Source organism: Pseudomonas sp. Irchel s3a18, from assembly GCF_900187535.1.
Taxonomy (GTDB): domain Bacteria; phylum Pseudomonadota; class Gammaproteobacteria; order Pseudomonadales; family Pseudomonadaceae; genus Aquipseudomonas.
Genome location: NZ_FYDV01000013.1, coordinates 1 through 56543, shown reverse-complemented (window position 1 = coordinate 56543; position 56543 = coordinate 1). Strand labels below are relative to the sequence as shown.

The following is a 56543-nucleotide window of genomic DNA, read 5'->3' as shown; positions in this document are numbered from 1 at the left end:
GAACTGAGTCTGGCGCTGAGCAGTGAGGCGCTGGATAAGTTGATTGCGGTGGGTTACGACCCGGTTTATGGCGCACGGCCGCTCAAACGAGCGATCCAGCGCTGGATCGAGAACCCGTTGGCACAGCTGATCCTGTCCGGCAGTTTCCTGCCAGGCAGCAGCGTGACGGCCACTGTTGCGAACGACGAGATCGTTTTCAACTGACCGTTTGCCCAGCGTTAATGGAGGAGGCCCCGCATTGCGGGGCCTTTTTTATAGGAGCGAGCACGCTCGCGATGGACTCAAGAGCAACGCGTTGAGTCAGAAAGTACGCATTATCGTTAACGCCCATCGCGAGCGCTCGAGCGTCGACCGGCTGCTCCTATAAGGGTTGACCTTCGTTTAGCAGACCTTTTTTTTCTTAGGGTGTTGAACTGTAAGGAAAAGGCTTGTAAAGTGCGCCCCGCAGTAAGTCGCTCCAAGGGTTTCTTCTCCCCAAGAAGAAATCTGAAATAAGTTGCAAATCAGTGTCTTGAAAGCAATTTAGGGGGTTGACAGAGGTGTTTAAGGTTGTAGAATAGCGCGCCTCAGACACACGAACGCAGCGATGCGAACAGGTCGAAGAGAGTGCAGTAAAGCGTCAAATGTTGTAATTGAAATATGTAGTTCCGTGATAGCTCAGTCGGTAGAGCAAATGACTGTTAATCATTGGGTCCCAGGTTCGAGTCCTGGTCACGGAGCCAATTTCAAACCGGGGTATAGCGCAGTCCGGTAGCGCGCCTGCTTTGGGAGCAGGATGTCAGGAGTTCGAATCCCCTTACCCCGACCATTTTTGGGTCGTTAGCTCAGTTGGTAGAGCAGTTGGCTTTTAACCAATTGGTCGTAGGTTCGAATCCCACACGACCCACCATTTTTGAAACCAGTTAACGCTGGAATCGAATCTTAAGATCAGAGGCCAAAAGCACTGATCGAAGAAGGCGCCTTTTAAAAGGTGCCTTTTTTTTACCGGGGTATAGCGCAGTCCGGTAGCGCGCCTGCTTTGGGAGCAGGATGTCAGGAGTTCGAATCCCCTTACCCCGACCATATTAAAAATCCTCGTATCGAAAGATACGGGGATTTTTTTTGTCTGCTGAAAAGCGATCCTCCCGGCGATGAAAATAAAATGTGGGAGCGAACAAGCTCGCTCCCACGCAGGATTGAGTCAGTGCAGCTTCAGCCGCGGCTCGGTCCCGCGTCCGATCTTGCTGCCCAGCATCAGCATTGCCGTGCGGAACGGTCCGTACAGCGCCATCTGGTGCATGCGGTACAGCGACACGTAGAACATCCGCGCCAACCAGCCCTCGAGCATCACGCTGCCGGTGAGGTTGCCCATCAAGTTACCCACAGCCGAAAAACGCGACAACGAGATCAGCGAACCGTAATCGGTGTATTTGTAGCTCGGCAGGGGCTTGCCCTCGATCCGCAGTTTCAGCGACTTTGCCAGCAGCGAGGCTTGCTGGTGGGCGGCCTGGGCCCGTGGCGGCACATTGCGATCGGTGCCGGGTTGCGGGCACGCGGCGCAATCACCGAAGGCGAAAATATTCTCGTCGCGGGTGGTTTGCAGGGTTGGCAACACGTGCAGTTGGTTGATGCGGTTGGTTTCCAGGCCGTCGATGTCCTTGAGGAAGCCCGGTGCGCGTATGCCTGCTGCCCAGACTTTCAGGCTGGCATTGATTGTTTTGCCATCAGCCGTGATCAGGCTGTCAGCCGTCACTTCGCTGACCGCCGCATTGGTCATGACATTGACCCCGAGTTTCTCCAGGGTTTTATGCACAGGCCCACCGATACGCTCGGGCAGGGCGGGCAATACCCGTGGCCCGGCCTCGATCAGGGTGATGTGCATGTTTTCCGGCTTGATCCGGTCCAGGCCATAGGCTGCCAGCTCATGGGCCGCGTTGTGCAGTTCGGCGGCCAGTTCGACCCCTGTGGCGCCCGCGCCGACGATGGCCACGCTGATTTGCTCGACCTGGTCGGTCTGTCCGGCGTGGGCGCGCAGGTAGTGGTTGAGCAGCTGTTGATGGAAGCGTTCGGCCTGCTTGCGGGTGTCGAGGAACAGGCAGTGTTGCGCCGCGCCCAGGGTGCCGAAGTCGTTGGTGGTGCTGCCGACTGAAATCACCAGCGAGTCGTAGGCCACTTCACGGGCCGGAACCAGTTCCAGGCCGTGTTCGTCGTAGGTCGCGGCCAGCTGGATTTTTTTCTGTGCCCGATCGAGCCCGCTCATGCGCCCGAGCTGGAACTCGAAGTGGTTCCATTTGGCCTGGGCAACATAGTTGAGTTCATCTTCGGAGGAGTTCAGGGAACCGGCGGCCACTTCATGCAGCAGGGGTTTCCAGATGTGGGTCAGGTTCGCGTCGACCAGCATTACGCTGGCCGTGCCGCGTTTACCCAGAGTCTTACCCAGACGGGTAGCCAACTCCAGGCCGCCGGCGCCGCCGCCAACGATGACAATACGATGAGTCATGGGGATATCTCGCAAGGCTAAAAGAAATCGGTGCAATTACCCGAGCGAGCGCTACGCGGCTCATAGCGTCAGGTAACTGATAAGACGGCTCAACAGGCCCAGGCCAATGGTCACTGCCAGCACCACCACCAGGAGCATCCACGGCCGGAAAGGCCGGCGCTCGACTCGGTGCTGGGACAGTTGCAGGTACTCTTCGACATGCTGTTGGTCGTCGGGGTTCAGGCGGCTGGTCATATAAGGCCTCGTCAGGTAGACGTTGCTAAATGTATGGAAGCTACAGCGCGCAGCCAGGTTATACGCTGGTCGGCATTGGACGGAGCATAGCCGCTCGCGGGCAGGGGGCCGATGCACAGGGTGTCACCCAGGCGAATGTTGCCACTTTGTAACATTGCAGCGCTGATTGCACCATGTCCGCCCCCTGAACGTGTCGACAATCTGTCGGCACTCAGTCCGGCATAGGGCTCACAGACTGATTCCGACGTCGAAGACAATGCTGCGGCCCAGGTTGCCGCGCAGAAAGTCCGGGGCGTCGGGGTGGGCAAACAACACGCGGGCGAAGGTCGGACCGACCAGTGACAACGAGCGCCAGCCCTGGCGCAGGTATTCGGTGGGGGGCGGGAAGTGGCTGTTGAGGTCCAGTACTTCGCGCTTGAGGCTGGCGAAGGCGATGATGTCCAGTTCGCCCAGGTCCATGCCGCGTTCTTTGTAGTTGTGCGCTTTTTTGCGCAAGGTTGGCGCCAATCGCAACAAGAACTCGTTGGCCGGAATGCGCCTGGGCTTGGCTTCGCGGCGCACCAGTTGGCTCAGGGAGAAGGCGCTGCGCCGACGTTGCAGTTCGTCGCGCCACTCGTCATTGAGCCGTCGGCCTTCGTCGAGCACGAAGAAGACTTCGAAATTGGCCTCGCGAAACAGCACGTCTGGCGGCTCGCCCGCCGGGCTGAACTCGTCGGCGCGGTAGGGGATGTTCAAGCCTTGCAGCAGGCGTTGGCAGACCCAACGCTCACGCTCCCATTTGCGGGCATTGGAAAGGAAGGCGTTGGCTTGCTCGGCCGCGATGGTCAGCAGGCGTAAGTAGTCTGAGTCATCCATAGGCCAAGCTTAGCGCCCAAATGCAATCGCAAAGAAGACATTTGTCGTATCCGCCCGGCCAGATGGGTCCGTCGGCGTGCCGCCGCTTGAGGCGCTACCAACTCATACGCAGTCCCAGAGTGCCGGAGACACCGTCCATATCGTTGCTGTCCAGATGGGTGTTGTAGTCGACGCTCGTGTAGACGCTGACGCTTGACGATAGTTTGGCCACCAGTCCCAGGCCAAGGTTGGCGGTGGATGATTCATGCTCGCTCTTGATCCGGTCTGCACCGTCGTAGGTCACCGTGTCGTAACCACCAAACGTTTTCCAGGCATTGGCTCTCAGGTAAGGCTCCAGCGGGATATTCTGCACCCGGTAGTGGCCCTTGAGACGAGCACCGAGACGGCCCGTCCAGTAGTCCTGGGAATCGAACGAGACTTTGGAAATACCGTCATTCTGGTTATCCAGATCAATCTGCTGGTGGATCACCTGGACCTGGGGTTCGACGGCCCAGTTTTCCGATACGGCCATCGGATAACCGGCCTCCAGTGACAGCGCCAGCGCATCGCCTTCTGTGTCCATTTTCACCCCGCGCTCGGAGCGGTTGTCGCCATCCAGGCGTGACCACATGGCGACGGCGTCGACATAGCCATTGCTTGAATCAATCAGGGTCCAGTAGGCGCCGACATGATCGCCGTCGAGTTTCACCCGGCCCGAACGTCGATCCTGGAAGCCTTCGGCAAAGCCGTCGACATTGCCCTGCAGGTGGCTGTGACCCACGAAGAAGCCGAAGCGCTGGAGTTGCCCGCCACCGTTCTGTGACGCATACAGGTCATGACCGATCTGGAAACCCTGGAGCGAGCCGTCGAAACGGGGAGACACGGTGCCGGACCAGCTCTTTTGCAAATCACTGCCATAAGCCCGGCCCCAGCCTGCGGGGACCGCGCCGGTTTCAGTCAACAAGCTTTGCTCGCCCTGGCGTTCATGGAACGTGCCGAGTGCCTGCAGGGTCATCAGTTGGGCGGCAGGGATCACCACGGAGTACACCGGTACTTCCAGGCGATACAACGGAATCGGATCCGCGCCGGCTACTGCTGTCGGTACGGGTGGGGTGGTGGCGGCAGGCACTGGCGAGCTTTCAGCGACAAGCTGGGTAGGGGCGGGCGTGGCTGGCTCTTCGGGTGCGACAGGTCGCGCGGTCGGTGGCTCGATTGGCGGCTCATCTGGATCAACAATCAGAACAGGCGGCGCCACGGGTGGCGGGGCGGGAGGCACTGCGGGGGGAGGGTTCACCACCGGCGGGACGGTGGGGGGCGGGACGGCCACCACTGATGAGCGCAGGTACCAGCTGTTTTCCGAGCCGGCTGTGACCCCGCCTTTGAACAGGTAGTACTGATACGCCCCGGCCGACAGTGAGCCCTTCAGGGCGAAGGCATCGTTGCTGCTGATGGCGCCATTTTGCGCCTGCACTACCTGGATGCCGTTCTGCCGGGTCAACCCGCCCAGACCGCCCAGATTGCTGATGCCCAGCTGGGTATTGCCGCTGAGGGTGCCTTGGGAGACCACGAGTTTGTCGCTGGCCGCGTTGTCGTCGCCGAGTACCGTTTGCAGCAGCAACTGTCCGTTCTGGCCGACGTAGTTGCCGTGCACCGTCAGCGAGTCGGTTGTGCTGTTGCTGCCGGTGGTCATGTCGATGCTGCCGGCGTTGTTCAGTGTCGCCAGCCCGCCTGCGGTATAGGGCCGGACACTGCCCCGGGTGACCGCCATGACGCTGCTGTCATCGATGGCGAAGGTACCGGTTGCGGTTGCACTGTCACCGATAAAAAAGTCCCCGGCCAGAGCAAAGTGCGAGTGGTTGTTCAGCGCGACGTTCTCCCAGCCAAGGTAGCGCGAGGCCCCCGCCGAGGTGGTGTTGTCGAAGGTCAGGCGGTCATTGCCCATCCCGCCATCCAGTGACGGGCTCAAGGCCAGCGTGCTTTCGCTCAGTTGGCTGAGCAAGGCTATGTCGTCGCCATCGCCCATCAGTATGTCCGAGGTGATCTGGCCGCCGGTCCAGGTGAGGCTGTCGTTGCCGACGCTGGCGCGTATTTGCCCGGAAATCACTCCACCCGTGATGGTAATGCTGTCGTCGCCACCGCTGACACTGACATTGCCACCGATGCTGCCGCCAGAAACGATGATGGTGTCCTGGCCGAATGCGGTGACAAGATTACCCAGAATGCTGCCGCCAGACAGCTCGAAGATGTTGTTGTCCAGCTTCATGTCCACCCGGCCGATGGTACCGCCAGTCATCTTCGCCACATCGCCATCTTCGAAGGCCTTGACTATAGTGCCAGCGGTCATGAGAAATGTATCTCGGCTGTCGCCTTGAGCCAGGGACTGAACCTGCCCCCCATTCATCACGAAGTCATCAATGCCATTGCCCTGTAGCACTGCGCCGCCGATCTGGCCGGCGTTGATGTACAGGCTGTCCTGGCCATCGCCTTGATCGAGCGAGCCAGTGAGGACGCCGGAGCTCATCAACACCCGGTCGGCACCGGCCCCGAAGCGGACGTTGCCGTTGATGACGCCGCTGCCATTGGCCGGGAAGGTCAGGCTGTTGTTGCCTGAGAGGTCGCTCAGCGAACTGCCGGTGCCGATGTCACAGACATAGCTGCTGTCACCGGTCCCGGGCGTCAGCGTACAGGCCGCATGAGCCGGGAAGCTGGTGAGTATCAGTAGTGAAGTGGGCAGAGCAAAGACAGATGGCAGGTTCCTGATATGTCTGAAGTGAGAACGCATGGCCTATCCCTGTTGGATTAATGACAGATCGTCCTGATCCTGAACAGGGCCCAAGCGGTGCCACTGAAACCACCCAAACCTGTGACCTGACAACGTGCAACGGCTGCTCCGTCAGCCACGTGAAGGTCTAGTCGGATTTTTCCCGTCCGCCAGTCTGTTCCGACAAATGGACTGTCAAAAGTGACAGTTGCGTAATGTGTTTTTTTCTGAGCGCCGGGGGCTGCCGTGCAGTGTTCCCCTGGCATCCATGCCTGCACAAAGCGGATAACGATCTGCGCTGAGCGGATATTGCAGCGCCCCTGACATCCCTACCCTCGGTTCTACGCACGTTTACCGCGTTACCGACGCTCTTAAAAAAACAACAACAAGAGACAGATGCCATGCGCAAGATCGACGTACATGAGGTTATCGACAACGCTCGTTTCAACCGCTTTCACTGGATGGTGCTGTTCTGGTGTGCCCTGATCATCATCTTCGACGGCTACGATCTGGTGATCTACGGCGTGGTGCTGCCGATGCTGATGAAAGAGTGGGGGCTCAGCCCTCTGCAGGCCGGCGCGCTGGGCAGTTATGCCCTGTTCGGGATGATGTTCGGGGCGCTGTTTTTCGGCCCGCTGTCGGACAAGATCGGGCGTAAGAAAGCCATCACCCTGTGCGTGATCCTGTTCAGCGGCTTTACCGTGCTCAACGGTTTTGCCCGCAACCCCACCGAGTTCGGTCTCTGCCGGTTCATTGCCGGGTTGGGTATTGGGGGTGTGATGCCCAATGTGGTGGCGCTGATGAACGAGTACGCGCCGAAAAAAATCCGCAGCACCCTGGTGGCGATCATGTTCAGCGGCTACTCGGTGGGCGGCATGCTCTCGGCCGGGCTGGGCATCGTGCTGATCCCCAGCTTTGGCTGGCAGTCGGTATTTTACGTGGCGCTGCTGCCATTGCTGTTGTTGCCGCTGATCATGTACTTCCTGCCCGAGTCAGTGGGTTTCATGCTGCGTCAGGGACGCCATGCAGAAGCACGCAAGGTGCTGGAGCGAATCGATCCGGGTTATGTCGCGCAGACCGACGATCAACTGCACATGAGCGAAGTGAAGGGCACCGGCACACCGGTGTTGCAGCTGTTTCGCGAAGGGCGGGCACTGCGCACGCTGATGCTGTGGTTGGCATTTTTCTGCTGCCTGCTGATGGTCTACGCCCTGAGCTCCTGGTTGCCGAAACTGATGGCCAACGCCGGTTACAGCCTTGGCTCGAGCCTGTCGTTCCTGCTGGTGCTGAACTTCGGTGCCATCTTCGGTGCGGTGGGTGGGGGGGTACTGGGTGACAGGCTCAACCTGCCACGGGTGCTGGCGGTGTTCTTCGCCATGGCGGCGGTGTCGATCACCTTGCTCGGTTTCAACAGCCCGATGCCGGTGTTGTACCTGCTGATCGCCATTGCCGGCGCCACCACCATCGGCTCGCAAATTCTGCTGTATGCCTGCGCCGCGCAGTTTTACTCCATGGCCATTCGTTCCACCGGCCTGGGCTGGGCCTCGGGCATTGGCCGTAACGGTGCCATCGTCGGTCCGCTGTTGGGCGGTGCCTTGCTGGGGATCAGCCTGCCGCTGCAACTGAATTTCATGGCGTTCGCGTTGCCCGGGGCCGTGGCGGCCATCGCCATGACGGTGTTCGCCATCAGCAGTCAGCGCAGCGCCAAAGGCGTTGCCCAGGCAATGACACCGACCAACGCCTGACCCGGGCTGTCCGTTGATGTTCTCCAAACAAGAGCGACCGGGCCAGCGCCACGGATCGCCTGATGAGTCTTGCGCCGAGGTGCCATGAAAGCGTTACTCCACGACTTTTCCCTGTCTGCCGCGGTCGCAGGATTTATCGCCACGGTGATTTCCTACGCCGGTCCCCTGGTGATTATTTTTCAGGCGGCCGAGGCGGCACACCTCTCGCGGGAAGTGCTGTCGTCCTGGATCTGGGCGATTTCCATTGGCAGCGCGCTGCTGGGCATCGGCTTGAGCCTGCGCTACCGCGTGCCGGTGATCATCGCGTGGTCGGCACCGGGCTCGGCGTTGCTGGTGGCGTTGCTGCCGGACATTGCCATGCCTGAAGCGGTGGGCGCCTACCTGGTCAGTAGCCTGATCATTTTTCTGGTCGGGGTGTCGGGTGCCTTTGACCGGATCATCGGCAAGCTGCCTGCCGCGATTGCGGCGGCGATGCTGGCGGGGATTCTGTTCAGCTTCGGCACCGGGTTGTTTGTGTCCCTGCAGGGCAAGCCGCTACTGGTGCTGGCGATGTTTGCCACGTACCTGGTGTGCAAGCGTGTCATGCCACGCTACGCGGTGTTGATGGTGCTGCTGGTCGGTTGCTCGATCGCCTTTGTTTCAGGGGAGCTGCAGCGTGATGCACTGGTGATCGGTCTGGCGACGCCGGTCTGGATCATCCCCGAATTCAGCCTCGGTGCAACGCTCAACATTGCCTTGCCGCTGGTGATGGTGGCCCTGACCGGGCAGTTCGTCCCGGGCATGGCGGTGCTGCGTGCCAGCGGATACACCACGCCGGCCAGCCCGATCATCGCCAGCAGCGCGCTGGGGACCGCGTTGTTGGCACCGTTTGGCTGCCATGGGCTGAATCTGGCGGCCATTACCGCCGCGATCTGCACCGGGCGCGAGGCCCACGAAAATCCGCGCAAGCGTTATGTGGCCGGGGTCGTGGGCGGGCTGTGCTACCTGATGCTGGGGATCTTCGGCGCCACCCTGGTCTCGCTGTTCTCGGCCTTTCCCAAGGAGCTGATCGCGGCCCTCGCCGGGCTCGCTCTGTTTGCCGCCATTGCCGGTGCCCTGGCCGGCGCGATGGCCGTGCCGAATGACCGCGAAGCGGCGCTGGTGACCTTTCTCGCCACCGCCTCGGGCATGTCGCTGTTCGGCTTGTCCGCTGCGTTCTGGGGGCTGATTTTCGGCATGGTCACGCACCTGTTGTTGAGTGTGCGGCGTCCCGCTTCTGCCGCCCAGGCGGCGGATTCCCGAGAGGTCGCGCGCTGACGCCCGTCAGCGTTCGCGCGATCGGCTTCAACCTGCTTCAGCGTCCCCCGCCGCAAGTGCGCAGGGGGTGGCGCCCTTCAACCTGTCGATCCAAAACAATAAGAGAACAACGATGAAACAGAGTCTCCCAACAACCGGTTCCGTGTTGTCCCTGGCGCTCGCCTCGGGTTTTTCCACTGGCGCACTGGCTGCCGAGAGTGGCTTCATCGAAGACACCAGCGCCACCTTGCAGGCCCGCAATTACTACTTCAGCCGGGACTTCTCCGACATCGTCGGGGCTAACCCGCAATCGAAGGCCGAGGAGTGGGCGCAGGGCTTCATCCTCAACGTCAAGTCCGGGTACACCCAGGGCACCGTCGGGTTCGGCATGGATGTCATCGGCCTGCTGGGCCTCAAGCTCGACAGCAGCCCGGACCGGGTCAATACCGGCTTGCTGCCGGTGCAGGGTGACGGGCGTGCCGCCGATGACTACAGCCGCCTGGCCGGTGCGTTGAAAGTGCGTTACTCCAGGACCGAGTTGAAGGTTGGAGAGTTGCAGCCGAACCTGCCGGTACTGGTCTTCAGCGATATTCGCTTGCTGCCGCCCAGCTACCAGGGCGCCAGTATCAGCTCCAGCGAGATCAATGGCCTGACTGTGCAGGGTGGCCACTTGCGGTCGACCAGCCTGCGTAACGAAGCCGGCGACGAGAAGATGCAGGCCATGCTCGGCCATGTACCGCAGCGCCAGGTCAGCAGCGACGGCTTCAACTTTGCCGGTGCCGATTACGCCTTCAATGACAAGCGCAGTTCGCTCAGTGCCTGGTACGGGCAACTGGAGGACATCTACAACCAGCGCTTCCTCGGCCTCAAACACAGTGAGCCAGCGGGCGACTGGGTCCTGGGCGCGAACCTGGGCTATTTCGATTCGCGGGAAGACGGCCAGCAGTTGTTGGGCAACATCGACAACCAGGCGTTCTTCTCCCTGCTGTCGGCCAAGCGCGGCGGTCACACCTTTTATGTCGGCTACCAGGGCATGTTCGGCGACAGCGCCTTCCCCCGAGTGTTTGCCAATATCTCACCGCTGGGCAACGAGGTGCCGACCTATGAGTTTGCCTACACCGATGAGCGCTCCTGGCAGGCCCGTTACGACTACGACTTTGCCGCCCTCGGCATGCCGGGGTTGACCAGTACCGTGCGGTACATCAGCGGCAATAACGTCGATACTGGCAAGGGGTATGAGGGCAAGGACCGCGAGCGGGACCTGGATATTGGCTATGTGCTGCAGAGTGGCAGCCTCAAAGGCTTGGGGATACGCGTACGCAATGCCATGGCGCGTTCCAACTACCGCAGCGACATCGATGAAAACCGTCTGATCTTCAGTTACACCTGGACACTGCGCTGAGCCGGTGACTACAGGCCACTGGTGCAGTTGCCCATGACCTGATACGTCACGCGGTGAGTCTGGCCTTGGTGATCGACATAGACCATGGTGGCCGGTTCAACGTCGCAGGCCGTAGCGGTGGGCGTGATCGACACCACCCTGGCAATGTCCAGCGGCTGCGCCGGAGGGTAGGGCGTGGCGGCGGACTCAGTGCCGGCGGCCATCGCAGAGGTGGCGACAATCGTCAGCAACAGGCTGATCAGGGTTTTCATGGTGGGGTACTCCGTGTTGATTCCGATACCTGAAGTCTAATCTTCGCCCGTCATCGAAAAAGGGCTGAACACCTGATGCAGCCTTACATGAAACGTAACAGTCACGGCCCCCTGGAGGCTTATGGATTTGCTCAATAACTTGCGGGTGTTTGTTCGTGTCGTGGATTGCGGCAGCTTTACCGCCGCCGCCGATGTGCTCGACCTTTCTACCGCGCAAGTGTCCCGCCTGGTCGCGGATCTGGAGCAGCATGTACAGGCGCGCTTGCTGCAACGCACCACCCGGCGGTTGAGCCTGACGGAGGCCGGTGAGCGTTTCTTGCTACGCAGCCGGCAAATACTTGAGGAAATGGAGGAGGCCACGGCAGAGGCCCGTGGCGCTCACCTGAAACCCAGTGGCCGGCTGCGGGTGCACAGCATGAATGGCCTGGGCGTGTTGATCACGCCGTTGATCGCTCGATACTGTGAGCTGTACCCGGACGTGGTGTTCGAACTGACCCTGTCACAACGCAATCCCGACCCCCTGGAGGAAGGCTTTGACGTGGTGATTTCGATTGCCCTTGAACTGGCCGATTCGCAGTCGGTCGCCCAGCCTCTCGGGCAGATCTACAGCGTGCCCTGTGCCGCCCCGGCGTACCTGCAACGCCAAGGGGTGCCGCAGCATCCGCTGGCGTTGAACGATCACTGTTGCCTGCGCATGCTCGACCCCCTGTACAGCGATCAATGGCTGTTTCATGACGCGTCCGGCGAGCATGCCGCCAGCCCGGCCAAGACGTTCCAGTGCAACGTGGCCGAGTCGATGGTCAAGGTCTCCGAGTCGGGCATGGGGATCAGCCTGATTCCGTTTTATGCGGCGACGCGGCCGTTGAGCGACGGCAGCTTGTTGCGCCTGCTCCCGACCTATCGTCCCCGTGAGCGCAAGGTGTACGCGCTGTACCCGTCGCGGCGCTTTCTCGATGCCAAGGTCCGCACCTGGGTCGACTTCCTCAAGGTCGAGTTACCAAAGGTGTTCGCCGAGCACGACGGGGTGATCAATGACCCAAGGCACTGGGCCTGAGGTCGAAGGCAGCGCGAAGGGCGGTGTAGACTGACGGCCTGTTCCCGTTCCAAGGAGTCTGACGTGAAGGTCTGCACAGTGGGGTTGCCAGGTGTTGGGTGCGAGAGTGTCCAGCCATGATCGGTGCCGAGTTGCTGTCACCCGAAAGCCTCACGGTGGGCTGGTTGATCTACGTGCCCGTGCTGGTCTGGGCCGCGTTGCGAGCGCCCTGGGTCGAACTGTTCAGTGACAGTCGCCGCCAGCATTTGCTGTTCGGCACGGTGTTTGCGCTGTTCATGCTGTGGCTGGTGCGACGGGACTTCGAGACGGGCGTGTCCTATCACTTTATCGGCATGACCGCCGTGACCCTGCTACTCGATTGGCCGCTGGCGATAGTCGGTGGCCTGGTCGCCCAGTTGGGGCTGGTGCTGCTGGGGCGCCAGGATCTCGCGGCGCTCGGGGTCAATGGTGCCTTGCTGATTCTATTGCCGGTGCTGGTCACCGAAGGCTGCGCGATCCTGGTGGAGCGTGCCCAGCCGCGTAACCCCTTTGTGTACATCTTCTGCTCGGGTTTTTTTGCCGCCGCGCTCTCGGCCTTGCTCTGCCTGCTGGCAGCCCTGGGGCTGTTGTGGTTCGACGGGCGCTTTGCGATGCCGGAGTGGCTGGAGGATTTTGTCGGCTACCTGTGGCTGATCATCTTCCCCGAGGCCTTCATCAACGGCATGGTCGTCAGCGCGCTGGTGGTGTTCTGCCCCGAATGGCTGGAGACGTTCAACCGTACGCGTTACTTGTCGGCGCCGTGGAAGGACGACGACAAGCCTTGATCCTTATCAAGGGACTGGCGCGCAGGCGAACTTATGCTCCGGGAAATTCTCAGGAGTATCGGTATGAGTGTTTACGAGTGGGCGAGGCAAGAGCTGCGCAACAGTCTGGTATCGGCGCAGGAAGCCGGCTTTGAACCGGGTTTGAGCCTGCGCGCCTTGCTCAGTGCGGTGGTGCAGCAGAGCAAGGCGGTACGCAATGCCGAGGATCTGGCCGATGAGCTGCAGTTTCTCGCCGAGAACCTCGATGACGGTGAGGACTACAGCTTCATGCGGCCCTGATCCGCGGGATCAGTGGCGGGGTTCGAAGTCTTCGCTGAACAGATCGTCCTCGGCATCCGGGCTCACCGGGATCTTGTGTTCCTCCGAGGCCCAGGCACCCAGGTCGATCAGTTTGCAGCGGTCCGAACAAAATGGCCGGAAGGTGCTGGACGGGCTCCATTCAACCGGGGCACCGCAGGTTGGACAAACAACGACAGGGGGTTGGCTCATGACTGGCCTCCACGCAAAGTAAGGTAAAAGTTGTGCAGGCGTTCGACTTCGCTGTGCAGCCAGGCGAGGTCGCGGTCGTTGACCACCACATCGTCGGCGCGGCTGAGACGATCCCGGCGGCTGGACTGGGCCTTGAGGATTGCCTGGACCTGTTGTTCGCTGGTCTGGTCGCGCTGCAGGGTGCGTTCGATCTGCAACTGCTCCGGGGCATCGATCACCAGCACGCGCTGGGTCATGGCCGATTGCCCGGACTCGATCAGCAAGGGCGAGACCAGAATCGCATAAGGCGATTGGGCGCGGGCCAGGTGAGCGGCGATTTCCTGGGCAATCAGCGGGTGCAGCAGTTTCTCGAGCCAGCGGCGCTCATCCGGGATTTCGAAGATCAATTGACGCAGGGCGGCGCGATCCAGCTGGCCGTCGGCTTGCAGCACGCCAGCACCGAAGTGCTCGGCAATCTGCGCCAGCGCCGGGCGACCGGGTTCTACCACCCAGCGGGCGGCATGGTCGGCATCGACCGTGTGTATGCCCAGATCGATGAAGTGCCGGGCCGCGGCGCTTTTGCCGCTGCCGATGCCACCGGTCAGGCCGAGAATCCAGGGTTTTTCCACAGGGGTATTCATTTCAAACCGACAGACTGCCAATAGAAGTTAGTTATTTGACCACCCCAGAGCAAGGCAATCCAGCCGGCAATGACCAGATAAGGACCGAAGGGGATCGGCGTCGAGGTCTCGACCTGTTTCAAGCGCAACCAGATCACCCCCGCGACCGCGCCCACCAGCGACGACAACAGGATCGTCAGGGGCAGGATCTGCCAGCCACCCCAGGCGCCGAGCAGCGCCAGCAGCTTGAAGTCACCGTAGCCGATGCCTTCCTTGCCGGTGATCAGCTTGAACAGCCAATACACCGACCACAACGCCAGATAGCCCGCGACCGCGCCCCACAGGGCATCGTGCAGCGGCACGAACAGTCCGAACGCGTTGACGATCAACCCTAGCCACAACAAGGGCAGTACCAGCACGTCCGGCAGCAACTGATGATCGGCGTCGATCAGGCACAGCGCCAGCAACCCCCAGCTCAAGACCAGCACCATGACCGCCTGCCAGCCGAAGTCGAAGTGCCAGGCGATAAATCCCGACAGCACGCCACAGGCCAGTTCGGTCAAGGGATAACGGGCACTGATCGGGGCCTTGCAGCTTGAGCAGCGGCCGCGCAGGAGCAGATAGCTGAGCAGCGGAATGTTTTCCCAGGCGCGCAGTGGATGCTGGCAATGCGGGCAGTGCGAGTGCGGCAGCATCAGGTTGTAGGCGGGGCCCGGTGTTTCGCTGGGCAACTCCAGCACTTGTCGAGCCTGTTCCCGCCATTCGCGCTCGAGCATTTGCGGCAGGCGCCAGACCAGCACATTGAGAAAACTGCCGATCACCAGCCCGAGCAAGCAGGCGGTGGCGGCAAAGGCTGTAGGGTAATCGGCGAATAAGTCACTCAAGGGCATGTTCAAATCGCTGAGCCAAGTTGGAAGATGGGCAGGTACATGGCAACCACCAGCCCGCCGACGATAACGCCGAGCACCACCATGATGAAGGGTTCCATCAGGCTGGTCAGATTATCGACCAGCGAGTCGACTTCCGCTTCATAGTAGCTCGCGACGTTGTCGAGCATCTCCTCCAATGCTCCCGACTCTTCGCCAACAGCCGTCATCTGCACCGCCATGCCGGGAAACACGCCGCTGGTACGCATCGAGAAGTTCAACTGCATGCCGCTGGCGACATCCTGCCTGATGCGCAGCACCGCCCGTTTGAACACGCTGTTGCCGGTCGCGCCGGCCACGGCGTTCAGCGCCTCCACCAGTGGCACACCGGCGGCGAAGGTGGTCGACAGGGTACGGGCATAACGGGCTACCGAGGACTTGCGCACGAGCGTACCGACCAGGGGCAGCTTCAGCCATAGGCCGTCCAGCCAGTCGCGAAAACCGGGTGAGCGTCGATGGGCATGGCGCAGCCCCAGTACGCCGGCAATCAACCCTGACAGCAGCAGCCACCACCAGCGCTGCAGGAGTTCGGACAGGCCGATCACCATCAGGGTGAACCCCGGCAGTTGCGCGCCGAAACCGGCAAACACCGACTGGAATTGCGGTACCACGTTGATCAGCAGGATGGCACTGACGATCACCGCGACGAGGACCACGGCCAGCGGATAGGTCATGGCGTTCCTGATCCTGGCCTTGAGGCTCTCGCTCTTTTCCTTGTAGGTCGCGACCCGTTCCAGCAGCGTGTCGAGGGCGCCGGCCTGTTCGCCGGCGTCGACCAGGTTGCAATAGAGTTCGTCGAAACAGGCCGGCTGTTTGCGCAGTGCATTGGCGAAGCTGCTGCCGGCCGCGACGTCCTTTTTAAGTTCGCCCACCAGGGTGCGCATACCCGGGTGGTCGAAACCTTCGCCAATGATGTCGAACGACTGCAACACCGGCACCCCGGCCTTGATCATGGTCGCCATCTGCCGGGTGAAGACGGCAAGATCCTGCGCCTTGGGCCGCTGTGTGACGCTGAACAGCGAGATGGACTTCTTGCGTACCTTCCCCGGGACAATTCCCTGTTTACGCAACCGGGCCTTGATCAGGGCCGGGCTATGGCCGCTCAACTCGCCGGTGATGGTATGGCCTTTGCTGTCACGGCCTTCCCAGGTGTACACGCTGATCTTTGCTGCTTTGACCGCCATTGCTCAATCCTTGGTGACCGGGTTGATTGCTTCAAGGCGGGTGCCGCCTCCGGCTGTGCAGGCCTTGGGTTCGTAGATCCTGAAACGACGGATGCGTTCCCGTGGCGGCCTTCCTTGAGTTGGTCATTGATTCGCAAGCCTAGCCAACGGACGGCGAGGCGTGGGTGCTCTGAGGTGACAAATAGTGTCAGTTAGTGCGGTTTTTCAGAGCCGTTGAGCGGCAGCGGACGAGCGGGACCCCATCAAACACAGGGCGTAGGGGTTGGCATGTGCTGTGCTTCGACCAGCCCGGATCATGAGATTTCAGCTCATGCAGGGGGGCTAGATGTATGAAGCAACAAAACGGTTTTACCCTTATCGAATTGCTCGTCGTGGTAGCGATCATTGGCATCCTGGCGACCGTCGCCTTGCCGATGTACTCCAAGTATCAGGCGCGTACCAAGGTCACTGCCGGGCTGGCCGAGATTTCGGCACTGAAGGTGCCCTTTGAGGACGTGATCAACCAGGGCGATGACCCGACACTGGAGCGGCTCGGTGGTCGGGCCAGCACCAGTAACTGCGCCATCACCGCTTCAGGTACCGCATCCACTGGCGCTGGCAGTATCGGCTGCACGATTGTCAGTGCGCCGGGGGCGGTGCTGAGTAAAACCATCACCCTGTCGCGTACGCAAGACGGTGGCTGGACCTGCGTGACCACGGTTGGGTCGGACTATTCACCTAAAGGCTGTACCGCCAGCGACACCTGAGTGCCTGAGCGTTTTTCGAGATGCCTTGCCTGAAATGACGAGGCATTTTTGAAGGGGCGATGGGAACATGAGACTTCGACGGGTTCATGGTCTTGGTCCTGCGATAAAACCGGCAACTTGCATGTCGAGAATACCCGGGTCATGCAAATTGCATGATTTCGGGGGTGTTGGATTTTTTGTAACTAATTGATTTATAAGGTTTTAACTGTTGATCAGGCGTTGGCACAACCTTCGCACTATCCTTGTTAACCCTGCTGGGAATGCACACAGCAGACTTTCTGGTTAACAGGAGTTACTCGTATGAAGAAGTTCGCTATCGCTGCTGCAACGGCTACCGCTCTGACCCTGACCATGGCCAACGCTGCTTTTGCGCAGACCACTCAAACCACCCAGTCACCCATGACGCTGGCGGCCGGAGAGATGGATAAAGCTGCCGAAGCTACTTCCGATACCTGGATCACGACCAAAGTCAAAAGCGATCTGATCACCGAGAAAGGCATTCCGGGCACCGACATCAAAGTCGAAACCAACAAGGGGGTCGTGTCATTGTCCTCGACTGTCGCACTCACCGCCGCCCAGAAAACCACCGCGGTGAACATCACCAAGAGCATCAAGGGCGTCATGGCCGTATCGGCTGACGGCCTGAAAACCCAGTAACAGGCAAGGCTTCTCGCCTGGACCGGGAGAAGACGCGACAAGCGGGCCGAGCCATACGCTTGTCGCAACTCTCAGCCCACAGGCTGTGCTCATTACAGGCCCCGGCATGCATGTCGGGGCCTGTTCTTTTGGGGAGGGGCACTGAGCCGGTGCCCTTACTCGGCGTCCAGATGCATCGGTGTGATGACCCGGCCATCGCTCTGGGCCTGACCCAGGTTGGCATCAATGAAGTACACCCGGTCATCGGCCAGTTGGCCTTTGTCCACCAGGTAGTCCTTGATGCTGCTGGCGCGGTCCTGGCCCAGTTGGCGCAAGAGCACGTCGCTGGAAGCCCAGAAGTTGATCACCCCTTCACGCATTTTCGCCGCACGCTCTTCCTTGCCCAGATCCTTCCATTCGGCCGGTGGCTGGGTTTTCAGACGGATGCGGTAAATGCCTTCCAGCAGTGGCGTTTTTTCACTCTCGGGGACTTCCAGCAATGAGGCCTGGGCGGGCACTTTGTCGCCGCGACGCTGGAGTATTTTGTAGTAAGTGTACTGGTACTCGCGCTCCAGTCGTTGCTCGGCAATCAATGGGCCGTCGCTGCTTTGTGCGGCGGTGCCTTCGATTTCCAAGCGCAGGGCCGGGCGTTCCTTGAGTGCGCTGGCCAGTTTGACCAGTGCGCCTTCGGCGTCTTTGCTCAGCTCGCTGGAACCTGGTGCGAACGAAACGGTGCCCAGGTCCTCGGAACCGCCACCGGCAACCAGCCCGCCGATGAGCTTGAAGGGGGCTGCGGCGGCCTTCACGATCAGGTTGCGCAGGGTTTGCCAGACAATCGGCATCACGCTGAATTGTGGGTTGTTCAGGTCGCCGGTGACTGGAAGTTCGATGGAGATCTTGCCGTCGACATCCTTGAGCAGGGCGACCGCCAGTTTCAGCGGCAGGCTCACGGCGTCCGGGCTGTCGACTTTCTCACCCAGTTCCAGCTGTTCGACCACCACTTTGTTCTCTGCCTTGAGCTGGCCCTTGGTGATCAGGTAATGCAGGTCGAGGTTGAGCCGGCCCTTGCGGATCCGGTAGCCGGCGAATTTGCCGGAGTAGGGCGTCAGGGTGGTCAGTTCGACCCGTTTGAAACTGGTGGCAATATCCAGTGCCGCCATCGGGTCGAACGGGTTGACGCTACCCTTGATGGTCACCGGGGCGTAGCGGTCCACCTTGCCTTTGACGTCAACGCTGGCAGGTTTGGCCTGGCGACTGTCGATGGTGCCGATCTGGCCGTTGAGTTGCTGGATGGCGGTGGCGAAGTTGGGCGTCAGGCTGAAGTCGGCGAAGTTGGCCGAGCCGTCGTTGATCGCAATGCCGCCGATGTGGATGCCCAGCGGCTTGTCCTTGCTCGCGGCGGGTTTCGCCGCGCCGGTCTTGGCGCCGCTGTCGGCCGGTTGCGGGATCAGCAGGTCATCGATGTTGGTGGTGCGGTCTTCGTTGATCATGAAGCGCGCATAGGGTTGCTGCAGGTTGATCCGGTCGATCGACAGGCTGTCGCCATGCTGGTAGTTCAGACCTTCGACCATGACTTTCTGCCATTTGAGAAAGTCGCGGGACTTCAAGGTGTCGAGGGTGTGCAACTGATCGACCTGGGCCTTGCCGGTGACGTTGAACGCCAGGGGCTCAGTGCTTTTCAGGTTGACGGCCAGGTCGCTGCCGAGCATCCCGGAACGCAGTTCCAGGAGAATGAACGGGTTGATGTAGGACTGGGCGACACGCAGGTCGATGTCCTGGGTCTTGACCTTGAGCTGAGCGCTGATGGGCGCCAGGTTGACCTCGCCCTCAGCCATCAGCTTGCCTTGCTTGCCCAGGCCGGTGTCGAGCTTGAGGGTAAAGGGCGAGCCATTGAGGCTATCGAAGTTCTTCAGGTCCAGGTTCAGCGGGCCCAGTTCCAGCGCGACCGCAGGTGTTGCCTGGCGATCGGCCAGATGCACCTGATAGTTGCGCAACTCAACATCCTTGAGCAGCACCTGCCAGGGTTTGCTCGGCGCGACAGGCTCCGGTGTTGCTGCGGGTGCCGGTGCGTCGACGGTCGCCGGAGCGCTGCTGGCCTGGGCTTTTACCGCAGGCTTGGCCGGTTGACTGGCAAAGAGTTTCTGCCAGTCGAGTTGGCCATCGGCTTCGCGGGCGGCCCAGGTTTCGAGTTTCTGGCTGCGGATCTTGCCAACGACCACTTGCTGTTTGGCCAGGTCGACGGTGGTTTCACTGACGTCCAGGCGCTCCAGGCGCACCAGCGGTCGACCATCCGGAGTCTTCATGGCAAAGGGGGCGACATTGACCGAGGCATTGCTCAGCAGCAACTCGGTTTCCTTGGCCAGGTTGAGCGTGTAGTCGGTGCTCAGGCTGAGGACGCCGTCTTCAAGGACCAGCGGCAGCGCATCTCGGACATAGGGCCAGAAGGACTTCATCTTGCCGTCGGTGATTTTCAGGTTGCCTTGCGAGGCGATGGGCACCAGGCTGATGTTGCCGGTCCACTCCACCTTGCCCCCCGCCGGGCCGATGGCAACCAGATTCATGTCGGCGTTGTCGTCGGGCAGGGTACTGAGGTGTTTGAGCTCGAAATCAAGTTTGTCGTAGATGAACTCGATCGGCTCGCTGGGGCGCAGATCCTGGAAGTGCACATAGCCGCGGTTCAGGTCGATGCGGTCGATGCGCAGCGGAAAAGGCTGGGCATCCGGGTCGGCGGGTGTCGGCTCACTGACCGGCAACTTGAACAGTTGGGTGAGGTTCAGGCCGCCGTCCTTGCTGAACAGGAGCGCGGTCTTCGGCTTGTCCAGTTGCACGTCAGCCAGGTGCACAGCGCGGGTCCAGAGGCTGTCGAGTTGCAGGTCGGCGTACAAACGCTCGAACCCGACTTGCTCGTTGCCGGGTTCCCCGATGTTCAAGCCCCACACGGTCAGCTCAAGGCTGAAGGGGTTGAGTTCGATCCGCTGGATGCTCGCGGGCACCGTTGCGTAGTGGGCCAATTGCTGATTGGCGACCCGCAGGGCGATGCCCGGCAAAATCAGAAAACCCAGCAAGCTGTAGAGGGCCAGAGCAGTCAACAAGGCGCCGATGGCGCGAATCAATCCTTTGGGCATGTGTGGCTTCATCTGTCTGAATCGGAAGTGCCTTGGAGTATGGCATGCGACTCTGGTTCCAAAGCAATGACCTTGATCAGCAATGTTCAGATTTTGCCGGGGATTTCACAGCTGCAAAATCAGGGTCTTGAGCGGTGGTTGCTGGTCCATTGATGGAAAGTCGCTACCCGGTGTCAGCACCTTCCAGTCGCGCACGGGGCGCCCGGCTTTTTCCGCGCAGCGCAGCACCTGCTCGCGCCAATCGTCCATGCTGACTTTTGCCAGGTTGTTGCAGCAGATCAGCACACCATCTTCGGCCGTGGCCAGCAAGGCCGGTTTGAGCAGGCTCTGATAGTCGCGCAGCAGGTCAACCGTGCCGAATGCGCTTTTGGCCCATGCCGGCGGGTCGAGCAGCACCAGGTCATATTGGCGTTGCTCCAGGCGCGGGTAGCTGGGCAGCTTTTGCCCGCGCCGCTGGCTGATGGGCAAGCCGGCGAGCTGGCGGATGGCTGGAAAGTAGTCGGACTGCACGAACTGCATGGTGGGCAGTTGCGGATTGAGCAGGCCGTTCTCACGGCCGACCGCCAGATTACCCTCGGCGAAATCCAGGTTGCACACTTCACGCGCACCGCCGGCCGCGGCGCTCAGGCCAACGCCGCAGGTGTAGGCAAACAGGTTCAGTACGCTTTTGCCGGCACTGTGTTCCTTGACCCAGCCACGGGCGTTGCGCAGGTCGAGAAACAACAGAGGGTCCTGCCCGGCATGGCGGCCGCGAACTCGGTAGTTCAGACCCCATTCGTGGCCGATCTGGTCGGCAAGGGCGGCTTCGTCGGCACGATAAACCGTGTCTTCACGGTCGATCCGCGAGTTGCCCCGGGAACGGTCGTTATAGACCAGCAGCAAGTCGAGGCCCAGGTGTTGATTGATGGCTTCGTGCAGTTGCAACAGCGTTTCGCGCTCCAGCGACTGGTGAAAACTTTGCACCAGCAGTTGCGGGCCGTAACGGTCGATGGTCAGGCCGCCAGCGCCTTCCTGGCTGCCATGGAACAGGCGGTAGCAGTCCGTGCCTTGCGCGTGCAGTTCGGCGAGCAAGTCTTGGCGATGATCGAGGGCGGCGCGCAGCGCCTGATTCAAGGAAGACATGCGAAGCGCCTTGCTGGGGAATTTGGCGCGAGAGTTTAACAGCTTGGACGCTGAAGCACTTGTCGCTGATCGTTCCCCTGTGGCGAGGGAGCTTGCTCCCGTTCGGGCGAGCAGCGCCCGTAAAATCTACGGCCGGGATCGATCTGAAAGTACCCCGGCTGATGGGTCAAGGGCTCAGCCTGACAGGCCCATTCTCCGCCTGGCCCGTTGTATCGAACCGTTGCGCACGGCCCAGCGCAGCATCGGCGCGCTGCGGTTGACGCTGGCGCGTATCAGCTTGCGCTGGATGGGGCTCTGACTGACACCCAGCATGGTACTGGCCCAATCAGGCAGCAGGTCGATCCCGGCCTGCATCATCAGCCCGCCAAAGGGCTTGGCCAGACGGCTGGGGGACGGGGCGTTCAACAGCAGGCGCAACACCTCGCGGCTGCGTTCATCGCACAATAACTGCGGGCGGATTCGTTCAAGGTAGTCGGCGACTTCGCGGCGCGAGCGCGGTACATCGCGGGCGCCCAGGCGCTCGGCGATCAAGGCGATTTCAGCGTAGTAGCGGTCCTGGTCAGCGGCTGAAAGCTGTGGGTTGCGATAACGCAAATGGGCGGCGAGGAAGTTGCTGACCTCGGCCACATGCACCCAGGTCAGCAGGTCGGGATCGCTGGCGGCGTAGGGTCGGCCATCGGGCGCGGTGCCGGTCACTTGCAGGTGAATGGTACGGACTTTCTCGATCAGCCAGTCGGCGTCCTGTCGCGAGCCGAAGGTGGTGCCGGAGATGAATTGCCCGGTGCGGCGCAGGCGGCCGAGCATGTCCTCGCGAAAGTTCGAGTGATCCCAGACGCCGGCCAGGGCCAGTGGGTGCAGGGCCTGCAGCATCAAGGCACTGATGCCGCCGATGAGCATGCTGCTGAAATCACCGTGTACCTGCCAGCTGACCGAGTCGGGACCGAAGAGGCCGGGGTCGCCCTTGGGGTTCTCCAGGTCGAGTTTGCCCAGGGAAAGACCGCTCAGGCTCATGATCTGGGTTTCGATGCGGGTACGAATGAATTCCATGGCGACTCAGTGATAGAAAGAAGGCGCGACCATTGCTGGCCGCGCGTGGATTACTGGTTCAGGCGCTTGTCGATCAACCCCTCGACCACGCTTGGATCGGCCAGGGTCGAGGTGTCGCCGAGGCTGTCGAGCTCATTGCAGGCGATCTTGCGCAGGATACGCCGCATGATCTTGCCCGAGCGGGTTTTCGGCAAGGCTGGCGCCCACTGGATCAGGTCCGGTTTGGCGAAACTGCCGATTTCCTTGCTGACGTAGGCCAGCAGTTCTTTTTTCAGGGCCTCGTCCGGTTCGGTGCCGTTCATCGGGGTGACGAAGGCATAGATGCCCTGGCCTTTGACATCGTGGGGGTAACCGACCACCGCGGCTTCGGCGATGCTGTCGTGCAGCACCAGCGCGCTTTCGACCTCGGCCGTGCCGATGCGGTGGCCGGAAACGTTGATCACGTCATCGATGCGTCCGGTGATCCAGTAATCGCCATCCTCGTCGCGGCGGGCACCGTCGCCGGTGAAATAGTAGCCGGGGTAAGGTTTGAAATAGGTATCGACCATCCGTTGCGGGTCGCCATAGACGCTACGGATCTGCGCCGGCCAGCTGGATTTCAACGCCAGCACGCCGCTGCCGGGGCCGCTGATTTCCTTGCCTTGCTCGTCGAGCAGCACCGGTTGCACGCCGAACATCGGCTGGGTCGCGCAGCCGGGTTTGATCCGCTGTGTGCTGACCAAGGGGCTGAGCATGATGCCGCCGGTTTCGGTCTGCCACCAGGTATCGACGATCGGACAACGCTGCTCGCCCACCGCATTGAAGTACCACTCCCAGGCTTCCGGGTTGATCGGCTCACCGACGGTGCCGAGCAGTCTGAGGCTGGCGCGGGAAGTTTCTTTCAACGGCTCAGGGCCTTCACGCATCAATGCGCGCAGGGCGGTCGGGGCGGTGTAGAAGATGTTCACTTTGTGCTTGTCGATGACTTGCCAGAAGCGCGAGGTACTCGGGTAGCTCGGCACGCCTTCGAAGATCAACGTGGTGGCACCGTTGGCCAGCGGGCCGTAGACGATGTAGCTGTGCCCCGTGACCCAGCCAACGTCGGCGGTGCACCAGAACACTTCACCGTCGCGGTAGTCGAGCACGTACTTGAACGTCATCGCCGCTTGCAGCAGGTAACCACCGGTGGTGTGCAGCACTCCCTTGGGTTTGCCGGTGCTGCCGGAGGTGTAGAGGATGAACAGCGGGTCTTCGGCGTCCATCGGCTCGGGCGGGCAATGGCCGCTGACATCGCGCAGCGCCTGGTGATACCAGAGGTCGCGCCCCTCGACCCAATTGACCTCGCGCTGGGTGCGTTCAACCACGATGACGGTGCTGACCGCCGGGCAACTGAGCAGGGCGTTATCGACGTTCTGTTTGAGCGGTACATATTTACCGCCACGCACCCCTTCGTCAGCGGTAATCACGGTGCGGCAATCGGCATCAAGGATCCGGTCGCGCAGGGAGTCGGGAGAAAACCCGCCGAAGACGACTGAATGTACCGCGCCAATGCGCGCGCAGGCGAGCATGGCATAGGCGGCCTCCGGGATCATCGGCATGTAGATGCACACCCGGTCGCCTTTCTTCACGCCACGGCTTTTCAGCACGTTGGCCAGGCGGCAAACGCAGTGATGCAGTTTCTGGTAGGTGATATGCACCGATTCGGCCGGATCGTCGCCTTCCCAGATGATCGCGGTCTGTTCGCTGCGTTTGGCCAGGTGGCGGTCAATGCAGTTGTAGCTGACGTTAAGCTGGCCGCCGGCGAACCACTGGGCCTTGCCGGTCCTGATGTCTGATTGCTGAACGGTTTGCCAGGGGCTGGTCCAGTCGAGGAAGCGCCTGGCCTGTTCGGCCCAGAAGGTGTCGGGTTGCTCGATGGATTGGCGGTACAGGCGCTGATAGTCGTCCTGACTCAGCTGTGCAGCCCGGCGGACGGCATCGGCGATGGGGAAGGTGCTGATATCGAACATGACGGCTCCTTATTCTTGTTTTGCGACAAGGAATAAAGATGCGCCGAGTGACTATCGGGTTCAAGTTGTACATGGATCCAGTGTGGGAGCGAGCAGGCGGAACGCCGCCCGGCTCTCTCCCACAGGGTTCGGCGCTGGATCAGCCGCGGTGACGACCACGGAAGTAGTTGATCAGGCCTTGGGTGGACGCATCATCGGCAGGCGCTTCGTCGCTGCCCACCAGACGGTTGTAGACGCCTTTACCCAGTTCTTTGCCCAATTCCACGCCCCACTGGTCAAAGGCATTGATGCCCCAGACCACGCTTTGCACAAACACCTTGTGCTCATACAGGGCCACCAGCGCACCCAGGCGGCGCGGGCTGATGCGCTCAAGCACCAGGGTGTTGCTCGGACGGTTGCCCGGGATCACCTTGTGTGCGGCCAGTTTCTGCACGTCGGCGTCGCTCATGCCCTTGTCACGCAGTTCTGCTTCGGCCTCGCTGCGGGTTTTGCCCAGCATCAGGGCCTGGCTTTGCGACAGGCAGTTGGCATACAGCCACTGGTGGTGGTCGGACACCGGGTTGAAGCTGACGATAGGCACAATGAAGTCAGCCGGGATCAACTGGGTGCCCTGGTGCAGCAACTGGTGATAGGCGTGCTGGCCGTTGCAGCCCACGCCACCCCAGATCACCGGACCGGTATCGGTGGAGACCGGTGTGCCGTCCTGGCGCACGCTCTTGCCGTTGGATTCCATGTCCAGTTGCTGCAAGTGCTTGGTGATGTTGCGCAGGTAGTGGTCGTACGGCAGGATCGCGTGACTTTGCGCGCCCCAGAAATTGCCGTACCACACACCCAGCAAGGCCATCAGCACCGGCATGTTCTGTTCGAACGGAGCCGTCTGGAAGTGCTGGTCCATGGTGTAGGCGCCGGACAGCAGTTCCTTGAAGTTGGACATGCCAATGGCCAGGGCAATCGGCAGGCCGATGGCCGACCACAGCGAGTAACGCCCGCCGACCCAGTCCCACATCGGGAAGATGTTCTCTTCGCGGATACCGAAGGCCACGGCGGCGGCGTTGTTGCTCGATACGGCGATGAAGTGGCGATACAGCTCGGCTTCCGAGCCACCCTGAGCCAGGTACCAGGCACGTGCGGCCTGGGCGTTTTTCAGGGTTTCGAGGGTATTGAAAGACTTTGAGGAAACAATGAACAGCGTGGTCTCGGCCCGCAGCTTCAGGGTCAGCTCGTGGAATTCACTGCCGTCGATGTTCGCCAGGTAGTGGCAGCGCACGCCTTTCTGGGCGTAGGACAGCAGCGCTTCGGAGACCAGTTCGGGGCCGAGGAACGAGCCACCGATGCCGATGTTCACCACGTCGGTGATCGGCTTCTCGGTGTAGCCACGCCACAGACCGTCATGAATGCGGCCGACCAGATCGGTGATCTGGTTCAGTACCTTGTGCACGTCCGGCATCACGTTGACGCCGTTGACCGACAACTTGTCGCCCACCGGGCGACGCAGGGCGGTGTGCAGGGCCGGACGGCCTTCGGAGGCGTTGACGATCTCGCCGCTGAACAATGCCTTGATCGCGTCCTGCAGGCCTACTTCGTTCGCCAGGCCCACCAGCAGGTTGCGCGTTTCGGCGGTGATCAGGTTTTTCGAATAATCCAGAAACAATCCACAGCTGCTGAGGGTGAATTGCGTGAAACGCTGCGGATCGGCATTGAACGCTTCGCGCATGCTGAAATCCTGCATGGCCTGGCGGTGATCATTCAGCGCCTGCCAGGCTGGCAGAGCGGTAACGTCTTGAGGAGTGCGGTAATACGCCATCGCTGCGGGTTTCCTTTTACTTGAACTGCCTTTAGGACACTGAAAAACCCGGAATGTGCTGTCCGAAGGCAGGCATTGTCCGGTCAAACTGCGAATAAACGATTAAATAGTGCAGGGCGCTAACAGTAAACCTTGGCGCAAGATCTGTCTTGGCGTTGTCCGACCCGCGACCGGTACCATTTTGTACCGGCGTATCGGAGTGTCGGACGGATTTTCTGTGTGCAGAGTACGGGGGAGGGTTCAGGCGACCTGGACCGGGATGGCGTTGCTGGTGTGGCTCAGTTCATTGCCTGGCGCCATGTAGAGCATGCGTGGCTTGAAATCCAGCAGCTCGGCTTCGCTGTAATGCGCGTAGGCGCAGATGATCACCCGGTCGCCGACCTTGGCCTTGTGCGCCGCGGCACCGTTGACCGAGATCATGCGCGAGCCTTCTTCGCCACGAATGGCGTAGGTGGTGAAGCGCTCGCCGTTGTCGACGTTGTAGATCTGGATCTGTTCGTATTCACGGATCCCGGACAAGTCCAGCCACTCGCCGTCGATGGCGCAAGAGCCTTCGTAGTCGAGCACAGCGTGGGTAACTTCGGCGCGATGGAGCTTGGCCTTGAGCATGATGGCGTGCATGAGTGATTCCTTGGGCTGATCCGAACGGCGGGCAGTTTGCCCGAAGCCTTTGCGGCCGGCAATACAGCGGGTGCGTTGTGCCAGGAGGGCGCGCGGCCCCCTTGGCACGGGTACATCCCACCGTTGTCTTGCCGTGTTCAGGCAGGTAAGTCGAGGTTCAGGTGCAGGTTGTCGATCAGTCGGGTGGTGCCCAGGAAGGCGGCCACCAGAATGACCAGGTCGCGATCCTGCGCCGTGGCCGGACGCAGGGTCAGCCCATGGCGGATTTCCAGGTAGTCAGGGCGCAAACCGGCGGCCTGCAACTGCTCGACTTTCCCGGCCAGCAGTGCCGGGTAATCCCGTTCACCGTGCTTGATGGCCTCGGCGATTTCACTCAGCGTGCGATACACCACGGGCGCGACGGTACGTTGCTCTTGGCTGAGGAAGCCATTGCGCGAAGACAGCGCCAAGCCATCGGCGGCCCGTACGGTCGGTTCGCCGATGATCTGGATCGGCATGTTCAGGTCATGAACCAGGGCACGAATCACCGCCAGCTGCTGGTAGTCTTTCTGACCGAAGACCGCCAGGTCCGGCTGGACCATGTTGAACAGTTTGCTGACCACGGTCGCCACGCCTTCGAAATGCCCGGGACGGCTGGCGCCGCACAGGCCTTCAGCCAGCTGTGGAACGCTGACGCGGGTCTGGCCGGCCATGCCGTCTGGGTACATTTCTTCGACGCTTGGCGCGAACAGCAGGTGGCAGCCAGCCTGGAGCAGTTGCTCCTGGTCGGCGGCGAGGGTTCGCGGGTACTTGTCGAGGTCTTCGCCAGCGCCGAACTGCAGCGGGTTGACGAAAATGCTCGCCACCACGAAATCCACCCGCTGGGCGGCCTTGGTCACCAGTGCAACGTGACCGCTGTGCAGGTTGCCCATGGTTGGCACGAAGCCGATGCGTTTGCCTTCGCTGCGGGCGCGGGCTACGGCGGCACGCAGTTCGCGTACGGTCTTGACGGTGTTCATGCCGAGAATCCGTGTTCAGCGCCCGGGAAGGTCGCGGCTTTGACTTCGCTGACGTAGGCGCTCAGGGCCGCCTGGATGCTGTTCTGGCCTGCCATGAAGTTTTTCACGAACTTGGGCGCGCGACCGGTGAGCGACAAGCCCAGCATGTCGTGCAGGACCAGGACCTGGCCGTCGGTGGCGTTGCCGGCACCGATGCCGATCACGGGGATCTTCACGGCCTGGGTGATTTCTGCGGCCAGCTCGCTCGGTACGCATTCGAGCAGCAGCATCGCCGCGCCGGCCTGTTCCAGCGCGATGGCGTCGGCACGCATCTGCCGTGCCTGGTTTTCATTGCGGCCCTGGACTTTATAGCCGCCCAGAATGTTCACCGACTGTGGGGTCAGCCCCATGTGGGCACAGACTGGAATACCGCGTTCGGCCAGCAGGCGAATCGAGTCGGCCAGCCACAACGCGCCTTCGACTTTGACCATGTGCGCGCCGGCCTGCATCAACAGGGCGCTGTTGACCATGGCTTGCTCATTGGTGGCATAGGCCATGAACGGCAGGTCCGCGAGGATCAAGGCATCGGTGTTACCGCGCTTGACTGCCGCGACGTGGTACGCCATTTCGGCGGTGGTCACGGGCAGGGTGCTGTCATGTCCCTGCAATACCATGCCGAGGGAGTCGCCCACCAGTAACACGTCAACGCCGGCTTCATTGCAGGCGTGAGCGAAGGTAGCGTCATAGCAGGTCAGCATGCTGATCTTTTCACCTTTCTGCTTGAGGCTCTGCAGGGTGGTGAGGGTAATAGCTGGCATGTAAAGGATCCTCATTCAGGCGCTTGGAAAACTACTGCGAGTAACGCGCGTGATTCTTCATTTACTCAGGCGCACGGTCTTTTGTCGTGCTTGAAAAGCCTGGATGGCGCCCTTTAGTGCCGTGTTGGCGGCAGCGGGACGCCTATAGTCGTGAGGAGAACTCGGGAAGTCAATTGGATGTGTTACCGCAAGGTTACTGCCTGGGTGTTACCGGCGTTACTGATGCGATTCAGCAGAAACCGTCGCAGTACCCTCGGCCTGTAGGGGCAGTGCTCCTACAGACTGGAGGTGCGCTCCAGCCCGACGAACGGGCAGGCCGCCAGCAGGTCGCGTAACAGACGGCCATCTGCCAGTTGCAGATCGGCGGGCGCCAGTTCGGCCAGCGGGTAGAGGACAAAGGCCCGTTCCTGCAGGTGGTAATGGGGCACCTTGAGGCGTGGTTCGTCGATCAGGCGATCGCCGAACAGCAGAATATCCAGGTCCAGCGTGCGCGGCCCCCAGCGTTCGAGGCGCTCGCGGCCCTGATCGTTTTCGATGGCTTGCAGCGCGTCGAGCAGTTCAAGCGGCGCCAGCAGGCTGTCCAGCGCGGCTACCGCGTTGGTATAGCGCGGTTGGCCAGGCAGCAAGGAGTCACTCTGATAGAAGGTCGAGACCCCGGCCAGCGTTGTCCGGGGCAATTGCGCCAGCGCTTCAACAGCGCTGCGCAACTGTTCAGCGGGGGCTGCGAGGTTGCTGCCCATGCCTATGTAGATGCGTTCCATCGACTTACTCGCCTGACGAGTTAGTGCTACCTGCGGCACGTTTGCGCTTGGCGCCACCGCTGCGGCGACGTTTGCGCGGTGCACCGCTGGCGCCCTCGTCCTTGCCGCTGAGGTCGCGAATCATGTCGCGACGCTCACTCTCGTTGGCGTCCTGATAGTCCGTCCACCACTCGCCCAGGCCGTCGGTCGGCTCGCCGGCGCTTTCGCGCAGCAGCAGGAAGTCGTAGCCGGCGCGGAAGCGCGGATTGTCCAGCAGCAGATCGGCGCGTTTGCCGCTGCGACGTGGCAAGCGTTCCTGCATGTCCCAGATCTCGCGGATCGGCAGGGTGAAGCGCTTGGGAATCGCAATACGCTGGCACTGCTCGCTGATCAGTTCGTGGGCGGCTTCCTGCATCGCCGGAATCGGCGGCATGCCACGGTCCTGCAGGCGCAGTACGCGGGCTGGCAGGGCTGGCCACAGGAGGGCGGCGAACAGGAAGGCAGGGGTCACCGGCTTGTTCTGCTTGATCCGCAGGTCGGTGTTGATCAGCGCTTCACTGATCAGGGTGTGGGTATAGGTCGGATTGTGTTCCAGTGCTTCGGCGCTGGCCGGGAACAAGGGATCGAACAATTGCAGGTCGACCAGCATCTCGAAGGTATCGGCCGCATGCCCCGAGAGGAACAACTTCAATACTTCTTCGAACAAGCGGGCCGACGGGATCTCGCGCAACATTGGTGCCAGGCCGCGGATCGGCAGGGCGCTGTGCTTCTCGATGCCGAAGTCGAGCTTGGCGGCAAAGCGCACGGCTCGCAGCATGCGCACCGGGTCTTCCTGGTAGCGCTGGGTCGGGTCGCCGATCAGGCGGATCAGGCGGTTGCGGATGTCGTGTACGCCGTTGGCGTAATCGAGAATGCGCTCGCTGACCGGGTCGTAATACAGGGCATTGATGGTGAAGTCGCGGCGTTGCGCGTCTTCTTCCAGGGTGCCGTATACGTTGTCGCGCAGAATGCGCCCGCTTTCGTTACGCGAGGACTGGTTGCTGTCTTCCTCTTCGTCGTTTTGCGGGTGATTGGCGCGGAAGGTCGCGACCTCGATGATTTCGCGGCCAAAGTGGATGTGCACCAGCTTGAAGCGGCGGCCAATGATCCGTGCGTTGCGAAACTCGGCGCGGACCTGTTCCGGCGTGGCGCTGGTGGCGACGTCGAAATCCTTGGGGGTGATGTTGAGCAGCATGTCGCGCACGCAGCCGCCGACCAGATAAGCCTGGTACCCGGCGTTCTGCAAGCGTTCGACGATGTTCACCGCATAACGGCTGAACTGGGCCTTTTGCAGCGAATGTTGGCCGCTGTTGAGGACTTCAGGCGTGCTACGAATGTGTTGCGTACGACGCAAGGGAGAACGGAATGACTGGAACAGCTTCTTCAGCATGGGATGCACTGTTTGAAGGAATGTTCGGCCATAACGAAGAATGACCGCATGATGGGCGGGGATTCTAGCATTTAGTCGAGGGATGGTGTAGGACACAGCAGATATGAGCTGCAGGCTATGGCGACAAAGGTAAAACGCAGGGGGGGAAGGGGGGTGAATCGCGGACGCTACAGAAACCACAGAAACCACAAGGGGAGCCGAAGCTCCCCAAGAAGTAGTTGCGTGCTCTATTTTTATTATTGGTTTCGGGCTTCTTGTTTTTGTGTCGCGCCCTTGTCATGAGGTTTTCCCTTCATGACCCTCCCAATCGGGAGCCAAGAGCAAACGGATTGCTTTGATCGCTGTGTTGCAATGATCGATGTGATCCAACCAGTTCAGGCTCTGCCTTAGGGCAGTTTTTGTTGTTCTCGGCCTGGTTGTGGGGCAAGCCCCAAATACAACGCCTCTCCAAAAGAATCAGTTAGCTACGCCTCTCGCCGTCTTGTTTTTATTGTGCGTGAGTCGATTCGTCTTATTTTTATTGTCTTGTGCATTGCTTGTTATTGTTCTTGTACCAGACATATAGCAGGAGCCGTGCCAACTTTTGTGATCCCCAGCAAAACAAGGGGTTAGGAGGGTTTTGCGCATTGTTTCAGGCAAAAAAAACCGGGGCTTCGTTACCGTAAGCCCCGGCTTCTGTTACGAAAAAAGCTGCGGTAACAGTTTTTTCACATGTTCAGGTGTTACTTGCACATTCGACAGGTGACATTCAGCTCTCGCTGGCTACACCGGTCTTGCGCCGTGGGATACCCAGGCGCTGGCGACGTTCCCACAGGCATTTACGGCTGACCCCGAGTTTGCGAGCCAGCTCGGTTTCGGTCATGTGGTCCTGGTGTTCGAGCACGAAGTGCTGGAAGTAGTCTTCCAGCGACAGGTCTTCGGTGGGTTCGTGACTGGTGTTGGTGGCACTGCCCTGTTGCGGTGCCAATCCGATGAATTCGTCTTCTTCCAGGTCACCGAGCTCGATGTCGATGCCCAGCAGCTCGGCAGAAATCTCCGGGCTTTCACACAGAATCACCGCACGCTCGACAGCGTTCTCCAGTTCGCGCACGTTACCTGGCCAGCTGTAGTGACGAATCGCCTGCTCGGCGTCGGGTGCGAACTTCAGGTCGCTGCGATTGACCCGTGCGCTTTGGCGCGCGAGGAAGGCATTGGCGATTTCGTTGACGTCGGCGCCGCGCTCACGCAAGGCCGGCAGTTTCAGGGCGATTACGTGGAGACGGTAATACAGGTCTTCACGGAACTGGCCGATCTTGGCCAGGCTCTTGAGGTCGCGGTGCGTCGCCGCGATCAGGCGGACGTCGACCTTCTGCGATTGAACCGAACCGACGCGGCGGATCTCGCCTTCCTGCAGTACGCGCAGCAAGCGAGCCTGGGCTTCCAGTGGCAATTCGCCGATCTCGTCGAGGAACAGGGTGCCACCGTCCGCGGCTTCCACCAGGCCTGCGCGACCGGCGCTGGCACCGGTAAAGGCGCCTTTCTCGTGGCCGAACAGTTCGGACTCGATCAGGCTTTCCGGAATGGCCGCGCAGTTCACCGAAATCATCGGTGCCTTGGCGCGCCTGGACAAGTTGTGCAGGGCGCGGGCGACCAGCTCCTTGCCGGTACCGGATTCACCCTGGATCAGCACATTGGAGTCCGTCGGCGCCACTTTGCGGATTTTGCCGTACAGGTCCTGCATGGGCGGGCAGGAACCGATGATGCCGATCTCGCCGTTGCTGGCGTCGACCCCGGGCTTGTCGCTGCCATTGACCGCTTTGCCAGCCGGGCGTTCACCGGTCGTGATCTGGGCGGTTTGTCGGTCACGCAGAATGCGTGCGACGGCCTGGAGCATTTCGTCGTGGTCGAAAGGCTTGGCGATGTAGTCCACCGCGCCCATCTTCATCGAGTCGACCGCCGAGCGCAGGCTGGCGTAGCTGGTCATGATCAGCACCGGCGTGCCCTGGCCCAGCTTGATCAGCTCGGTGCCCGGTGCGCCCGGCAGGCGCAGGTCACTGACAATCAGGTCGAACGTGGGAATGCTGAAGCGTTCTTGTGCTTCCTGCACTGAACCGGCTTCGCTGACCTGGTACTGGTTACGTTCCAGCAGGCGGCGCAAGGCGGAGCGGATAATGGTTTCGTCTTCGACGATCAAAATGTGCGGCATTGATTCGATTCTCTCGACGGTCTCAGTTCACAGCGGACGTCGCTTCGACATGACGCGGTAAGGTCACCCGGATACGGGTGCCGCGTTGGCTTTGTGTGTCAGCCGGGCTGTCGATGGTGATTTGTCCATAATGCTCTTCAACGATGGAATAGACCAGTGCAAGGCCCAGACCGGTGCCTTCGCCAGGATCCTTGGTGGTGAAGAAGGGTTCGAACAATCGGTCCATGATGCTCGAGGGTATGCCGCTGCCTTCGTCTTCGACGATCAGATCGACCGTGTGTTCGCTGGCTTCGCTCTTGACCCGTACCGCACTGCCGGCTGGCGAGGCGTCACGGGCGTTGGACAGCAGGTTGATCAGGACCTGGGCGAGCCGTTGCGGGTCGCCATCGACCCAGTGTTCAGGGTCGCACAGGTTAAAGAACTGGACTTCGAAGTTGCGTCGGTTCAAGGCCAGCAGGCCAATGGCGTCCTGGGCCACTTCGGCCAGGCAGACCGGTTCGTCATTGTGCTGGTGGCTGCCGGCGTGGGCGAAGCTCATCAAGGATTGCACGATGCGTGACACGCGCTTGGTCTGCTCGATGATTTGCCCACTGATTTCCGTGATTTCGCCGTCTTCTTCACGCTCTTCGCGCAGGTTCTGCGCCAGGCAGGCGATACCGGTGATCGGGTTGCCGATCTCGTGGGCCACGCCGGCGGCCAGGCGACCGATGCTCGCCAGGCGTTCGGAATGCACCAGTTTGTCTTCGAGCATCTGGGTTTCGGTCAAATCCTCGACCAGCAACACCAGGCCGCTGTTGCCGGGCGCGAGGGGCTCATCGATCGCCGCTTTGTGCAGGTTCAGCCAGCGGGTCTGGCCATCGAGGGCCAGGTGCTGTTTGTGCAAGTGTTCGTCCGGCACGTTGATGAAGCCTTGCAGCAGTTCTTTCCAGGGCTCGCCCAGGGTGCTCAGGCGTGAACCGACCACGCGCTGCGCGGCAATCCCGGTCAGCTCCTCCATGGCTTTGTTCCACATGAGGATTTCCTGGTCCTTGGCCAACGAACACACACCCATCGGCAGTTCTTGCAAGGTCTGGCGGTGATAACGGCGCAGGGCATCGAGCTCGGCGGCAAGGCCGGTAAGCCGCGAGTGGTAATCCTCGAGGCGGCTTTCGATGAAGTGAATGTCCTCGGTGACGTAGTTTTCGCCGCCGGCCTTGTACGGCAGGAAGGTTTCCACCATGTCCTGGGCAACACTGGGACCCATCAGGCCGGACAGGTTGGCTTCGATCCGGTCGCGCAAGCGGCGCAGTGCGTAGGGGCGACGCTCATCGAACGGCAGGTACAGGTCGCGCAAGGCTTGCTCGACTTCTTTTTGCGCGGCCTTGGCGCCCAAGGGCTTGGCCAGTTGGGTGGCGAACTCCTGGGGTGAGGCAGCGTGCAGTTCGCGGCGCTGCGGACGGCGCACGTTGTCCACCGCGCACGCTTCCGCGGCACTGGCTTCTTCGGTGCTGGCGTTGGTGAACAGCGAGACCAGCGTGAATATCAGTACGTTGGCGGCCAGCGAGGCAATCGCCGCCATGTGCCAGCTGGTGTCGTCGAGCACATAGATCATGTTCAGCAGCGGTATGTAGAACCCCTGCAGATTGCCCACCAGCGGCAACAGCATGGTCACCAGCCAGACCAGGACCCCCGCCATCAATCCGGCGATAAAGCCGCGACGGTTGGCGGTCGGCCAGTAAAGAACGGACAGCACGCCCGGCAGGAACTGAAGGGTGGCGACGAACGCGACGATGCCCAGATTGGCCAGGTCTTGCTCGGCACCCAGCATCAGGTAGAAGCCATAACCGGCCATGATGATCGCGACGATCAGCGCCCGGCGGGTCCACTTCAGCCAGCGGTAGATGTTGCCTTCGGCAGGTGGCTGGTACAGCGGTAGCACCAGGTGGTTCAGGGCCATCCCGGACAGCGCCAGGGTGGTGACGATGATCAGGCCGCTGGCGGCCGACAACCCGCCGACATAGGCCAGCAGGGCCAGCGCCTTGTTGTTGGCGGCGATGCCGATACCGAGGGTGAAGTACTCCGGGTTGGTGGTGGCGCCCAGTTTCAGGCCGGCCCAGAGAATCAACGGCACGGCCAGGCTCATCAGCAACAGGAACAGCGGCAGGCCCCAGCTCGCACTGACCAGCGAGCGCGGGTTGAGGTTTTCGGTGAAGGTCATGTGGTACATGTGCGGCATCACGATGGCCGAGGCGAAGAACACCAGCAGCAGGGTGCGCCAAGGACCTTCTTGCAGCGGTGTGTGCAGGGCGGCGAGGGCGGTCTGGTTTTGCAGCAGCCACAGCTCCAGCTGTTGCGGGCCGTCGAACACGCCGTACAAGGCATACAGGCCGACGCCGCCAATGGCGATCAGCTTGATGACCGACTCAAAGGCAATCGCGAACACCAGGCCTTCGTGTTTCTCCCGGGTCGCGATGTGCCGCGAGCCGAAGAAAATCGTGAACAGGGTGATCAGGGCGCAAAAACTCAAGGCGACCCGGTGCTGTACGGGCTCGCGGGTGAGGATGCCGATGGAGTCGGCGACCGCCTGGATCTGCAGGGCAAGCAGGGGCAGCACCGCAATCAGCATGAAGATCGTGGTCAGCGCGCCAGCCCAGGTGCTGCGAAAGCGAAACGCAAACAGGTCGGCCAGCGACGACAGCTGATAGGTGCGGGTGATTTTCAGGATCGGGTACAGCAGCACCGGTGCCAGCAGAAACGCCCCGGAAACCCCGAGGTAGCTGGAGAGAAAACCATAGCCGTACTGGTAGGCCAGGCCTACCGTGCCGTAGAACGCCCAGGCGCTGGCATACACACCCAGTGACAGGGTGTAGGTCAGCGGGTGGCGAATGATCGCTCGCGGGATCATTCCGCGCTCACTGACCCAGGCAACGCCGAACAGCACCGCCAGGTACGCGGCGCTGATCAGGATCATCTGGGTCAGGCTAAAGCTCATCGGCATCTTTTTGGCTCTGCAGGATGAAGGTCACGACGATCAGGATCAGCCACAGCAAGTACGGCCGATACCAGGCGCCAGTAGCGTCGATCCACCAGTCCATGATGGCGGGGGAGAACAGATAGATCCCCACTACCAGGAGCAGGACCAAGCGATAGATGTACATCCCGGCCTCTCTTTATTGTGTGCGTGCCCGAAAACGTGCGGCGATGGTAACGGATGGGCGCCAACCTGCAAGCTTAGTCAGCGTAATTGCGCTTCGGGCAGTGTCAGTGTGCGGGGAATCAGCAGCGCATCCCAGTGCCTGACTCCCCACTTGAGCACCTCGGCGGGCGTTGCGCTATCGAGTGCCGGGTCCGGCTGTTGTCCCAATGCGCGCAGGGCGCGCAACAACAGCGGGGTGGCCTGGTCTTCGGTCAGCGGCGGCGAACGGTAGGATTTGCCGAGTTTGTTACCGTCCGGCTGGGTAATCAATGGCAGGTGCAGGTAACGCGGTTGCGCCAGGCCCAGCAGTTCCTGCAGGTACAGCTGGCGCGGGGTGGAGTCGAGCAGGTCGGCGCCGCGCACGATGTCGGTGACGCCTTGCCAGGCATCGTCCAGTACCACCGCCAGTTGATAGGCGTACAGCCCGTCGCGGCGGCGAATCACGAAATCGCCGACGTCGCGGCCCAGGTGCTGGCGGTACTCGCCTTGCACCCGGTCGGTGAAGTGATACTCAAGCTCTGGAACCCGCAGGCGGATCGCCGCGTCTTCGCGGGCGTGGCCGGCGTTGCGGCACAGCCCCGGGTAAATCCCGTGGTAGGGCGCCAGTTGTTTGCGCGAGCAGGTGCAGGCGTAGGCCAGGCCGTGGTTGAACAGTTGGTTCACGACCTGCAGGTAGGCGTCGTGGCGTTCGCTCTGGCGGACCATCTCGCCGTCCCATTCAAAGCCGTAGCTTTCCAGGGCCTTGAGGATCGCGGTCTGGGCACCGGGTTCTTCCCGGGGTGGGTCGAGGTCTTCCATGCGCAGCAGCCAGCGGCCGCCGGCGGCGCGTGCGTCGAGGTAGGACGCCAGTGCCGCGACCAGCGAACCAAAATGCAGGTGCCCGCTGGGGGTGGGGGCGAAGCGCCCGATGTAGGCGGGTGTCTTGATAGCGGTCATGGGCGTGTTGATCATTGAGGGAGCAAAACCGTCAGAAACAAAAAACGGAGCGTTCGCACGCTCCGTTCTTGAGTCAAATCGACGCTTATTTGCCGACTTGTTTTTCCTTGATTTCTGCAAGGGTCTTGCAATCGACGCACATGTCGGCGGTAGGGCGGGCTTCAAGACGACGAATGCCGATCTCGACGCCGCACGACTCGCACCAACCGTACTCTTCGTCTTCGATCAGTTGCAGGGTCTTGTCGATCTTCTTGATCAACTTGCGCTCACGGTCGCGGGCGCGCAGTTCGAGGCTGAATTCTTCTTCCTGGCTGGCACGGTCGGCCGGGTCGGGGAAGTTGGCCGCTTCGTCTTTCATGTGATCAACAGTGCGGTCGACTTCCTGCATCAAGTCCTGTTTCCACTTGTTCAGGATCTTGGTGAAGTGATCGCGCATGGGCTTGCCCATGTATTCCTCACCCTTTACTTCTTTGTAGGGTTCGAAGCCGCTGATCGACTGGTTTGGCTGCTGCTTTGCTTGGGTGGGCATGAAATGGACCGCCTCTACTCTTGTAATCCATTGCGCAGGATTGCTCCATCACCGACACCTGCCGGCCCTGCGGCTGCAAGCGGGCGAACTTACCAGATCAAATCAGACCGCGCTACTCCCTGATGCCGAGGCCACGGTCCGTAAGGTTTGCAAATGGTTGCAAAGCCTTGTCTGGCGGCTCTGGAGACCTGATCAATTATTGATTTTAGTCAATCCTGACACTTGTGCAGGCACTCACTTGCCAGTGAGCCCGGGCTTTGTGACCGTATTAGGTTCTCGCTTGTTCCCGCGCTTGGGTAGAATCAGGTTTTTACCCCCGTTGAAGGAAGGCTAATGGCCCAGCCCTACAGTGCGCGCAGCCGCGCTATCGAACCTTTCCACGTCATGGCATTGCTGGCGCGCGCCAATGAGTTGCAAGCGGCCGGCCATGACGTCATTCACCTGGAAATCGGCGAACCGGACTTCACCACGGCCGAGCCGATCATCAAGGCCGGCCAGGCGGCACTGACGGCGGGGAAAACCCGTTACACCGCGGCGCGGGGCATTCCCGAGCTGCGCGAGGCCATTTCCGGCTTCTATCAGCAACGTTACGGGCTGGACATCGACCCGCAGCGCATCATGATCACCCCGGGAGGCTCTGGCGCGTTGCTGCTGGCCAGCGCCTTGCTGGTGGATCCGGGCAAGCACTGGTTGCTGGCCGATCCGGGTTACCCGTGCAACCGTCATTTTCTACGCCTGGTCGAAGGCGCGGCGCAGCTTGTTCCCGTGGGGCCGGACGTGCGTTATCAGCTGACCCCGGACCTGGTTGAGCGTTACTGGGACCACGACAGTGTCGGGGCCCTGGTGGCCTCGCCCGCCAACCCGACCGGCACGATTCTGACCCGCGACGAACTGGCCGGGTTGTCCACTGCGATCAAGGGGCGCAACGGTCATCTGGTGGTGGATGAGATCTATCACGGCCTGACGTACGGCACCGATGCCGTCAGCGTGCTGGAAGTCGATGACAGTGCCTTTGTGCTCAACAGTTTCTCCAAGTATTTCGGCATGACCGGCTGGCGCCTCGGTTGGCTGGTGGCCCCGCAAGCCGCCATCAGCGAGCTGGAAAAGCTTGCACAAAACCTCTACATCAGTGCGCCGAGCATGGCCCAGCATGCGGCCCTGGCCTGTTTCGAGCCTGCGACCTTGAGCATTCTCGAAGAGCGGCGGGCGGAATTCGGGCGTCGGCGCGATTTCCTGCTGCCGGCCTTGCGTGAGCTGGGCTTCGGTATCGCGGTGGAACCGGAAGGCGCGTTCTATCTGTATGCCGATATCAGTGCCTTTGGCGGTGATGCGTTTGCCTTCTGTCGGCACTTTCTGGAAACCGAGCACATCGCGTTCACGCCGGGCCTGGATTTCGGCCGGCACCAGGCCGGTCATCACGTTCGTTTCGCCTACACCCAAAGCCTGCCGCGTCTGCAGGAAGCGGTGGAGCGGATTGCCCGTGGCCTGCGGAGCTGGCAAGGCTGATGCGCTTCGATCCTCCCCTGGAAAAAGGCCGGCTGATTCGACGTTACAAGCGTTTTCTCGCCGATATCGAAACCGTTGGCGGCGAGATGATCACGATTCACTGTCCGAACACCGGGTCGATGTTCAACTGCATGGTCGAGGGCGGGGAGGTCTGGTTCAGTCGCTCCAACGATCCGAAACGTAAATTGCCCGGCACCTGGGAAATCAGCGAAACCCCGCAAGGGCGACTGGCCTGTGTCAATACGGCGCGGGCCAATGCCTTGGTCGAGGAGGCGCTGAAGGCGGGTGTGATCACCGAGCTCGACGGCTTTACCGCCCTCAAGCGTGAAGTGCCCTACGGCCAGGAGAACAGTCGCATCGATTTTCGTCTCGACTACCCGCAAGGGCAGGCCTTCGTCGAAGTCAAAAGCGTGACCCTGGGCTTCGACGGTTCAGCGGTCGCGGCGTTTCCGGATGCCGTGACCCAGCGAGGAGCCAAGCACTTGCGCGAATTGGCGTGCCTGGCGCGGGACGGCATTCGCGCGGTGCAACTGTATTGCGTGAACCTGACGGGGATCGACGCGGTGCGTCCCGCCGAGGAAATCGACCCGGGGTATGCGGCCGCCCTGCGTGAAGCGAAGGCGGCCGGCGTCGAGGTGTTGGCGTATGGCGTGAGTTTGAGCGCTGAAGAAGTCCGCGTCGAACGCCGGCTGGAGGTGCTGCTCGGCGCTTAAGACTGCACCCAGATGCCCTGAGTATCTTCCCGGCATGCCAGGGCGTTGAGTGACTGGCCGGCGCAAGGGCCAGCCACGCATTCGCCGCTTTCGATCAGGAACAGCGCGCCATGTGTGGCGCACTGGATCAGGCTGGCGCTCGGGTCGAGAAACTGGTCGGGGTGCCATTCCAGTGCGACTCCGCGATGGGGGCAGCGGTTCTCGTAGACATAGACCCGACCTTCGCGGCGCACGGCAAACAGCCGCTGGCCATCAATCTCGAACCCGCGGCTGCTGGCATCGACCAGCTCGGTGCTGGTGCAAAGAAACTTCATGACTGTCCTCTTGTGCCGAAGGCGCGGGCCTCTGGCGGCTATGCTGTGGGCGAGTACACATTAGCAAATGTGTCAGTGCTTGACGTGCAAATGGTAACAATTATCAAATGCCGGTTCCGCCCGTGGTGAGCGCGTTGCTGAACATGCCTCGATTCTGCGGGAAAACTGTGCAAAGGAAACCCTGTTATGCGCCTGAGTACCCGCGCCATTGCGCTCTGTGTCGGACTTTTGGTCAACCATGGGGTCACAGCGGTCGAGTTGCCGCAACGCTGGGTCAGTGCCGGGGGCGCGTTGTCGGAATGGGTGAGCGCACTGGGCAGTGAGTCCAGGCTGGTCGGCGTCGACACTACCAGCCAGCACCCTGAATCGCTCAAGACCTTGCCGAGTATCGGCTATCAGCGCCAGTTGTCGGCCGAGGGCATTCTGAGCCTGCGTCCGCAGATTTTGATCGGCACCGAAGAAATGGGCCCGCCGCCCGTGTTGTCGCAGATTCGCAGTGCCGGGGTGCAGGTCGAGTTGTTTTCGGCACAACCGGACCTGGCCACCCTTGAACGCAACTTGCAGCACCTGGGCCGGTTGCTCGGCAGCGAAGCCCGGGCCACGACGGTGTTCCAGGGTTATCAACAGCAAATCGTGCAGCAGCGGGCCTGGGTCGCGGCGGCGCAGGCCAAACAGAAGGCACCGGGGGTGCTGCTGCTGGGGCATGCGGGTGGCAAGCCGTTGATCGCCGGTAAAGACACGGCGGCCGATTGGCTGTTGCAGCAGGCGGGTGGGCGTAACCTGGCCACCCATACAGGCTACAAGCCGTTTTCCGTCGAATCGCTGGCCGGTCTGACTCCGGATGTGCTGGTGTTCTCCGATCGCGCACTGACTGGCGACACCGCCCGAGCGGCGCTGTTCAAGGAAAACCCGATACTGGCCTCAACGCCGGCGGCCAAGGCCGGGCGCGTCCTGGAGCTGGATCCGACCCTGTTGGTAGGCGGTCTGGGGCCGCGCTTGCCGCAAAGCCTGGCCACGCTGTCGGCCGGGTTCTATCCCGCTGAGTCCTCCAAGGCAACCACGGCCCAATGACCACTCTGGTTAAACCACGTTCGCTGTTCATTGGCCTGAGCCTGCTGTGTGTATTCGCCATTTGGCTGTCATTGGCGCTGGGGCCGGTCAGTTTGCCGTTGCTCGATACCTTGCGCGCGGCGATGCGCCTGATCGGCCTGCCGGTGGCGGCTGAAGGCCTGGAGCAGGCCGAACTGATTCTTGGGCAGATTCGCCTGCCGCGCACCTTGCTGGGTCTCGCGGTGGGCGGTGTGTTGGCCTTGTCCGGCGTGGCGATGCAGGGGCTGTTCCGCAATCCGCTGGCGGACCCGGGGCTGGTGGGCGTCTCCAGTGGTGCCGCCCTGGGTGCGGCGATCGCGATTGTTGGCGGCTCGCTGTCTGGCGGTCTGCCCGAGGTGATCGGTCCTTACGTGCTGTCATTGTCTGCGTTTCTTGGTGGCCTCGGGGTGACGGCACTGGTGTATCGCCTCGGCCGGCGTAACGGGCAGACCAATGTGGCGACCATGTTGCTGGCGGGTATCGCGCTGACCGCACTGGCCGGCTCGGCGGTGGGCTTGTTCACCTATCTGGCGGACGATGCGACCTTGCGCACGCTGACGTTCTGGAACCTGGGCAGTCTCAATGGCGCCAGCTATGCGCGGTTGTGGCCGTTGCTACTGGTGAGCGTGGCGGTGGCGCTCTGGTTGCCACGCCGGGCGGCGGCGTTGAATGCGCTGTTGCTCGGCGAGTCCGAGGCCGGCCATCTGGGGATCAATGTCGAGCGGCTCAAGCGCGAACTGGTGTTTTGTACCGCGCTGGGTGTGGGCGCCGCGGTGGCGGCGGCGGGAATGATCGGCTTTGTCGGGTTGGTGGTGCCGCATCTGGTGCGCTTGCTGGCCGGTCCCGATCACCGTGTACTGCTTCCGGCTTCGGTGCTGGCCGGCGCGAGCCTGTTGCTGTTTGCCGACCTGGTGGCGCGCTTGGCACTGGCTCCGGCCGAGTTGCCGATCGGTATCGTGACCGCGTTCATCGGCGCGCCATTCTTTCTCTATTTGCTGCTGCGAGGTCGCGCCTGATGCTGCGAGTGGAGAATCTGCAGATCCGCCGTGGCCGGAAAATCGTGCTCACGGACATCGATCTTGAGCTCAGGGCGGGTGAAGTGCTCGGTGTGCTGGGGCCGAACGGTGCGGGTAAAAGTACACTGCTCGGCGCCTTGTGCGGTGAGTTGCGCCCCGATCAGGGGCGGGTCTGGCTTGATCAGCGCGAACTGAGTGATTGGCAGGGGGCGCTGCGGGCCCAGCGCCTGGCCGTACTGCCCCAGTCCTCGACCCTGGATTTTGCCTTTCGCGTCGAGGAAGTGGTCGGCATGGGCCGCTTGCCTCATCAAACAGGCCGGATACGCGATGCGCAGATCATTGCCGCCGCGCTGCAGGCCGCCGATGTCGGGCATCTGACCGGGCGCAGTTACACAGCGCTGTCCGGTGGCGAGCGTCAGCGGGTGCACCTGGCGCGGGTACTGGCGCAGCTCTGGCCGGGCGAGGCGGGGCAGACCCTGCTGCTCGACGAGCCGACCTCCATGCTCGACCCGCTGCATCAGCACACCACCTTGCAGTCGATTCGCGAGTTTGCCGATCACGGCGCGGCAGTGTTGGTGATACTGCATGATCTGAATCTGGCTGCGCGCTACTGCGACCGCATTCTGCTGCTCGAAAATGGCCGTCCCCATGCGCTGGATACGCCGCAGCAGGTCTTGCGTCCCGAACCGCTCAAGGCCGTGTTCGGGCTGGATGTGTTGGTGCAGTCGCACCCGGAGCGCGGGCATCCGCTGATTATTGCTCGCTGAAAGAAAGGGTGCCTGATGGTCGTGGGGGGTAATCACTGTTGGGCAGGCAAAAAAAGACCCGGCAAGAGCCGGGTCAAATAACCGTGATTAGCCTGATGAGGAGATAATCTGAGAGTCCGAACCAAGGGCCTTTCAGAAGATCAGCTGGTCTCGCGACCAGATGTGATAATCATAACGATTCTCATTTCCAAGTCAACCAGTGTTTTTCGATTATTTTTGCCTTTTGCCAAACGCTTGTTTGGATTGATCGTCAGATGCGGATTGCCGGGCCAACACGTTGCTCAATTCTTGTGTCGTGACGATATGGCATCCAGTTGTTTGTTGAGGGCGTCCTTGCGTTCGGCGGGGATGTCATTCCAATGCACGTCCATCAGTGCCCCCTCAATGGCATACAGCAACACCTTCGACGCGCGAAAACCGCGGGTGCGCACCGCCCGGTAAGCGTCCACCGCCCCCAGGCGGCGCAAATCCGAGGCGCTGTGAATGCCTACGGCATGCAGCCATTGGGCTGACGTCTTGCCAAGGTTTTTCAGATGCTGCAGTTCATCATTCATCAAGCCTCCTTGCGACGGCCGAAGAGTGCGTGGGGCGAGCTTCAAAAGAGTGTAGCGGTCAGTAGGAAAAGCGTGGTTCTTTGGTCGGTTTGAACGCAAAAGCTTCTAAGGCGATGTGCCAGATGGCTCTGGAGAAGGCTTTAGAGTGCCTGGGTTGAGTCGTAAGGCGATCACGCAGGTCCGGCGCGGGTTGGGACACCGGACGTAGGCGGACACCCCGCGCGTTAACGGGTACGGTAGCGCAGACGCGTGCCGAAATTCATCGACATCAGAATTTCGTCGGCCGAGAGTTCAGGCGGGAAGTAAGTACCGGAGATTTGCGCATGGGCCAGGCTTGCGCCTTCCAGGGAGGCATGGCGAAAGTCGATGCCGCGCAAGTCGGCGGAACGGAAGTACGCATCACTGAAGTCGACACCTTCGGCATTCAGTTCGCGCAGGTCGAGGCCGCGAAAGTCGCCACCCACCATGTCGATGGGGCCGGTTTTCGGCCTTTCGCGATTAAAGCCTGTGATGTCGTCTTTATGCAGCAGGGCGTACAGCGGGGTGTCGAGAAGTCTTGGCTGGCTCATGGGGCGTCACCTGTTGGTTTTATGACGCCAGTATAGTGCCACTATCTTGCAAGCGCGAAGCCGGTCAGGGCTTCGCGCATGAAATAGTGCTTACAGGCCCGGCAGGCGCTGGCGGATTTGCGCCACTACCGTGTCGAGGGTGCCGCTTTCATTGGTCTGTACCCGTTTGCTGCAGAGGATTTCTGCGGGGGTCAGGGCCTCACGATTGGCTTGCTGCGCGGCGATGACCGCCAGGTTGGCGTCGGATGGATCGTTTTTGTCTGCTTGACGCTGGGCCAGCCAGCTCTCGATCACCGCTTGAGGTGCGTTGCAATCGAGGATCAGGAACGGGGCACCGGTGGCCTCGGCAATCTTCGCCGCGCCGTCGCGTTGTTCGCGCTTGAGGTACGTTGCGTCGAGCACGACCGGGAAGCCGGCCCGCAGGATCACATCGGCAATCTCGTGCAGGCGGGCGTAGGTGGCTGCGCTGGCGTCGGTGTTGTAGATGCCGGCTTGCGGATCGTTAGGCACTTGCTGTTCGCCGAACAGGCGCTTGCGCTCGACATCGGAGCGCAGGCGGATAGCGCCCAGGGCTTCGACCAGGCGCATGGCGACGCGGCTTTTGCCGACGGCGGAAACACCGTGGGTGATGGCCAGGAAGCGTGACGGAATGGTGCTGTAGCTTTCTGCCAGGTTGGCGTAGTTGCGGTACTGGCGCAGAGTGGTGGCGCGCTGCACCGGGGTGGCGTCGGCGGGCATGCTGAACAGGCTGACCTTGGCGCGAACCAGTGCACGGTAAGCCTTGTAGAAGTTCAGCAGTTCAAGACCCTGGTAGTCGCCGGTCAGTTCCAGGTACTGGCTCATGAAGCGGCGCGCCAGGCTTTTCAGGCCGCGGTCTTCCAGGTCCATCGCCAGAAACCCGGTGTCGGCATAAACGTCGGTGAAACGGAAGGGCTCGTTGAATTCGATGCAATCGAAAATCACCACGTTGCCATCAATCACGGTGGCATTGCCCAAGTGGATGTCACCGTGGCATTCGCGGATGAAACCTTCGGCCTTGCGCTGGGCAAACAGCGGCTTGAGGCGTTCGAAGCTGCTCTCGGCCCAGGCTTGCAAGGCCTCGAGTTGCAGCAGGTCGGCCTTGTCGCTGAGGAATGGGCGGATTTGCTCGAAGTTCTGGCGCACGGGGGCCATGACGCTGTCCGGGGTGCCGGCTTCATGGTCGGCCGGTACGCGCGGTGCATTGAGGTGGAAGCGGGCAATCTGGCTGGCCATCTGGTCGATGTGCGCAGTGGTCAGTTCGCCGTTGGCCTGCAGGGTGCTGAGCAGCTGGCTCTGCGGGAACTGGCGCATCTTCAGGGCGTAATCGAGCACCGGGCCGGTGCCGCCCAGTTGCGGTGCCTCGATGCTCCCGGTGATCGGCAGCACTTCCAGGTACAGGTCGCTGGTCAAACGCTGGTTCAGGCGCAACTCTTCGCCGCAGAAGTGCTCGCGTGCATCCAGTGCGGTGAAGTCGAGAAAGCCGAAATTGACCGGTTTCTTCACTTTATAGGCATAGGGGCCGGTGAGCAGCACCCAGGAGATGTGCGTCTCGATGACCTGGAATCCATCCACAGGATGCGGATAAAGGGCCGGGTTTTGCAGGGCAGCTATCAGGGATTGGCTCACGGGCGATCCTTCAGAGTCTGGGGAAATTCAAGGCCGCCATTATGGCCGCAAGTGGGGCCAACGCAAACCTCGCGGGGCTCATGTTGATCAGGAATAAAGTGCGTATAATCCGCCGCCATGACTCGTACCCGATCCCCCCGTACTGCTAAAAAACGTCCCTCCAATGGTCCGCGCCCTTGGCTGGCCTGGGCTTTAAAGCTCAGCCTGGTCGGCCTCGTGGTGCTCGCAGGGTTCGCCGTGTATCTCGATGCCGTGGTTCAGGAGAAGTTCTCCGGCAAGCGCTGGACCATTCCGGCCAAGGTTTACGCGCGCCCGCTCGAGCTGTTCGTCGGACAGAAGCTCAGCAAGGAAGATTTCCTCATTGAGCTCGATGCCCTTGGCTATCGTCGTGAAAGCGTGGCCAATGGTCCCGGTGCGGCAGCGGTCAGCGGCAACACCGTCGATTTGAATACCCGTGGCTTCCAGTTCTATGAAGGCATGGAACAGGCCCAGCCGGTGCGTGTGCGCTTCTCGGGTGACTATGTCGCCGAGCTGTCGGCGACCAACGGCGCCAAACTGTCGGTGGTGCGCCTCGAGCCACTGTTGATCGGTGGTCTTTATCCGAAAAATCTCGAAGACCGCATCCTGATCAAGATCGATCAGGTGCCGCCGTACCTGCTCGAGACGCTGGTGGCGGTAGAGGATCGCGATTTCTATAGCCACTTCGGTGTGTCGCCCAAGTCGATCATGCGGGCGGTCTGGGTCAACACCTCGGCCGGGCAGATGCGTCAGGGTGGCAGTACCTTGACCCAGCAACTGGTCAAGAACTTCTACCTGACCAACGAGCGCAGCCTGAGTCGCAAGCTGACTGAAGCCATGATGGCGCTGCTGCTCGAGTTGCACTACGACAAGCCTGAAATTCTCGAGGCCTACCTCAATGAAGTGTTCGTCGGTCAGGATGGCCAGCGCGCGGTGCACGGTTTCGGTCTGGCCAGCCAGTTCTTCTTCAGCCAGCCACTGGCCGAACTGAAGCTGCATCAGGTGGCGTTGCTGGTGGGCATGGTCAAGGGGCCTTCCTACTACAATCCGCGCCGTTATCCGGAGCGTGCGCTGGAGCGCCGTAACCTGGTGCTCGACCTGCTGGAACAGCAGGGTGTGGCCACGGCCGAGCAGGTCGCGGCGGCGAAGAAAATGCCGCTGGGCGTGACCAAGCGCGGCAGTCTGGCGGACAGCTCGTTCCCCGGCTTCCTCGACCTGGTCAAGCGCCAGTTGCGCGAAGACTATCGCGACGAAGACTTGACCGAAGAAGGGCTGCGGATTTTCACCAGTTTCGATCCGATCCTGCAGATGAAAGCCGAAGCTTCGGTCAGCGATACCTTCAAGCGCCTTGCCGGTCGCAAGGGCTCGGATGAAGTCGAAGCCGCGATGGTGGTGACCAACCCGGAAACCGGTGAAGTCCAGGCCATGATCGGCAGTCGCCAAGCGGGTTTCGCCGGTTTCAACCGCGCGTTGGACGCGGTGCGGCCGATCGGCTCGCTGATCAAGCCGGCGGTCTACCTGACCGCGCTGGAGAAGCCGAGTCAGTACACCTTGACCAGTTGGCTGTCCGACGAGGCCTTTTCGGTGAAGGGCGCCGATGGTCAGGTCTGGAAACCGCAGAACTATGATCGTCGCTCCCACGGTACGGTGTTCCTGTACCAGGGCCTGGCGCATTCCTACAACCTGTCGACAGCGCGCCTGGGGCTTGAAGTTGGCGTGCCGAACGTCCTGAAGACCCTCGGACGCCTGGGTGTGACCCGTGAGTTCCCGGCGTTTCCGTCAATGCTGCTGGGGGCCGGCGGCCTGAGTCCGATCGAAGTGGCCACCATGTATCAGACGCTGGCCAACGGCGGTTTCAATACCCCGATGCGCGGGATTCGCAGCGTGCTGACCGCCGAAGGCGAACCGCTCAAGCGTTATCCGTTCCAGATTCAGCAGCGCTTCGATCCGGCGTCCATCTACCTGATCCAGAGCGCCATGCAGCGGGTGATGCGCGAAGGTACCGGTAGCTCGGTCTACAACGTGCTGCCCAAGACATTGACCCTGGCGGGCAAGACCGGCACCAGTAACGACTCGCGAGACAGTTGGTTTGCAGGTTTCAGCCAGGATCTGCTGGCGGTGGTCTGGCTGGGCCGTGATGACAACGGCAAGACGCCGTTCACCGGTGCCACTGGCGCGCTGCAGGTCTGGACCAGTTTCATGCGCAAGGCCGACCCGCTGCCGCTGGATATGCCACAACCAGACAACATCGTTCAGGCCTGGGTCGACTCGCGTACCGGGCAGGGCTCGGACTCCAGCTGCCCTGGCGCCGTCCAGATGCCGTATATTCGTGGCAGTGAACCACCTCCCGGCGCCACCTGTGGTGGCGTAGACCCCGCGGTTGATTCGGTGATGGATTGGGTCAAGGGATGGATGAATTAAGCAAAGAGGGATTCAAGTGAACAAGTGGTTTATTCCAGCGGTGACGGTGACCGCTCTGGCTTTGCTCAGCGGTTGCTCCTCGGTGCAGCGTGGCTCGATTCCGGTGGTCGATTCGGGTACTACCGTTTCCAACAGCGAGCGTATCTCGGCCAATGGCGGCTTCCGTAAAAGCACCGTGACGCGTCCGGCGCAAGCGCAGACCCAGGCCATTCCCCAGGGTGATACTGGCGTGGTGGTGATGGTGCCGGGTGGCGGCGCAACGACATCGACGCCGATCAGTACTCAGCCGATCACGCCTGGCCCGGCCAGCTCGGGTCCGATTACCCCGGGCCCGGTCGATAGTGGGCCGATCAACCAGGGCAGCTACAGCATGCCGTCCTCGCCAAGCGGGATTCCTTCGGCGAGCAACAGCGTCGGAGGCTTGTCTGCCGATGAGCAACTGGACGGCCCGGTGCTGGCCTTGCTGACCACTGCCCAGCAGCAACAGGCCAGCGGTGACCTCAATGGTGCCTCTTCCAGCCTTGAGCGTGCCCAGCGGGTTGCCCCGCGCGAGCCGCAGGTGCTTTATCGCCTGGCGCAGGTGCGTATGGCCCAGGGCGATGCCGCGCAAGCCGAGCAGTTCGCCCGTCGTGGCCTGACCCTTGCCAATGGTCGTCCTGACCTGCAAGCCAGCCTGTGGGCGTTGATCGCTGAGGCCCGCGAGAAGCAGGGTGATGCCGCCGGTGCTGCTCAGGCTCGCCAGAAAGCCAAGGTTGCGCTCTGATGGATGTCCGTTTTTCGAAAATCGCCGACCAATTGTTGCTGATCGAGCGTGAGTTACGGCTTCAAGGCTGGTGGGACGATGTCCCGCCTAGCGCCGCCGCGCTGTCCAGCGTCGAGCCTTTCTCGGTCGATACCCTGGAATTTGAGCAGTGGCTGCAATGGATCTTCCTGCCACGCATGAAGGCGATCCTGGAGCAGGATCTGCCATTACCCAATGCCTCGGGTATTCAGGAGATGGCCGAGATGGTCTTCGGCGCTCGCAGTCTCCAGGGCAAGGACCGGCAGTTGCAGGTCCTGCTCAAGGAATTCGACCAGCTCATCAGCGCTTCTCGCTGACGCGATCACTGCCAGCGCTCGCTGGCAGTTCCTTCATATTCCTCAAGAAAATCCACTCTGCGGGCGTGCGCCTGTGCGTTCGCATGCCATTTCCTTGCCAAAAATGCGCAATTGAAGTTATCCGACCCGGGCTTTAGAGGTTTTTTCTTGCGTTCTCATGCGCTTAGTTCGAATTAAGCACATTGACGGCTTGACTTGCAGAGGGCGAAACAGAAGAATCCAAAGTCCGCTGTAGAGGGACTGCCAGAAGCAGACCCACTCGGCAGATCATGAGGCGCACATCCGCGCCGACCTGTTACACCCGCAACGCGTTACCTCGCGCTGGGTGGGAAAGCCCCGCAACACTTGGGACGATCCCAATACTTGCTCAGTCAGTGCTGACGTAGTCGGCGACCACCGTCGCTCATGCTCTGCTGGGAAGTAAACCTATTAAGACCCGTCCCCTTATGTGGGCGGTATTCTGGCGTTTTAGAGGTGAACAACGTGGAGCTTTTATCTGGCGGTGAGATGCTCGTCCGCTTTTTGCGTGACGAAGGCGTCAAATATATCTACGGGTACCCGGGTGGTGCTCTCCTTCATGTATACGATGCCCTGTTCAAAGAACCGGAAGTGACTCACATCCTGGTTCGTCACGAACAGGCTGCGACCCATATGGCTGACGGCTATGCCCGTGCCACCGGTAAAGCCGGTGTGGTACTGGTTACCTCCGGTCCGGGCGCAACCAACGCCATCACCGGTATTGCCACGGCCTACATGGACTCCATTCCGATGGTGATCATTTCCGGCCAGGTGCCTAGCACCATGGTAGGTACCGATGCGTTCCAGGAAACCGACATGATCGGTATCTCCCGGCCGATCGTGAAGCACAGCTTCATGATCAAGCACGCGTCGGAAATCCCGGAAGTCATGAAGAAAGCGTTCTACCTGGCGCAATCCGGTCGTCCTGGCCCTGTCGTTGTCGATATCCCGAAAGACATGACCAACCCGGCCGAGAAGTTCGAATACATCTTCCCGAAAAAAGCCAAGCTGCGCTCCTACAGCCCGGCTGTTCGTGGGCACTCCGGGCAAATCCGCAAGGCGGCAGAAATGCTCCTGGCGGCCAAGCGTCCTGTGTTGTACGCGGGCGGCGGCGTGATTCTCGGTGGCGGCTCCGCGCCGTTGACCGAACTTGCGCAAATGCTCAACCTGCCCGTGACCAATACCCTGATGGGCCTGGGTGCCTACCCTGGCACCGACCGTCAGTTCATCGGCATGCTCGGCATGCACGGCAGCTACACCGCCAACCTGGCCATGCACCACGCCGACGTGATCCTGGCAGTCGGTGCGCGTTTCGATGACCGCGTGATCAACGGCCCGGCCAAGTTCTGCCCGAATGCCAAGATCATTCACATCGACATCGACCCGGCTTCGATTTCCAAGACCATCAAGGCCGACGTGCCGATCGTTGGTCCAGTTGAAAGTGTCCTGACCGAAATGGTCGCGATCCTCAAGGAAATCGGCGAGACCCCGAACAAGGAATCCGTTGCCAGCTGGTGGAAACAAGTCGATGAGTGGCGCGGTGACCGCGGCCTGTTCCCTTATGACAAGGGTGACGGCAGCAAGATCAAGCCGCAGACGGTGATCGAGACCCTGTGCGAAGTGACCAAGGGCGATGCCTTTGTGACCTCCGACGTGGGCCAGCACCAGATGTTCGCCGCGCAGTACTACAAGTTCAACAAGCCTAACCGCTGGATCAACTCCGGTGGCCTGGGCACCATGGGCTTCGGTTTCCCGGCGGCCATGGGCATCCAGTTGAGCTTCCCGGATGCAGACGTTGCCTGCGTAACGGGCGAAGGCAGTATCCAGATGAACATTCAGGAACTGTCGACCTGCCTGCAATACGGTTTGCCGGTGAAGATCGTCATCCTGAACAACGGTGTTCTGGGCATGGTTCGCCAGTGGCAGGACATGAGTTACGGCAGCCGTCATTCGCACTCGTACATGGAGTCGCTGCCTGACTTCGTCAAGCTGGCCGAGGCTTATGGGCATGTTGGAGTGCGCATCACCGATTCGAAAGATTTGAAGTCGAAGATGGAGGAAGCGTTCGCCATGAAGGATCGCCTGGTGGTACTCGACATTTCGGTCGATACCAGCGAGCACGTCTACCCGATGCAGATCAAAGACGGCTCCATGCGCGATATGTGGCTGAGCAAGACGGAGCGTACTTAATCATGCGGCACATTATTTCCTTGCTTCTGGAAAACGAACCCGGCGCTTTGTCTCGCGTAGTCGGCCTGTTCTCGCAGCGCAACTACAACATCGAAAGCCTGACCGTGGCCCCAACCGAAGACCCGACCTTGTCGCGCCTGACGCTGACCACTGTGGGCCACGATGAAATCATCGAGCAGATCACCAAGAACCTGAACAAGCTGATCGAAGTGGTCAAGCTGGTCGACCTCTCGGAAAGCGCTCACATCGAGCGTGAGCTGATGCTGGTCAAGGTCAAGGCCACCGGCGCCCAGCGCGCCGAGATCAAACGCACCACCGATATTTACCGTGGACAGATCGTCGATGTCAGTGCCAGCGTGTATACCGTTCAATTGACCGGTACCAGCGACAAGCTCGACAGCTTCATCCAGTCCATTGGCACTGCCTCGATTCTGGAAACCGTACGCAGTGGCGTCACCGGGATTGCCCGCGGCGACAAAGTACTCAGCATCTAAACCCAATTCGCGCATGGCCTGAACGGCCAGATATAAAGGGGAAATTCATGAAAGTTTTCTACGATAAAGACTGCGACCTGTCGATCATCCAGGGCAAGAAAGTTGCCATCATCGGTTACGGCTCCCAGGGCCACGCCCAGGCGTGCAACCTGAAAGACTCCGGCGTTGACGTTACCGTTGGCCTGCGTAAAGGTTCGGCCACTGTTGCCAAGGCTGAAGCTCACGGCCTGAAAGTGACCGACGTTGCTTCCGCTGTTGCTGCCGCCGACCTGGTCATGATCCTGACCCCGGACGAGTTCCAGTCTTCCCTGTACAAGAACGAAATCGAGCCGAACATCAAGAAAGGCGCCACCCTGGCCTTCTCCCACGGCTTCGCGATCCACTACAACCAGGTTGTGCCGCGCGCTGACCTCGACGTGATCATGATCGCGCCGAAGGCCCCGGGCCACACCGTGCGTTCCGAGTTCGTGAAGGGCGGCGGTATTCCTGACCTGATCGCTATCTACCAGGACGCCTCGGGCAACGCCAAGAACGTTGCACTGTCTTACGCAGCTGGCGTGGGTGGCGGTCGTACCGGCATCATCGAGACCACCTTCAAGGACGAGACTGAAACCGACCTGTTCGGCGAACAAGCCGTTCTGTGCGGCGGTACCGTTGAGCTGGTCAAGGCCGGTTTCGAAACCCTGGTTGAAGCGGGCTACGCGCCAGAAATGGCCTACTTCGAATGCTTGCACGAACTGAAGCTGATCGTTGACCTCATGTACGAAGGCGGTATCGCCAACATGAACTACTCGATCTCCAACAACGCCGAGTACGGCGAGTACGTGACCGGCCCTGAAGTCATCAACGCCGAATCCCGTCAGGCCATGCGCAACGCCCTGAAACGCATTCAGGACGGCGAGTACGCCAAGATGTTCATCAGCGAAGGTGCTACCGGCTATCCTTCGATGACCGCCAAGCGTCGTAACAACGCTGCACACGGCATCGAGATCATCGGCGAGCAACTGCGTTCGATGATGCCGTGGATCGGCGCCAACAAGATCGTCGACAAAGCTAAAAACTGAGTCACGAATGAGTACGAAAAACGCGGCTTAGGCCGCGTTTTTTCGTTTGGATGGCTGGTTCTGGTATAAAGCTGCATCGTTTGCGATACGAACCGTTGTCGCAGGCACCTGTCGAAACTTTCCACACCGTTGCAAGGTAATGTCCATGAGCGAACGTCCCGAAGAGCCAAACAAGGCCTCTGACGCCGATAGCCTGCTACCGATCGATGAGCATGTCGAAGAAGGGCATGATGCTGAGGGCCGTAAAGTCCGGCATCGTGGCATCTATCTGCTGCCCAATCTGTTCACCACTGCGAACCTGTTCGCGGGCTTCTATTCCATCATCAACTCCATGAGCGCCCAGAGCGCCTTGAGTGCCGGTGATGCTGCCGGCGCCAGCAAGTACTTTGCTTTCGCGGCAATCGCCATCTTTGTCGCCATGGTGCTGGACGGCCTCGATGGCCGGGTTGCACGCATGACCAATACGCAAAGCGCGTTCGGTGCCGAGTACGACTCACTGTCGGACATGGTGGCCTTTGGTGTCGCGCCGGCCCTGTTGGCATTCGGCTGGGCGTTGGGCGATATGGGCAAGGTCGGCTGGATGGTTGCCTTCATCTATGTCGCGGGGGCGGCGTTGCGTCTGGCGCGCTTCAATACCCAGGTCGGTACGGCGGACAAGCGTTACTTCATTGGCCTGGCCAGCCCGGCGGCTGCCGGTGTGGTTGCCGGGATCGTCTGGGCCTTCAGTGACTACGGCATCCAGGGCTCCAAGATGTCGTTCCTGGTGGCGCTGATGGTGGCGGCGGCTGGCATGCTGATGGTCAGCAATATCAAGTACAACAGCTTCAAGGAGCTGGACTTGAAAGGGCGCGTACCTTTCGTGGCGATTCTGGCGGTGGTGCTGGTGTTTGCGGTGGTCTTCAGTGATCCGCCACGCATTTTGCTGCTGGTATTCCTCGTTTACGCCGCGTCCGGTCCGGTGCAGTACCTGTTGCACCTTCGTCGTCACAAAAACGTCGAGTGATGTAATTTCCCCCATACTCCGCAGTCTATTGGTGCATCTGTCCTCCAATGCTGCGGAGTTGCCATGTTATTCAAGTTCCCCAAGCCGTCTGACTGCCATGAGTCGGACGTCACGCCCGAATCCCTCTACCTCTCTCGTCGTAACGTTCTCGGTGCCGCTGTTGCCGGTTTGGCCGTGAGCAGTCTGCCGCGTTGGGCCAGTGCCGGTGATGTCGCGCGTTATGCGAATGTTGAGCCTGGCAAGGCGCCTTTCTGGTTTGCCGAGAAGCTTCCTTCTACCAAATGGGGGGCGGTCAACGTCAAGGACGAGGCGATCACACCATTCAAGGATGCCACCCACTACAACAACTTCTATGAGTTCGGCACCGATAAAGGTGATCCGGCCGCCAACGCTGGCGCTCTGAAAACCGAGCCGTGGAGTGTGGTGGTGGACGGTGAAGTGGGTAAGCCCGGTCGATATGCGCTGGAAGACTTCATGAAGCCGTATCAGTTGGAGGAGCGCATCTATCGTCTGCGCTGCGTAGAAGCCTGGTCGATGGTAATTCCCTGGATTGGTTTTCCCATCTCGGCATTGCTCAATCAGGTCGAGCCGACCTCCAGGGCCAAATACATTCGTTTTGAAACCTTGCAGGATCCCAAGAGTATGCCGGGGCAGCGCTCTGGATTCGCCCTGATCGACTGGCCTTATGTCGAAGGGCTGCGCCTGGATGAAGCGATGAATCCATTGGCGATTCTGGCGGTCGGGATGTATGGGCGTGAGCTGCCTAATCAGAATGGCGCGCCATTGCGGTTGGTCGTGCCGTGGAAGTATGGGTTCAAGAGCGTCAAATCCATCGTGCGTATCAGCCTGGTCAGCGAGCAACCGAAAACCACTTGGCAGAGTATTGCGGCCAATGAGTATGGTTTTTACGCAAACGTGAATCCGACAGTTGATCATCCGCGCTGGACCCAGGCCCGGGAGCGACGTTTGCCGAGCGGGCTGTTCAAGCCCAACGTGCGTGACACGCAGATGTTCAACGGCTACTCGGATGAAGTCGCTTCTTTATATGCAGGGCTCGATCTGAGGAAGAACTACTGATGCGATATCCGTTCTGGCGTATGGGTGTCTTTATAGCGGCTGCAGTGTGGCCGCTGCTCTGGTTGTACCAAGCCTTGGGGGATGTGCTGGGGCCTGATCCTGGCAAGGTGCTGGTTGACCGGTTGGGGCTGGGCACGCTTGTACTGTTGCTGATTACGTTAAGCATGACGCCTTTGCAGAAAATCACCGGTTGGGCGGGGTGGATTGCTGTCCGGCGGCAGTTAGGGTTGTGGTGTTTCGCTTATGTGGTTCTGCATCTGAGCGGTTATACGGCGTTTATCCTTGGCTTTGATTGGTCGCAGTTGGGTGTTGAGCTGCAAAAGCGCCCGTACATTATTGTCGGCACGTTGGGGTTTCTCTGTTTGTTGGCGTTGGCGGTGACATCCAATCGCTATAGTCAGCGACGTTTGGGGGCTCGCTGGAAGAAACTGCATCGGCTGGTCTATGTGATTCTCGGGCTTGGATTGCTGCATATGCTGTGGATCGTTCGCGCTGATCTGAAGGAGTGGGCTGTTTATGCATCTATAGGTGGTCTGCTGTTAATGCTTCGCTTGCCACCTGTAGTCCGTCGAATCCCTCGTTTCAAGGCTCGAAAAACACCTTCTGCAACAAAAGCGTAATTAACCCTTGACGGCAGATTCTGGAAGTCTATAATTCGCCCCACTTCCGGCGCAGTCGAAACGGAAAACTCCTTGGTAAACAAAGAGTTACGCAGTTTTCGGCGGCAAGTTGCTTCAGGTCATCGAAGTCGAAAGGAAGTTGAAAAAGAGGTGTTGACAGCAGTGTGTAACGCTGTAGAATCCGCCTCCCGCTGACGAGAGATCGAAAGCGCAAGTGGTTGAAGTTGCAAAGGATTCTTTGAAAACTTCTGAAAATAACCACTTGACAGCAACAGAGGCTGCTGTAGAATGCGCCGCTCGGTTGAGATGAAAGATCTTAACCAACCGCTCTTTAACAACTGAATCAAGCAATTCGTGTGGGTGCTTGTGCAGTCAGACTGATAGTCAACAAGATTATCAGCATCACAAGTTACTCCGCGAGAAATCAAAGATGTAACCAACGATTGCTGAG

At 60.7% G+C, this 56543-nt stretch carries 51 protein-coding genes, 4 tRNA genes and 1 pseudogene (1 of these 56 running past the window's edge); 27 read left to right on the top strand and 29 right to left on the bottom strand.

Going from position 1 to position 56543, the window contains the following annotated elements:
• The 5 genes from clpB to CKW29_RS17885 form a co-directional block, all read left to right on the top strand.
• Positions 1–204 carry the 3' end of an ATP-dependent chaperone ClpB gene (clpB, locus tag CKW29_RS17905; protein ID WP_095145490.1) on the top strand. Its footprint begins 2361 nt before the window's first position, so only the last 204 of its 2565 coding nucleotides appear in the window; its start codon lies beyond the left edge, outside the window; its stop codon occupies positions 202–204.
• 442 nt (positions 205–646) lie between these two features.
• Positions 647–722 (top strand) — tRNA-Asn (locus CKW29_RS17900).
• Positions 723–731: 9 nt separating this feature from the next.
• Positions 732–808 (top strand) — tRNA-Pro (locus CKW29_RS17895).
• A 5-nt stretch (positions 809–813) separates the two neighbouring features.
• Positions 814–889 (top strand) — tRNA-Lys (locus CKW29_RS17890).
• A gap of 96 nt (positions 890–985) precedes the next feature.
• Positions 986–1062: transfer RNA gene (locus CKW29_RS17885), tRNA-Pro, on the top strand.
• Between the two features lie 118 nt (positions 1063–1180).
• Here CKW29_RS17885 and CKW29_RS17880 read toward each other — a convergent pair.
• From CKW29_RS17880 to CKW29_RS17865, 4 genes are all read right to left on the bottom strand, one after another.
• The gene (locus CKW29_RS17880) at positions 1181–2479 is read right to left on the bottom strand and encodes an NAD(P)/FAD-dependent oxidoreductase (RefSeq protein ID WP_095148908.1); all 1299 of its coding nucleotides are present in this window, start codon (positions 2477–2479) and stop codon (positions 1181–1183) included.
• A 60-nt stretch (positions 2480–2539) separates the two neighbouring features.
• Positions 2540–2713, bottom strand: a complete 174-nt coding sequence (locus CKW29_RS17875) for a DUF3094 domain-containing protein (RefSeq protein ID WP_095145492.1) — start codon at positions 2711–2713, stop codon at positions 2540–2542.
• 228 nt (positions 2714–2941) lie between these two features.
• On the bottom strand, positions 2942–3568 hold the full coding sequence (locus CKW29_RS17870; protein ID WP_095080799.1) for a DUF1780 domain-containing protein: 627 nt from the start codon (positions 3566–3568) through the stop codon (positions 2942–2944).
• 94 nt (positions 3569–3662) lie between these two features.
• Positions 3663–6329 (bottom strand): autotransporter outer membrane beta-barrel domain-containing protein, encoded by a 2667-nt coding sequence (locus CKW29_RS17865; protein WP_095148907.1) that lies wholly within the window; start codon positions 6327–6329, stop codon positions 3663–3665.
• A gap of 380 nt (positions 6330–6709) precedes the next feature.
• On the opposite strand from CKW29_RS17865, the gene CKW29_RS17860 reads away from it, so the two are divergent.
• From CKW29_RS17860 to CKW29_RS17850, 3 genes are all read left to right on the top strand, one after another.
• Entirely contained in the window at positions 6710–8053 is a 1344-nt protein-coding gene (locus tag CKW29_RS17860) for an aromatic acid/H+ symport family MFS transporter (protein WP_095145494.1), read from the top strand.
• Positions 8054–8137: 84 nt separating this feature from the next.
• Positions 8138–9349 (top strand): benzoate/H(+) symporter BenE family transporter, encoded by a 1212-nt coding sequence (locus tag CKW29_RS17855; RefSeq protein WP_095145495.1) that lies wholly within the window; start codon positions 8138–8140, stop codon positions 9347–9349.
• A gap of 112 nt (positions 9350–9461) precedes the next feature.
• Positions 9462–10730: an OprD family porin gene (locus tag CKW29_RS17850; protein WP_095145496.1), complete on the top strand. Its 1269-nt coding sequence runs from the start codon at positions 9462–9464 to the stop codon at positions 10728–10730.
• Between the two features lie 8 nt (positions 10731–10738).
• Here CKW29_RS17850 and CKW29_RS17845 read toward each other — a convergent pair whose 3' ends face one another.
• A complete protein-coding gene (locus CKW29_RS17845; RefSeq protein WP_095145497.1) occupies positions 10739–10981 on the bottom strand; it encodes a DUF2790 domain-containing protein in 243 nt (80 codons plus the stop codon).
• Positions 10982–11102: 121 nt separating this feature from the next.
• Between CKW29_RS17845 and CKW29_RS17840 the strand changes: the two genes are divergently transcribed.
• The 3 genes from CKW29_RS17840 to CKW29_RS17830 all read left to right on the top strand — a co-directional run bounded on the left by CKW29_RS17840 (position 11103) and on the right by CKW29_RS17830 (position 13117).
• The gene (locus tag CKW29_RS17840) at positions 11103–12035 is read left to right on the top strand and encodes a LysR family transcriptional regulator (RefSeq protein WP_095148906.1); all 933 of its coding nucleotides are present in this window, start codon (positions 11103–11105) and stop codon (positions 12033–12035) included.
• Positions 12036–12151: 116 nt separating this feature from the next.
• On the top strand, positions 12152–12838 hold the full coding sequence (locus CKW29_RS17835) for an energy-coupling factor ABC transporter permease (protein WP_095145499.1): 687 nt from the start codon (positions 12152–12154) through the stop codon (positions 12836–12838).
• Between the two features lie 63 nt (positions 12839–12901).
• Complete coding sequence (locus CKW29_RS17830) at positions 12902–13117, top strand: hypothetical protein (RefSeq protein ID WP_095145500.1); 216 nt, start codon at positions 12902–12904, stop codon at positions 13115–13117.
• A 9-nt stretch (positions 13118–13126) separates the two neighbouring features.
• Here the strand turns inward: CKW29_RS17830 and yacG are convergent, their stop codons facing one another.
• From yacG to CKW29_RS17810, 4 genes are read right to left on the bottom strand one after another with little or no spacing between them, the layout of a single operon-like run.
• The gene (yacG, locus tag CKW29_RS17825) at positions 13127–13327 is read right to left on the bottom strand and encodes a DNA gyrase inhibitor YacG (RefSeq protein ID WP_095080809.1); all 201 of its coding nucleotides are present in this window, start codon (positions 13325–13327) and stop codon (positions 13127–13129) included.
• Positions 13324–13947, bottom strand: a complete 624-nt coding sequence (gene coaE / locus CKW29_RS17820) for a dephospho-CoA kinase (protein WP_095145501.1) — start codon at positions 13945–13947, stop codon at positions 13324–13326. The genes yacG and coaE overlap by 4 nt, the downstream gene beginning before the upstream one ends.
• Positions 13944–14816 carry an A24 family peptidase gene (locus tag CKW29_RS17815; RefSeq protein WP_095145502.1) on the bottom strand — a complete coding sequence of 291 codons (873 nt, stop codon included), beginning with the start codon at positions 14814–14816 and terminating at the stop codon, positions 13944–13946. Before CKW29_RS17815 ends, coaE begins: the two co-directional genes overlap by 4 nt.
• Before the next feature lie 2 nt (positions 14817–14818).
• Positions 14819–16036, bottom strand: coding sequence for a type II secretion system F family protein (locus tag CKW29_RS17810; RefSeq protein WP_095145503.1), 1218 nt, complete (start codon positions 16034–16036; stop codon positions 14819–14821).
• A 329-nt stretch (positions 16037–16365) separates the two neighbouring features.
• Here CKW29_RS17810 and CKW29_RS17805 point away from each other — a divergent pair, with 329 nt between their 5' ends.
• Both CKW29_RS17805 and CKW29_RS17800 read left to right on the top strand, forming a co-directional pair.
• Positions 16366–16782: a pilin gene (locus CKW29_RS17805; protein WP_095145504.1), complete on the top strand. Its 417-nt coding sequence runs from the start codon at positions 16366–16368 to the stop codon at positions 16780–16782.
• 300 nt (positions 16783–17082) lie between these two features.
• A complete protein-coding gene (locus CKW29_RS17800; RefSeq protein WP_095080816.1) occupies positions 17083–17439 on the top strand; it encodes a BON domain-containing protein in 357 nt (118 codons plus the stop codon).
• Between the two features lie 155 nt (positions 17440–17594).
• On the opposite strand, the gene CKW29_RS17795 is transcribed toward CKW29_RS17800, so the two are convergent.
• The 15 genes from CKW29_RS17795 to dksA all read right to left on the bottom strand — a co-directional run bounded on the left by CKW29_RS17795 (position 17595) and on the right by dksA (position 37914).
• A complete protein-coding gene (locus CKW29_RS17795) occupies positions 17595–20555 on the bottom strand; it encodes a DUF748 domain-containing protein (protein ID WP_095145505.1) in 2961 nt (986 codons plus the stop codon).
• 93 nt (positions 20556–20648) lie between these two features.
• A complete protein-coding gene (locus CKW29_RS17790; RefSeq protein WP_095145506.1) occupies positions 20649–21665 on the bottom strand; it encodes a class I SAM-dependent rRNA methyltransferase in 1017 nt (338 codons plus the stop codon).
• Between the two features lie 174 nt (positions 21666–21839).
• Positions 21840–22712 (bottom strand): oxygenase MpaB family protein, encoded by an 873-nt coding sequence (locus CKW29_RS17785; RefSeq protein ID WP_095148905.1) that lies wholly within the window; start codon positions 22710–22712, stop codon positions 21840–21842.
• Between the two features lie 50 nt (positions 22713–22762).
• Complete coding sequence (gene acs / locus CKW29_RS17780) at positions 22763–24700, bottom strand: acetate--CoA ligase (RefSeq protein WP_095148904.1); 1938 nt, start codon at positions 24698–24700, stop codon at positions 22763–22765.
• A gap of 139 nt (positions 24701–24839) precedes the next feature.
• Positions 24840–26504: a glucose-6-phosphate isomerase gene (pgi, locus tag CKW29_RS17775; protein WP_095145509.1), complete on the bottom strand. Its 1665-nt coding sequence runs from the start codon at positions 26502–26504 to the stop codon at positions 24840–24842.
• 240 nt (positions 26505–26744) lie between these two features.
• Positions 26745–27125, bottom strand: coding sequence for an aspartate 1-decarboxylase (panD, locus tag CKW29_RS17770; RefSeq protein WP_095145510.1), 381 nt, complete (start codon positions 27123–27125; stop codon positions 26745–26747).
• A 137-nt stretch (positions 27126–27262) separates the two neighbouring features.
• Positions 27263–28123 (bottom strand): pantoate--beta-alanine ligase, encoded by an 861-nt coding sequence (panC, locus tag CKW29_RS17765; RefSeq protein ID WP_095145511.1) that lies wholly within the window; start codon positions 28121–28123, stop codon positions 27263–27265.
• Positions 28120–28920, bottom strand: a complete 801-nt coding sequence (panB, locus tag CKW29_RS17760; RefSeq protein WP_095145512.1) for a 3-methyl-2-oxobutanoate hydroxymethyltransferase — start codon at positions 28918–28920, stop codon at positions 28120–28122. The genes panC and panB overlap by 4 nt, the downstream gene beginning before the upstream one ends.
• Before the next feature lie 275 nt (positions 28921–29195).
• The gene (gene folK, locus CKW29_RS17755; protein WP_095145513.1) at positions 29196–29681 is read right to left on the bottom strand and encodes a 2-amino-4-hydroxy-6-hydroxymethyldihydropteridine diphosphokinase; all 486 of its coding nucleotides are present in this window, start codon (positions 29679–29681) and stop codon (positions 29196–29198) included.
• Between the two features lie 4 nt (positions 29682–29685).
• On the bottom strand, positions 29686–31089 hold the full coding sequence (locus CKW29_RS17750; RefSeq protein ID WP_095145514.1) for a polynucleotide adenylyltransferase PcnB: 1404 nt from the start codon (positions 31087–31089) through the stop codon (positions 29686–29688).
• Positions 31090–31837: 748 nt separating this feature from the next.
• Positions 31838–33274 (bottom strand): sigma-54 dependent transcriptional regulator, encoded by a 1437-nt coding sequence (locus CKW29_RS17745; RefSeq protein ID WP_095145515.1) that lies wholly within the window; start codon positions 33272–33274, stop codon positions 31838–31840.
• Positions 33275–33296: 22 nt separating this feature from the next.
• Complete coding sequence (locus CKW29_RS17740) at positions 33297–36251, bottom strand: sensor histidine kinase (RefSeq protein WP_176465321.1); 2955 nt, start codon at positions 36249–36251, stop codon at positions 33297–33299.
• Positions 36235–36411, bottom strand: coding sequence for a hypothetical protein (locus CKW29_RS17735; protein ID WP_003176118.1), 177 nt, complete (start codon positions 36409–36411; stop codon positions 36235–36237). The genes CKW29_RS17740 and CKW29_RS17735 overlap by 17 nt, the downstream gene beginning before the upstream one ends.
• A 77-nt stretch (positions 36412–36488) precedes the next feature.
• Positions 36489–37385 (bottom strand): tRNA glutamyl-Q(34) synthetase GluQRS, encoded by an 897-nt coding sequence (gene gluQRS / locus CKW29_RS17730; protein ID WP_095145517.1) that lies wholly within the window; start codon positions 37383–37385, stop codon positions 36489–36491.
• Between the two features lie 85 nt (positions 37386–37470).
• Entirely contained in the window at positions 37471–37914 is a 444-nt protein-coding gene (gene dksA, locus CKW29_RS17725) for an RNA polymerase-binding protein DksA (protein WP_095111029.1), read from the bottom strand.
• 333 nt (positions 37915–38247) lie between these two features.
• Between dksA and CKW29_RS17720 the strand changes: the two genes are divergently transcribed.
• A complete protein-coding gene (locus tag CKW29_RS17720) occupies positions 38248–39420 on the top strand; it encodes a pyridoxal phosphate-dependent aminotransferase (RefSeq protein WP_095145518.1) in 1173 nt (390 codons plus the stop codon).
• A complete protein-coding gene (gene sfsA, locus CKW29_RS17715) occupies positions 39420–40133 on the top strand; it encodes a DNA/RNA nuclease SfsA (protein WP_095148903.1) in 714 nt (237 codons plus the stop codon). Before CKW29_RS17720 ends, sfsA begins: the two co-directional genes overlap by 1 nt.
• Here sfsA and CKW29_RS17710 read toward each other — a convergent pair.
• Positions 40130–40447: a Rieske (2Fe-2S) protein gene (locus CKW29_RS17710; protein WP_095148902.1), complete on the bottom strand. Its 318-nt coding sequence runs from the start codon at positions 40445–40447 to the stop codon at positions 40130–40132. The two genes, sfsA and CKW29_RS17710, sit on opposite strands and share 4 nt — an antisense overlap.
• 186 nt (positions 40448–40633) lie before the next feature.
• Between CKW29_RS17710 and CKW29_RS17705 the strand changes: the two genes are divergently transcribed.
• From CKW29_RS17705 to CKW29_RS17695, 3 genes are read left to right on the top strand one after another with little or no spacing between them, the layout of a single operon-like run.
• Positions 40634–41518 carry a hemin ABC transporter substrate-binding protein gene (locus CKW29_RS17705; protein ID WP_095148901.1) on the top strand — a complete coding sequence of 295 codons (885 nt, stop codon included), beginning with the start codon at positions 40634–40636 and terminating at the stop codon, positions 41516–41518.
• Positions 41515–42552 (top strand): iron ABC transporter permease, encoded by a 1038-nt coding sequence (locus CKW29_RS17700; RefSeq protein ID WP_095148900.1) that lies wholly within the window; start codon positions 41515–41517, stop codon positions 42550–42552. Before CKW29_RS17705 ends, CKW29_RS17700 begins: the two co-directional genes overlap by 4 nt.
• Positions 42552–43319: a heme ABC transporter ATP-binding protein gene (locus CKW29_RS17695; protein ID WP_095148899.1), complete on the top strand. Its 768-nt coding sequence runs from the start codon at positions 42552–42554 to the stop codon at positions 43317–43319. The genes CKW29_RS17700 and CKW29_RS17695 overlap by 1 nt, the downstream gene beginning before the upstream one ends.
• Positions 43320–43600: 281 nt before the next feature.
• Here the strand turns inward: CKW29_RS17695 and CKW29_RS17690 are convergent, their stop codons facing one another.
• The 3 genes from CKW29_RS17690 to CKW29_RS17680 all read right to left on the bottom strand — a co-directional run bounded on the left by CKW29_RS17690 (position 43601) and on the right by CKW29_RS17680 (position 46089).
• Positions 43601–43873: a TfoX/Sxy family protein gene (locus CKW29_RS17690; protein WP_064392505.1), complete on the bottom strand. Its 273-nt coding sequence runs from the start codon at positions 43871–43873 to the stop codon at positions 43601–43603.
• 224 nt (positions 43874–44097) lie between these two features.
• Positions 44098–44442 (bottom strand): pentapeptide repeat-containing protein, encoded by a 345-nt coding sequence (locus CKW29_RS17685; protein ID WP_095080862.1) that lies wholly within the window; start codon positions 44440–44442, stop codon positions 44098–44100.
• A 90-nt stretch (positions 44443–44532) separates the two neighbouring features.
• Positions 44533–46089: a bifunctional aminoglycoside phosphotransferase/ATP-binding protein gene (locus CKW29_RS17680; protein ID WP_095148898.1), complete on the bottom strand. Its 1557-nt coding sequence runs from the start codon at positions 46087–46089 to the stop codon at positions 44533–44535.
• A 117-nt stretch (positions 46090–46206) separates the two neighbouring features.
• On the opposite strand from CKW29_RS17680, the gene mrcB reads away from it, so the two are divergent.
• The 9 genes from mrcB to msrQ all read left to right on the top strand — a co-directional run bounded on the left by mrcB (position 46207) and on the right by msrQ (position 56092).
• Positions 46207–48528 carry a penicillin-binding protein 1B gene (mrcB, locus tag CKW29_RS17675; RefSeq protein ID WP_095145525.1) on the top strand — a complete coding sequence of 774 codons (2322 nt, stop codon included), beginning with the start codon at positions 46207–46209 and terminating at the stop codon, positions 48526–48528.
• A gap of 16 nt (positions 48529–48544) precedes the next feature.
• Positions 48545–49291, top strand: coding sequence for a M48 family metallopeptidase (locus CKW29_RS17670; RefSeq protein WP_095145526.1), 747 nt, complete (start codon positions 48545–48547; stop codon positions 49289–49291).
• Positions 49291–49626 carry a YqcC family protein gene (locus CKW29_RS17665; protein WP_095145527.1) on the top strand — a complete coding sequence of 112 codons (336 nt, stop codon included), beginning with the start codon at positions 49291–49293 and terminating at the stop codon, positions 49624–49626. The genes CKW29_RS17670 and CKW29_RS17665 overlap by 1 nt, the downstream gene beginning before the upstream one ends.
• 483 nt (positions 49627–50109) lie before the next feature.
• The gene (locus tag CKW29_RS17660; protein ID WP_095145535.1) at positions 50110–51834 is read left to right on the top strand and encodes an acetolactate synthase 3 large subunit; all 1725 of its coding nucleotides are present in this window, start codon (positions 50110–50112) and stop codon (positions 51832–51834) included.
• Between the two features lie 2 nt (positions 51835–51836).
• Entirely contained in the window at positions 51837–52328 is a 492-nt protein-coding gene (gene ilvN, locus CKW29_RS17655; RefSeq protein ID WP_003205610.1) for an acetolactate synthase small subunit, read from the top strand.
• A gap of 47 nt (positions 52329–52375) precedes the next feature.
• A complete protein-coding gene (gene ilvC / locus CKW29_RS17650; RefSeq protein WP_003228216.1) occupies positions 52376–53392 on the top strand; it encodes a ketol-acid reductoisomerase in 1017 nt (338 codons plus the stop codon).
• Positions 53393–53537: 145 nt separating this feature from the next.
• Positions 53538–54395 carry a CDP-diacylglycerol--serine O-phosphatidyltransferase gene (gene pssA / locus CKW29_RS17645; protein WP_095080871.1) on the top strand — a complete coding sequence of 286 codons (858 nt, stop codon included), beginning with the start codon at positions 53538–53540 and terminating at the stop codon, positions 54393–54395.
• Positions 54396–54458: 63 nt separating this feature from the next.
• Complete coding sequence (msrP, locus tag CKW29_RS17640; RefSeq protein ID WP_095145528.1) at positions 54459–55472, top strand: protein-methionine-sulfoxide reductase catalytic subunit MsrP; 1014 nt, start codon at positions 54459–54461, stop codon at positions 55470–55472.
• Positions 55472–56092 carry a protein-methionine-sulfoxide reductase heme-binding subunit MsrQ gene (msrQ, locus tag CKW29_RS17635; RefSeq protein ID WP_095145529.1) on the top strand — a complete coding sequence of 207 codons (621 nt, stop codon included), beginning with the start codon at positions 55472–55474 and terminating at the stop codon, positions 56090–56092. The genes msrP and msrQ overlap by 1 nt, the downstream gene beginning before the upstream one ends.
• 119 nt (positions 56093–56211) lie before the next feature.
• Here msrQ and CKW29_RS25855 read toward each other — a convergent pair.
• Positions 56212–56543: pseudogene (locus tag CKW29_RS25855) on the bottom strand (hypothetical protein); the annotation flags it as partial.

Coding starts and splice junctions, on each gene's coding strand:
- CKW29_RS17880 (WP_095148908.1), bottom strand. CDS start 2,479: ATGACTCATCGTATTGTCATCGTTGGCGGCGGCGCCGGCGGCCTGGAG.
- CKW29_RS17875 (WP_095145492.1), bottom strand. CDS start 2,713: ATGACCAGCCGCCTGAACCCCGACGACCAACAGCATGTCGAAGAGTAC.
- CKW29_RS17870 (WP_095080799.1), bottom strand. CDS start 3,568: ATGGATGACTCAGACTACTTACGCCTGCTGACCATCGCGGCCGAGCAA.
- CKW29_RS17865 (WP_095148907.1), bottom strand. CDS start 6,329: ATGCGTTCTCACTTCAGACATATCAGGAACCTGCCATCTGTCTTTGCT.
- CKW29_RS17860 (WP_095145494.1), top strand. CDS start 6,710: ATGCGCAAGATCGACGTACATGAGGTTATCGACAACGCTCGTTTCAAC.
- CKW29_RS17855 (WP_095145495.1), top strand. CDS start 8,138: ATGAAAGCGTTACTCCACGACTTTTCCCTGTCTGCCGCGGTCGCAGGA.
- CKW29_RS17850 (WP_095145496.1), top strand. CDS start 9,462: ATGAAACAGAGTCTCCCAACAACCGGTTCCGTGTTGTCCCTGGCGCTC.
- CKW29_RS17845 (WP_095145497.1), bottom strand. CDS start 10,981: ATGAAAACCCTGATCAGCCTGTTGCTGACGATTGTCGCCACCTCTGCG.
- CKW29_RS17840 (WP_095148906.1), top strand. CDS start 11,103: ATGGATTTGCTCAATAACTTGCGGGTGTTTGTTCGTGTCGTGGATTGC.
- CKW29_RS17835 (WP_095145499.1), top strand. CDS start 12,152: ATGATCGGTGCCGAGTTGCTGTCACCCGAAAGCCTCACGGTGGGCTGG.
- CKW29_RS17830 (WP_095145500.1), top strand. CDS start 12,902: ATGAGTGTTTACGAGTGGGCGAGGCAAGAGCTGCGCAACAGTCTGGTA.
- yacG (WP_095080809.1), bottom strand. CDS start 13,327: ATGAGCCAACCCCCTGTCGTTGTTTGTCCAACCTGCGGTGCCCCGGTT.
- coaE (WP_095145501.1), bottom strand. CDS start 13,947: ATGAATACCCCTGTGGAAAAACCCTGGATTCTCGGCCTGACCGGTGGC.
- CKW29_RS17815 (WP_095145502.1), bottom strand. CDS start 14,816: ATGCCCTTGAGTGACTTATTCGCCGATTACCCTACAGCCTTTGCCGCC.
- CKW29_RS17810 (WP_095145503.1), bottom strand. CDS start 16,036: ATGGCGGTCAAAGCAGCAAAGATCAGCGTGTACACCTGGGAAGGCCGT.
- CKW29_RS17805 (WP_095145504.1), top strand. CDS start 16,366: ATGAAGCAACAAAACGGTTTTACCCTTATCGAATTGCTCGTCGTGGTA.
- CKW29_RS17800 (WP_095080816.1), top strand. CDS start 17,083: ATGAAGAAGTTCGCTATCGCTGCTGCAACGGCTACCGCTCTGACCCTG.
- CKW29_RS17795 (WP_095145505.1), bottom strand. CDS start 20,555: ATGAAGCCACACATGCCCAAAGGATTGATTCGCGCCATCGGCGCCTTG.
- CKW29_RS17790 (WP_095145506.1), bottom strand. CDS start 21,665: ATGTCTTCCTTGAATCAGGCGCTGCGCGCCGCCCTCGATCATCGCCAA.
- CKW29_RS17785 (WP_095148905.1), bottom strand. CDS start 22,712: ATGGAATTCATTCGTACCCGCATCGAAACCCAGATCATGAGCCTGAGC.
- acs (WP_095148904.1), bottom strand. CDS start 24,700: ATGTTCGATATCAGCACCTTCCCCATCGCCGATGCCGTCCGCCGGGCT.
- pgi (WP_095145509.1), bottom strand. CDS start 26,504: ATGGCGTATTACCGCACTCCTCAAGACGTTACCGCTCTGCCAGCCTGG.
- panD (WP_095145510.1), bottom strand. CDS start 27,125: ATGCACGCCATCATGCTCAAGGCCAAGCTCCATCGCGCCGAAGTTACC.
- panC (WP_095145511.1), bottom strand. CDS start 28,123: ATGAACACCGTCAAGACCGTACGCGAACTGCGTGCCGCCGTAGCCCGC.
- panB (WP_095145512.1), bottom strand. CDS start 28,920: ATGCCAGCTATTACCCTCACCACCCTGCAGAGCCTCAAGCAGAAAGGT.
- folK (WP_095145513.1), bottom strand. CDS start 29,681: ATGGAACGCATCTACATAGGCATGGGCAGCAACCTCGCAGCCCCCGCT.
- CKW29_RS17750 (WP_095145514.1), bottom strand. CDS start 31,089: ATGCTGAAGAAGCTGTTCCAGTCATTCCGTTCTCCCTTGCGTCGTACG.
- CKW29_RS17745 (WP_095145515.1), bottom strand. CDS start 33,274: ATGCCGCACATTTTGATCGTCGAAGACGAAACCATTATCCGCTCCGCC.
- CKW29_RS17740 (WP_176465321.1), bottom strand. CDS start 36,251: ATGCCGATGAGCTTTAGCCTGACCCAGATGATCCTGATCAGCGCCGCG.
- CKW29_RS17735 (WP_003176118.1), bottom strand. CDS start 36,411: ATGTACATCTATCGCTTGGTCCTGCTCCTGGTAGTGGGGATCTATCTG.
- gluQRS (WP_095145517.1), bottom strand. CDS start 37,385: ATGACCGCTATCAAGACACCCGCCTACATCGGGCGCTTCGCCCCCACC.
- dksA (WP_095111029.1), bottom strand. CDS start 37,914: ATGCCCACCCAAGCAAAGCAGCAGCCAAACCAGTCGATCAGCGGCTTC.
- CKW29_RS17720 (WP_095145518.1), top strand. CDS start 38,248: ATGGCCCAGCCCTACAGTGCGCGCAGCCGCGCTATCGAACCTTTCCAC.
- sfsA (WP_095148903.1), top strand. CDS start 39,420: ATGCGCTTCGATCCTCCCCTGGAAAAAGGCCGGCTGATTCGACGTTAC.
- CKW29_RS17710 (WP_095148902.1), bottom strand. CDS start 40,447: ATGAAGTTTCTTTGCACCAGCACCGAGCTGGTCGATGCCAGCAGCCGC.
- CKW29_RS17705 (WP_095148901.1), top strand. CDS start 40,634: ATGCGCCTGAGTACCCGCGCCATTGCGCTCTGTGTCGGACTTTTGGTC.
- CKW29_RS17700 (WP_095148900.1), top strand. CDS start 41,515: ATGACCACTCTGGTTAAACCACGTTCGCTGTTCATTGGCCTGAGCCTG.
- CKW29_RS17695 (WP_095148899.1), top strand. CDS start 42,552: ATGCTGCGAGTGGAGAATCTGCAGATCCGCCGTGGCCGGAAAATCGTG.
- CKW29_RS17690 (WP_064392505.1), bottom strand. CDS start 43,873: ATGAATGATGAACTGCAGCATCTGAAAAACCTTGGCAAGACGTCAGCC.
- CKW29_RS17685 (WP_095080862.1), bottom strand. CDS start 44,442: ATGAGCCAGCCAAGACTTCTCGACACCCCGCTGTACGCCCTGCTGCAT.
- mrcB (WP_095145525.1), top strand. CDS start 46,207: ATGACTCGTACCCGATCCCCCCGTACTGCTAAAAAACGTCCCTCCAAT.
- CKW29_RS17665 (WP_095145527.1), top strand. CDS start 49,291: ATGGATGTCCGTTTTTCGAAAATCGCCGACCAATTGTTGCTGATCGAG.
- ilvN (WP_003205610.1), top strand. CDS start 51,837: ATGCGGCACATTATTTCCTTGCTTCTGGAAAACGAACCCGGCGCTTTG.
- ilvC (WP_003228216.1), top strand. CDS start 52,376: ATGAAAGTTTTCTACGATAAAGACTGCGACCTGTCGATCATCCAGGGC.
- pssA (WP_095080871.1), top strand. CDS start 53,538: ATGAGCGAACGTCCCGAAGAGCCAAACAAGGCCTCTGACGCCGATAGC.
- msrP (WP_095145528.1), top strand. CDS start 54,459: ATGTTATTCAAGTTCCCCAAGCCGTCTGACTGCCATGAGTCGGACGTC.
- msrQ (WP_095145529.1), top strand. CDS start 55,472: ATGCGATATCCGTTCTGGCGTATGGGTGTCTTTATAGCGGCTGCAGTG.